The 57,671-nt window shown below is 48.2% G+C and carries 52 protein-coding genes and 1 rRNA gene (1 of these 53 running past the window's edge); 34 read left to right on the forward strand and 19 right to left on the reverse strand.

Annotation, left to right across the window (positions count from 1 at the left end):
* Nucleotides 1–17: 17 nt before the first annotated feature.
* The 3 genes from rrf to BLT32_RS10225 all read left to right on the forward strand — a co-directional run bounded on the left by rrf (nt 18) and on the right by BLT32_RS10225 (nt 1,633).
* Nucleotides 18–133: ribosomal RNA gene (rrf, locus tag BLT32_RS10215) — 5S ribosomal RNA — on the forward strand.
* Between the two features lie 367 nt (nt 134–500).
* The gene (locus tag BLT32_RS10220) at nt 501–1,049 is read left to right on the forward strand and encodes a cytochrome b (RefSeq protein ID WP_053953477.1); all 549 of its coding nucleotides are present in this window, start codon (nt 501–503) and stop codon (nt 1,047–1,049) included.
* Nucleotides 1,050–1,051: 2 nt separating this feature from the next.
* Nucleotides 1,052–1,633, forward strand: coding sequence for a YceI family protein (locus tag BLT32_RS10225; RefSeq protein ID WP_053953476.1), 582 nt, complete (start codon nt 1,052–1,054; stop codon nt 1,631–1,633).
* Between the two features lie 15 nt (nt 1,634–1,648).
* Here the strand turns inward: BLT32_RS10225 and BLT32_RS10230 are convergent, their stop codons facing one another.
* The 3 genes from BLT32_RS10230 to hemC are packed head-to-tail and all read right to left on the reverse strand — an operon-like array spanning nt 1,649 to nt 5,626.
* Nucleotides 1,649–2,812, reverse strand: a complete 1,164-nt coding sequence (locus BLT32_RS10230; RefSeq protein WP_053953475.1) for a heme biosynthesis HemY N-terminal domain-containing protein — start codon at nt 2,810–2,812, stop codon at nt 1,649–1,651.
* Nucleotides 2,809–4,701: a uroporphyrinogen-III C-methyltransferase gene (locus tag BLT32_RS12850; protein WP_143020959.1), complete on the reverse strand. Its 1,893-nt coding sequence runs from the start codon at nt 4,699–4,701 to the stop codon at nt 2,809–2,811. Before BLT32_RS12850 ends, BLT32_RS10230 begins: the two co-directional genes overlap by 4 nt.
* On the reverse strand, nt 4,688–5,626 hold the full coding sequence (gene hemC / locus BLT32_RS10245) for a hydroxymethylbilane synthase (protein WP_053953474.1): 939 nt from the start codon (nt 5,624–5,626) through the stop codon (nt 4,688–4,690). Before hemC ends, BLT32_RS12850 begins: the two co-directional genes overlap by 14 nt.
* Before the next feature lie 90 nt (nt 5,627–5,716).
* On the opposite strand from hemC, the gene lptM reads away from it, so the two are divergent.
* The 8 genes from lptM to BLT32_RS10280 all read left to right on the forward strand — a co-directional run bounded on the left by lptM (nt 5,717) and on the right by BLT32_RS10280 (nt 13,018).
* Entirely contained in the window at nt 5,717–5,863 is a 147-nt protein-coding gene (lptM, locus tag BLT32_RS13060; RefSeq protein WP_161802658.1) for an LPS translocon maturation chaperone LptM, read from the forward strand.
* Entirely contained in the window at nt 5,860–7,122 is a 1,263-nt protein-coding gene (gene lysA, locus BLT32_RS10250; protein WP_053953473.1) for a diaminopimelate decarboxylase, read from the forward strand. The genes lptM and lysA overlap by 4 nt, the downstream gene beginning before the upstream one ends.
* A gap of 2 nt (nt 7,123–7,124) precedes the next feature.
* The gene (dapF, locus tag BLT32_RS10255) at nt 7,125–7,952 is read left to right on the forward strand and encodes a diaminopimelate epimerase (protein ID WP_053953472.1); all 828 of its coding nucleotides are present in this window, start codon (nt 7,125–7,127) and stop codon (nt 7,950–7,952) included.
* Entirely contained in the window at nt 7,949–8,644 is a 696-nt protein-coding gene (locus BLT32_RS10260; RefSeq protein ID WP_053953471.1) for a DUF484 family protein, read from the forward strand. The genes dapF and BLT32_RS10260 overlap by 4 nt, the downstream gene beginning before the upstream one ends.
* Nucleotides 8,631–9,527, forward strand: coding sequence for a tyrosine recombinase XerC (xerC, locus tag BLT32_RS10265; RefSeq protein ID WP_053953470.1), 897 nt, complete (start codon nt 8,631–8,633; stop codon nt 9,525–9,527). The genes BLT32_RS10260 and xerC overlap by 14 nt, the downstream gene beginning before the upstream one ends.
* 18 nt (nt 9,528–9,545) lie before the next feature.
* The gene (locus BLT32_RS10270; RefSeq protein ID WP_053953469.1) at nt 9,546–10,256 is read left to right on the forward strand and encodes an HAD-IA family hydrolase; all 711 of its coding nucleotides are present in this window, start codon (nt 9,546–9,548) and stop codon (nt 10,254–10,256) included.
* 93 nt (nt 10,257–10,349) lie between these two features.
* The gene (gene uvrD, locus BLT32_RS10275) at nt 10,350–12,521 is read left to right on the forward strand and encodes a DNA helicase II (protein ID WP_053953468.1); all 2,172 of its coding nucleotides are present in this window, start codon (nt 10,350–10,352) and stop codon (nt 12,519–12,521) included.
* A 74-nt stretch (nt 12,522–12,595) separates the two neighbouring features.
* Nucleotides 12,596–13,018, forward strand: coding sequence for an OsmC family protein (locus tag BLT32_RS10280; protein WP_053953467.1), 423 nt, complete (start codon nt 12,596–12,598; stop codon nt 13,016–13,018).
* Here the strand turns inward: BLT32_RS10280 and rarD are convergent.
* Both rarD and BLT32_RS10290 read right to left on the reverse strand, forming a co-directional pair.
* Nucleotides 12,995–13,927: an EamA family transporter RarD gene (gene rarD / locus BLT32_RS10285; RefSeq protein ID WP_053953466.1), complete on the reverse strand. Its 933-nt coding sequence runs from the start codon at nt 13,925–13,927 to the stop codon at nt 12,995–12,997. The two genes, BLT32_RS10280 and rarD, sit on opposite strands and share 24 nt — an antisense overlap.
* 22 nt (nt 13,928–13,949) lie before the next feature.
* Complete coding sequence (locus tag BLT32_RS10290) at nt 13,950–14,414, reverse strand: thioesterase family protein (protein ID WP_053953465.1); 465 nt, start codon at nt 14,412–14,414, stop codon at nt 13,950–13,952.
* A gap of 68 nt (nt 14,415–14,482) precedes the next feature.
* Here BLT32_RS10290 and recQ point away from each other — a divergent pair, with 68 nt between their 5' ends.
* Genes recQ through BLT32_RS10305 form a run of 3 tightly spaced genes read left to right on the forward strand, consistent with a single transcriptional unit; the run spans nt 14,483 to nt 19,365 of the window.
* Nucleotides 14,483–16,336 (forward strand): DNA helicase RecQ, encoded by a 1,854-nt coding sequence (gene recQ, locus BLT32_RS10295; protein ID WP_053953490.1) that lies wholly within the window; start codon nt 14,483–14,485, stop codon nt 16,334–16,336.
* Nucleotides 16,329–16,601 (forward strand): DUF3630 family protein, encoded by a 273-nt coding sequence (locus BLT32_RS10300; protein ID WP_053953464.1) that lies wholly within the window; start codon nt 16,329–16,331, stop codon nt 16,599–16,601. Before recQ ends, BLT32_RS10300 begins: the two co-directional genes overlap by 8 nt.
* Nucleotides 16,585–19,365: an EAL domain-containing protein gene (locus BLT32_RS10305; RefSeq protein ID WP_053953463.1), complete on the forward strand. Its 2,781-nt coding sequence runs from the start codon at nt 16,585–16,587 to the stop codon at nt 19,363–19,365. The genes BLT32_RS10300 and BLT32_RS10305 overlap by 17 nt, the downstream gene beginning before the upstream one ends.
* Before the next feature lie 41 nt (nt 19,366–19,406).
* Here BLT32_RS10305 and BLT32_RS10310 read toward each other — a convergent pair whose 3' ends face one another.
* The gene (locus BLT32_RS10310; protein ID WP_053953462.1) at nt 19,407–19,883 is read right to left on the reverse strand and encodes an Hsp20 family protein; all 477 of its coding nucleotides are present in this window, start codon (nt 19,881–19,883) and stop codon (nt 19,407–19,409) included.
* A gap of 227 nt (nt 19,884–20,110) precedes the next feature.
* Here BLT32_RS10310 and BLT32_RS10315 point away from each other — a divergent pair, with 227 nt between their 5' ends.
* A complete protein-coding gene (locus BLT32_RS10315) occupies nt 20,111–21,118 on the forward strand; it encodes a hypothetical protein (RefSeq protein WP_053953461.1) in 1,008 nt (335 codons plus the stop codon).
* A gap of 11 nt (nt 21,119–21,129) precedes the next feature.
* Nucleotides 21,130–21,948, forward strand: coding sequence for a mechanosensitive ion channel family protein (locus BLT32_RS10320; RefSeq protein WP_053953460.1), 819 nt, complete (start codon nt 21,130–21,132; stop codon nt 21,946–21,948).
* Here BLT32_RS10320 and BLT32_RS10325 read toward each other — a convergent pair.
* The gene (locus tag BLT32_RS10325; protein ID WP_053953459.1) at nt 21,945–23,777 is read right to left on the reverse strand and encodes an ABC transporter ATP-binding protein; all 1,833 of its coding nucleotides are present in this window, start codon (nt 23,775–23,777) and stop codon (nt 21,945–21,947) included. The genes BLT32_RS10320 and BLT32_RS10325 overlap by 4 nt on opposite strands.
* 114 nt (nt 23,778–23,891) lie before the next feature.
* On the opposite strand from BLT32_RS10325, the gene BLT32_RS10330 reads away from it, so the two are divergent.
* Nucleotides 23,892–24,329: a DUF6746 family protein gene (locus BLT32_RS10330; protein ID WP_053953458.1), complete on the forward strand. Its 438-nt coding sequence runs from the start codon at nt 23,892–23,894 to the stop codon at nt 24,327–24,329.
* On the opposite strand, the gene BLT32_RS10335 is transcribed toward BLT32_RS10330, so the two are convergent.
* Both BLT32_RS10335 and BLT32_RS10340 read right to left on the reverse strand, forming a co-directional pair.
* The gene (locus BLT32_RS10335; RefSeq protein ID WP_053953457.1) at nt 24,326–25,432 is read right to left on the reverse strand and encodes a threonine aldolase family protein; all 1,107 of its coding nucleotides are present in this window, start codon (nt 25,430–25,432) and stop codon (nt 24,326–24,328) included. The two genes, BLT32_RS10330 and BLT32_RS10335, sit on opposite strands and share 4 nt — an antisense overlap.
* A 7-nt stretch (nt 25,433–25,439) precedes the next feature.
* Nucleotides 25,440–25,691: a hypothetical protein gene (locus tag BLT32_RS10340; protein ID WP_053953456.1), complete on the reverse strand. Its 252-nt coding sequence runs from the start codon at nt 25,689–25,691 to the stop codon at nt 25,440–25,442.
* A 94-nt stretch (nt 25,692–25,785) separates the two neighbouring features.
* On the opposite strand from BLT32_RS10340, the gene BLT32_RS10345 reads away from it, so the two are divergent.
* Complete coding sequence (locus BLT32_RS10345) at nt 25,786–27,639, forward strand: DUF885 domain-containing protein (protein WP_053953455.1); 1,854 nt, start codon at nt 25,786–25,788, stop codon at nt 27,637–27,639.
* A gap of 1 nt (nt 27,640) precedes the next feature.
* Here the strand turns inward: BLT32_RS10345 and BLT32_RS10350 are convergent, their stop codons facing one another.
* Together BLT32_RS10350 and BLT32_RS10355 are read right to left on the reverse strand one after the other, a co-directional pair.
* The gene (locus BLT32_RS10350) at nt 27,641–28,291 is read right to left on the reverse strand and encodes a response regulator (RefSeq protein WP_053953454.1); all 651 of its coding nucleotides are present in this window, start codon (nt 28,289–28,291) and stop codon (nt 27,641–27,643) included.
* Nucleotides 28,288–29,433 carry a sensor histidine kinase gene (locus tag BLT32_RS10355; protein ID WP_053953453.1) on the reverse strand — a complete coding sequence of 382 codons (1,146 nt, stop codon included), beginning with the start codon at nt 29,431–29,433 and terminating at the stop codon, nt 28,288–28,290. Before BLT32_RS10355 ends, BLT32_RS10350 begins: the two co-directional genes overlap by 4 nt.
* 125 nt (nt 29,434–29,558) lie before the next feature.
* On the opposite strand from BLT32_RS10355, the gene BLT32_RS10360 reads away from it, so the two are divergent.
* Nucleotides 29,559–30,305: a DUF2306 domain-containing protein gene (locus BLT32_RS10360; protein WP_053953452.1), complete on the forward strand. Its 747-nt coding sequence runs from the start codon at nt 29,559–29,561 to the stop codon at nt 30,303–30,305.
* The gene (locus tag BLT32_RS10365; protein ID WP_053953451.1) at nt 30,302–31,162 is read left to right on the forward strand and encodes a tetratricopeptide repeat protein; all 861 of its coding nucleotides are present in this window, start codon (nt 30,302–30,304) and stop codon (nt 31,160–31,162) included. The genes BLT32_RS10360 and BLT32_RS10365 overlap by 4 nt, the downstream gene beginning before the upstream one ends.
* A 2-nt stretch (nt 31,163–31,164) precedes the next feature.
* On the opposite strand, the gene BLT32_RS10370 is transcribed toward BLT32_RS10365, so the two are convergent.
* Both BLT32_RS10370 and BLT32_RS10375 read right to left on the reverse strand, forming a co-directional pair.
* Complete coding sequence (locus BLT32_RS10370; RefSeq protein ID WP_053953450.1) at nt 31,165–32,274, reverse strand: sensor domain-containing diguanylate cyclase; 1,110 nt, start codon at nt 32,272–32,274, stop codon at nt 31,165–31,167.
* Nucleotides 32,275–32,358: 84 nt separating this feature from the next.
* Nucleotides 32,359–32,973 carry a LysE family translocator gene (locus tag BLT32_RS10375; protein WP_053953449.1) on the reverse strand — a complete coding sequence of 205 codons (615 nt, stop codon included), beginning with the start codon at nt 32,971–32,973 and terminating at the stop codon, nt 32,359–32,361.
* A 107-nt stretch (nt 32,974–33,080) separates the two neighbouring features.
* Between BLT32_RS10375 and recC the strand changes: the two genes are divergently transcribed.
* Genes recC through BLT32_RS13120 form a run of 5 tightly spaced genes read left to right on the forward strand, consistent with a single transcriptional unit; the run spans nt 33,081 to nt 45,487 of the window.
* Nucleotides 33,081–36,536, forward strand: coding sequence for an exodeoxyribonuclease V subunit gamma (recC, locus tag BLT32_RS10380; RefSeq protein ID WP_053953448.1), 3,456 nt, complete (start codon nt 33,081–33,083; stop codon nt 36,534–36,536).
* Complete coding sequence (gene recB / locus BLT32_RS10385) at nt 36,533–40,222, forward strand: exodeoxyribonuclease V subunit beta (protein WP_053953447.1); 3,690 nt, start codon at nt 36,533–36,535, stop codon at nt 40,220–40,222. The genes recC and recB overlap by 4 nt, the downstream gene beginning before the upstream one ends.
* Complete coding sequence (recD, locus tag BLT32_RS10390) at nt 40,219–42,153, forward strand: exodeoxyribonuclease V subunit alpha (protein WP_053953446.1); 1,935 nt, start codon at nt 40,219–40,221, stop codon at nt 42,151–42,153. The genes recB and recD overlap by 4 nt, the downstream gene beginning before the upstream one ends.
* Nucleotides 42,146–45,304: a DUF3427 domain-containing protein gene (locus BLT32_RS10395; protein ID WP_053953445.1), complete on the forward strand. Its 3,159-nt coding sequence runs from the start codon at nt 42,146–42,148 to the stop codon at nt 45,302–45,304. Before recD ends, BLT32_RS10395 begins: the two co-directional genes overlap by 8 nt.
* 60 nt (nt 45,305–45,364) lie before the next feature.
* Entirely contained in the window at nt 45,365–45,487 is a 123-nt protein-coding gene (locus tag BLT32_RS13120) for a hypothetical protein (RefSeq protein ID WP_268762561.1), read from the forward strand.
* Nucleotides 45,488–45,503: 16 nt separating this feature from the next.
* Here BLT32_RS13120 and BLT32_RS10400 read toward each other — a convergent pair whose 3' ends face one another.
* The gene (locus BLT32_RS10400; RefSeq protein WP_053953444.1) at nt 45,504–45,824 is read right to left on the reverse strand and encodes a helix-turn-helix domain-containing protein; all 321 of its coding nucleotides are present in this window, start codon (nt 45,822–45,824) and stop codon (nt 45,504–45,506) included.
* Nucleotides 45,825–45,925: 101 nt separating this feature from the next.
* On the reverse strand, nt 45,926–46,591 hold the full coding sequence (locus BLT32_RS10405) for a hypothetical protein (protein ID WP_053953443.1): 666 nt from the start codon (nt 46,589–46,591) through the stop codon (nt 45,926–45,928).
* A gap of 507 nt (nt 46,592–47,098) precedes the next feature.
* Here BLT32_RS10405 and BLT32_RS10415 point away from each other — a divergent pair.
* On the forward strand, nt 47,099–47,587 hold the full coding sequence (locus tag BLT32_RS10415) for a hypothetical protein (RefSeq protein ID WP_053953442.1): 489 nt from the start codon (nt 47,099–47,101) through the stop codon (nt 47,585–47,587).
* A 68-nt stretch (nt 47,588–47,655) separates the two neighbouring features.
* The gene (locus BLT32_RS10420) at nt 47,656–48,930 is read left to right on the forward strand and encodes an anti-phage deoxyguanosine triphosphatase (RefSeq protein WP_200906805.1); all 1,275 of its coding nucleotides are present in this window, start codon (nt 47,656–47,658) and stop codon (nt 48,928–48,930) included.
* Between the two features lie 59 nt (nt 48,931–48,989).
* On the opposite strand, the gene BLT32_RS10425 is transcribed toward BLT32_RS10420, so the two are convergent.
* Complete coding sequence (locus BLT32_RS10425) at nt 48,990–50,942, reverse strand: S8 family serine peptidase (protein WP_053953488.1); 1,953 nt, start codon at nt 50,940–50,942, stop codon at nt 48,990–48,992.
* A gap of 227 nt (nt 50,943–51,169) precedes the next feature.
* Between BLT32_RS10425 and BLT32_RS10430 the strand changes: the two genes are divergently transcribed.
* Nucleotides 51,170–51,646: a nucleoside deaminase gene (locus BLT32_RS10430; protein WP_200906803.1), complete on the forward strand. Its 477-nt coding sequence runs from the start codon at nt 51,170–51,172 to the stop codon at nt 51,644–51,646.
* Here the strand turns inward: BLT32_RS10430 and BLT32_RS10435 are convergent, their stop codons facing one another.
* Together BLT32_RS10435 and vapB are read right to left on the reverse strand one after the other, a co-directional pair.
* Nucleotides 51,647–51,790 (reverse strand): PIN domain-containing protein, encoded by a 144-nt coding sequence (locus tag BLT32_RS10435; protein WP_235443972.1) that lies wholly within the window; start codon nt 51,788–51,790, stop codon nt 51,647–51,649.
* Nucleotides 51,787–52,017 (reverse strand): type II toxin-antitoxin system VapB family antitoxin, encoded by a 231-nt coding sequence (gene vapB / locus BLT32_RS10440; RefSeq protein WP_053953440.1) that lies wholly within the window; start codon nt 52,015–52,017, stop codon nt 51,787–51,789. Before vapB ends, BLT32_RS10435 begins: the two co-directional genes overlap by 4 nt.
* A 145-nt stretch (nt 52,018–52,162) precedes the next feature.
* On the opposite strand from vapB, the gene BLT32_RS10445 reads away from it, so the two are divergent.
* The 6 genes from BLT32_RS10445 (at nt 52,163) to BLT32_RS10475 (ending at nt 56,924) form a co-directional block, all read left to right on the forward strand.
* Complete coding sequence (locus BLT32_RS10445; RefSeq protein WP_053953439.1) at nt 52,163–52,819, forward strand: epoxyqueuosine reductase QueH; 657 nt, start codon at nt 52,163–52,165, stop codon at nt 52,817–52,819.
* Nucleotides 52,820–53,174: 355 nt separating this feature from the next.
* Nucleotides 53,175–54,071: a citrulline utilization hydrolase CtlX gene (gene ctlX, locus BLT32_RS10455; protein WP_053953438.1), complete on the forward strand. Its 897-nt coding sequence runs from the start codon at nt 53,175–53,177 to the stop codon at nt 54,069–54,071.
* 249 nt (nt 54,072–54,320) lie between these two features.
* Nucleotides 54,321–54,530 (forward strand): cold-shock protein, encoded by a 210-nt coding sequence (locus BLT32_RS10460; protein ID WP_053953437.1) that lies wholly within the window; start codon nt 54,321–54,323, stop codon nt 54,528–54,530.
* A gap of 138 nt (nt 54,531–54,668) precedes the next feature.
* Entirely contained in the window at nt 54,669–55,499 is an 831-nt protein-coding gene (locus tag BLT32_RS10465) for a putative RNA methyltransferase (RefSeq protein ID WP_053953436.1), read from the forward strand.
* 48 nt (nt 55,500–55,547) lie between these two features.
* Nucleotides 55,548–55,787, forward strand: coding sequence for a DUF2442 domain-containing protein (locus BLT32_RS10470; protein ID WP_053953435.1), 240 nt, complete (start codon nt 55,548–55,550; stop codon nt 55,785–55,787).
* A gap of 3 nt (nt 55,788–55,790) precedes the next feature.
* Nucleotides 55,791–56,924 carry a GNAT family N-acetyltransferase gene (locus tag BLT32_RS10475; RefSeq protein ID WP_053953434.1) on the forward strand — a complete coding sequence of 378 codons (1,134 nt, stop codon included), beginning with the start codon at nt 55,791–55,793 and terminating at the stop codon, nt 56,922–56,924.
* Here the strand turns inward: BLT32_RS10475 and BLT32_RS10480 are convergent.
* Nucleotides 56,921–57,671 carry the 3' portion of an SLC13 family permease gene (locus BLT32_RS10480; protein WP_053953433.1) on the reverse strand. Its footprint extends 1,025 nt past the window's final position, so 751 of the gene's 1,776 nt are visible here — the last part of the coding sequence; its start codon lies beyond the right edge, outside the window — the gene reads right to left on this strand; its stop codon occupies nt 56,921–56,923. The two genes, BLT32_RS10475 and BLT32_RS10480, sit on opposite strands and share 4 nt — an antisense overlap.

Here is a 57,671-nt window from a genome sequence, read left to right on the forward strand (position 1 = left end):
TGTTGTGACAGTTTATGTCTGGCGGCCATAGCGGTGTGGCACCACCTGAATCCATCCCGAACTCAGAAGTGAAACACACCAGCGCCGATGGTAGTGTGGGGTCTCCCCATGCGAGAGTAGGACACCGCCAGACTTCAAATAAAAGAGCCCCAGCCGATTTTGGCTGGGGCTTTTTATTTTGTGTGTTGTGCTACTCGAGCATGGGCATGTGACAAAATCGCCGGGAGCGATTTTGAACGCACGTTAGTGCGGCCCGAAGGGCGGAGGGCAGGAAGCCCGGAGTAAAGTAGGTCACCGCCAGACTTCAAATCTAAGAAGCCCTCAGCTGATGCTGGGGGCTTTTTTTATGCCCGTCTCCTGCGTGGGACTCCTATCACACCTGATACAATAGCATTAGGCTACTTCATTCTAATAAATCGAAGATCGCATCCCATTTATAATTAATTTCTAAAACGAAATATTGAACTAGACTATTTGTAAGTAAATAAGGAAAGGTCTCTATGTTTCGAAATACGTCAAAACGTTACGGACTAGTGTCTATTCTCATACACTGGCTATCTGCACTTATAGTTTTCGGGCTTTTTGCGCTTGGCTGGTGGATGTTGACGCTTACCTATTACGATCAGTGGTATCGTCTAGGGCCTTGGTGGCACAAGTCTTTTGGTATTTGCCTCCTTATTCTGACTGTTCTAAGGGTATTGTGGGTGATGGCAAATCCAAAACCAGCGGCTTTAGGTAATAAAATAGAAGTTATCGGCGCTAAATTGGGTCATGCCCTACTCTATCTACTGTTATTTACGGTCATGATAAGCGGCTATTTAATTTCGACGGCTGATGGAAGCTCTATATCTGTATTTGACGTATTTTCTGTTCCGGCGACGTTAACGGACTTGCCAAGCCAAGAGGATACTGCCGGAGAAGTTCATTGGTACTCGGCATTGGCGTTAGTCATTTTAGCCGGAGGACATGGACTAGCCGCATTAAAACACCACTTTATAAACCGAGACACGACTTTAGTTCGTATGTTTGGAAAAACAGAGAGGAAATAGACATGAAAAAGACATTATTAGCAGCTGCAATTGCAGGTACAGCGATGTTTAGTACGTCAGCTTTAGCTGCGGATTATAAAATTGATACTGAAGGGCAACACGCTTTTATCGAGTTTAAAATTAGTCACTTGGGTTATAGTTGGCTTTATGGTCGTTTTAACGACTTCGAAGGCTCCTTTAGCTACGACGAGGATGCGCCTGAAAATGCGTCAGTCAACGTAACCATCGACACAGCCAGCGTCGATACAAATCACGCTGAACGTGATAAACACTTACGCGGTGAAGACTTCCTAAATGTGTCTGAGTTTCCACAAGCGACTTTTAAAAGCACCAAGTACGTGCCGGATAGCGACGATGACGGTGAAGGCACGTTGTACGGTAACTTTACGTTAAACGGCGTGACTAAAGAAATTGCTATTGAGATTGAGCATGTGGGTGCTGGTGAAGATCCTTGGGGCGGCTTCCGTCGTGGCTTCTCTGGCGAAGTCGACTTAACCTTGGCTGACTACAATATCGACTACAACCTTGGTCCGGCAGCTAAAGAAGTCGAGCTGGAGCTCTCGATTGAAGGCGTTCGCCAATAAGGAACGCCCTTTCAGTCAGTCTGCTAACGCTTGTTTATAAGCGTTAGCAGCTAATTGGCTGTCGCCGAGTGCATAATAAGCATCGCCCAGTAGGCGGTATGCCTTATCGTTCGGTTGAATATCGACGAGCTTCTTAAGCGCTCGTTGAGCCAGAGAGTAGTCCTGATTATCTATTGCTATCAACGCAAAAGCGTATAAGTAGTCTTTGTCATCTGGGTTTTGCTTTAACTTCTCCTGAACGAATTCCACAAGCTTTCCGTGTTTACCGTTGAACAGCTTCAATGCGTTAACACCCGCCGGGTGTATATCTTCGCGCTTAAGCCCTTTTAATATTACTTTTGCCGACAGCTCTTGCTCACCTAAATGTCGCAAAGCACTCGCATACGCCAAACGAATGGTCGCATCGCTTCTCTGTTTACTGCTTAAACTTTGCCAAGCATCCTTTAGCGCGTCGTTGCCGTTACGACCAACAGATACAAAGTAATCAAAGTAAACATCGTATTCCAGTCGTTCAAAATCAGCCGGGCTTAACTCAGAGTGCTGCTTCAATTTAGGAAGCAGATCTTTTAGTGCATTATAGTTTCCAGAGGCTTTAAACGCTGTTTTCGCTAAAAATGCAACATGGGCGGAGTCAGGGTGTTTGTTTAACAGCTCCTGAACGGCTTTATCGGCATTATGCGGGTCGGCGCTGACTTGCTGAGACACCTTAAGAATATTCAGCAATGTGTCGGAGCCTTTAACAAAGCCTCCTGCTTCATCATGCCAGTACTGAGCTTTTCCTGTATCTTTGGCTAAACAGGCAGCTAAAGCGGCCATGGCTGCTGTTTCCTGAGCACCACGTTTTTTGTATGCAGCTGAAAACTTTAACGAGGCGTCTTCAGGGGAGTCATCCAGCAACAAACGAATACCTTCTTCGTAAAGCTGCTTGGCTTTTCTGTCTGAACGATTCGAGAACCAGGCTGCGCCTTTTTGCGTTTTGTTCAATAGACGACGCAGGATAGATACGATCACGGTAGTAATTAAAGCGATAGCGACAAGGACAACGATAAGCCCTACAACAGTGGCTTCTATTGACCAACCTGCAAACTGGATGAGTACGTAACCGGCGTTACCAGACGCCGTAGGACCCAAAATAGCGCCAACAATTAGTAAAACAACGAGAGCAATTAACCACTTCATAGTGCATCCCCTTGCTCAATTGCCCGGCTTATAAAGTCTAACGACTCAAGCGAATCGACTGTTGAGCGTGTTTTCGGAGTCTGTTCAAGGCTCTTAAGTCTCTCGACCACATCGGAGGTTGAGGCATTATCGCCTTTTACCAGCATAATTAACTGAGGCAACTGATTGACGTATCGTTTAAGCAGCTTATTATTTCCTTTAAGGGCAGCGTCTTGCGCTAACGTGAATGTCAGCGAGATACGTGCATTAATGGCCGCTCTGTGCGACTTGTTTAATAAGGGCTCTGGGTCTGCTTCGACAGGTTGAATGCGAATAAAGTTATCCAGAAAGTCATTCCAGTTCGACTTCAAATTGGCTTGCCAGTTGTCGCCAGTTGCCGAACTTTCGGAGTTTTCACCCTCAATACTGTATTCGTTGTTGATATTGTCCGGTAACTGACTAACACGATCCTGCAAGCCAATTAAGGTCATAACCGCATCGGTGTTATTAACAGAAGACAACGCACTGACTTTTTCGATATCTTTTGCAAGCAGTTCGCGGGTGCGCAAAGCCTCGCGGCTGTCCATACCTGAAAGCTGATTATCAGCTAAGCGAAGCAGTTTTCCGGCTAAATCGTAATCTTCCTGTACCCACAACATACGAGCTGCCGTCGCGAGCATTTGTTTTACTTCCAGCAGGCGCCAGTGGGCTGCGCGATCTGCTGGACTTTGGCGCACTTCATCGCGCAGACTTTCTAAGTCAGAACGAAGTGCGACATAATCCTGGCGCAATTGTTGAGCTGAGTTAGATAGTTTGTTTAAGTCTTGAGAATTAGGCGTTTCCTGCAGCTGTTGTTCAAAACTGGCAAGCGACTGCTCCAGCTGTTGAAGCCTCGTTTCAAGTGGATCTTGCTTTTCTTCCGGTTCTGTCTTTGCCGGTTGCTGTTCAGACGACGTTACTTGTTGGTCATTGTTAGCTGAGAACAGTCCGGGGAAACGCGTATAGCCATAATAGGCCGCGGCGACAATCGCAATTAGTATAACAAGCCATAGCAACCGCTTGAAAAAGCGTCTGCTGCTTTTGTTAGCCGTGACGACCTCGTCTTTTTCCTGCTCAGCCTGTGGCTCTACATTATTATCTTGTGTCGTTTCTTCGCTGTTCATGTGTGCGTTTCCGTTTGCTACAAGCGCATCTAGAATAATAGCATCTGATGCGCTTTCTGTGACTTCGATACTGTCTGATTGTTTAATAGGAATCAAACTTTTCAGGCGTTCGCTGGGTACTACCCACTGGCAGTTTTCCAGCCACGGGTTTGCGGACTCTGGTAATTCCGATAAAAAATGATTCAGCTGTTCAGCGCTGGTGACAACAATGGTATCGACAGAGGAAACCCAGTTATCCACAATGGAAGAGTCTGTCAGCGGAATAGGTTGCCGCTCATAAACTTCCCAGTAACTGACATCCGCGTTATTTTTTTTGAGGTGCTCAGCAAGTACTTCGCGGCCCCCAACGCCTCTTATTATTAACCACTTTTGTTCATGTACATTGCTGAATTCTTCCAGTGCCAGCAGCCCTTCTGAGCGGTGGGCAAAAGCCGGGCTGGTCACCGGCACTTTTAATGTATCGGCGGCGTATCTGGCCGTACCTGAACCAACGGCAAAAAAGCGACTCTTTTTCGGTTTAAAACCGTTATCCAATGCGTAATCAACAGCGGCCTTACTCACCAGGATAATACCGTCCCAGATGGCTTCATTAACTCGCTGTACCTCACTTTCATCCACTTGCTTGGGTCTTACCCGTACAAAACTGTGAATAAAGTGAGTTATTCCCGCTTTTGTTAGCCCCTCAGATATGTGTTGCGCACGCTCTTCGGGACGTAACAATAAAACGGTCTTATTATTTTTCCGCATTGCTGTCATATACCGCTGACAAAATGTCACCTGCGCCTTTCTTAAGCAAGCGCTCAGCTAACTCTGTACCAAGAGCCTCTGCATCATTCGCAGGGCCTTCTATTTCGTCACGCAGTACTTGCTGCCCGTCAGGGTCTCCAACTAAGCCTCGCAGATAAACACTGTCACCTTTAAGTTCCGCATAGGCACCAATAGGCACCTGGCAACCGCCTTCTAAACGACGGTTCATGGCTCGCTCAGCCAGCACGCGTATACGAGTTTCCTGACACTGCAGAGGCTGAAGCAGTTGTTTCATCGCATCATCATCACTGCGGCATTCAATACCTAAAGCGCCTTGTCCGTTTGCCGGTAATGACTGCTCCACCGGAATGAACGAAGTAATACGATCACCTAGTTCCAGACGAATAAGCCCAGATGCGGCTAAAATAATGGCATCAAACTCACCGTCGTCGAGTTTGCGTAACCGTGTTTGTACGTTACCGCGTAAGTCCTTAATTATCAGGTGCGGAAACTGCTCCATAACCTGACAACGGCGGCGCAAACTACAAGTACCGACAACTGCCCCTTCGGGCATTTCATCTAAGTTGTTGTACTTACCAGACACAAAGGCATCGCGAGGATCTTCGCGCTCGCAAATGGTGTGCAGCTCCAAGCCGTCAGGAAACTCAACAGGCAAGTCTTTCATGCTATGCACAGCGATGTCAGCCCGGCCTTCAAGCATCGCAACTTCCAGTTCTTTCACAAACAAGCCTTTACCACCAATTTTAGCCAGCGGTGTATCGAGAATAACGTCCCCTTTTGTGGACATAGGCACGAGCTCTACAGTGAGTCCCGGGTGTAGCTCTTCCAGCCGTTGCTGAATGTGCTCTGCCTGCCATAACGCCAGCTTACTTTTACGTGTTGCGATTCTTACAGTTTGAGTCATGGTTTTCCTTACAACGCTTAATGACTTTTTCGGGCTTGAGTGCGATGATAGACACTATAAAACCCTTAAGAGAATAGTCATAGTTTAGCGATGTTTAGTCGAATTGTAATCAAGACGCTGGTATTAACCGCGGTTTTTATGATTGTGGTCGGGTGTGGTCAAAAAGGACCGCTTGAACCTGCGCCAATGCCTGAAAAAAATGACGTGGAAACGATACCAACGGATAAAGACGAATGAGTGAGTCTATTTCTTACAAAAATAATCAGCTTCATGTTGAAGGTATCGGCTGCCAGAGCTTGGTAGAGCGCTTCGGGTCACCCTTGTATGTGTACTCGAAATCTCAGCTGGTGAATAACTGGCAGCAGTTTCAGCGGCATTGGCCGAGCCCTCATAAACTGTGTTACGCAGTTAAAGCTAATAGCAACCTTGCGGTGCTTCAAGTCTTGGCTCATCAGGGGGCAGGGTTTGATATTGTGTCGGGCGGCGAATTACAGCGTGTGCTGGCCGCCGGTGGTAAGCCGCAAAGCATTGTTTTCTCAGGTGTCGCTAAGTCAAAAGATGAAATTATATTGGCGTTGGAGACGGGCATTGGCTGCTTTAACGTAGAGTCTGAAGCTGAGCTGGAACGCATTCAGGATATTGCCGCCGCCATGAATAAGCAGGCGCCGGTGTCGCTGCGCGTTAACCCAGATGTCGATGCGAAAACGCACCCTTATATCGCGACAGGTATGAAAGCCAACAAATTCGGAATTGGCATGGCGCAGTCAAAGGCGGTTTTCAAAAAGGCGGCTCAGTTGACAAATATTCGCCTTATTGGTGCCGATTGCCACATTGGCTCACAAATTATGACGCCAGAGCCATTTTTAGACGCCGCCAAGCGCATGTTCGAGCTGCTCGTCGACCTTAAGAAAGACGGTATTGAACTGACACACTTAGATTTAGGCGGTGGTTTTGGTGTGTCTTATCAAAACGAGACACCATTGGACAAAGCGCAGTACCTGACCGAACTGGTCGAAATGGCCAAAGACTTTCCCAACGTTACTCTAATGTTAGAGCCGGGCAGAGCCATAGCTGCGAACGCAGGGGTTCTTTTAACCTCTGTCGAATATATTAAACCGTCGGAAGATAAGCGCTTTGTTCTTGTTGATGCAGGAATGAACGATATGTTGAGACCGTCGTTGTATCAAGCTTGGCATGACATTGTTCCGGTCAAAGAGAAAAGTGATGAGGCGCCGCAAATTAGCGATATTGTCGGGCCTGTTTGCGAAACCGGTGATTTTCTGGGGCATGCGCGACATTTGAATGTTGCCCAGGACGATATTCTTGCGGTAAAACACGCAGGCGCTTATGGTTTCACTATGGCGTCAAATTATAATTCGCGTGGACGTCCGGCTGAGGTTATGGTTTCCGGGAACGACGCACGCTTGGTCAGAGAGCGCGAAAACTTTGATGACCTCATTCGCGGCGAGCACTTGCTAGATAAGGATTACATCTAATTATGTTATTGCACTTTTCTAAAATGCACGGGCTCGGCAATGACTTCATGGTCGTCGATAATGTCACGCAGAACTTATACGTAAACCCTGATCAAATTCGCCAATGGGCAAGTCGCCATACCGGTGTGGGGTTTGATCAGTTGCTGCTGGTTGAGCCGCCCTACGACCCGGATTTAGACTTTCATTACCGCATATTTAATGCCGATGGTAGCGAGGTGTCACAGTGTGGCAATGGCGCCCGCTGTTTTGCGAAATTTGTGAAAGCCAAAGGCCTGAGTAACAAAAACCACCTTAAAGTTAGTACGAAAGCCGGGAAAATGGTTTTGCATTTGGAAAAAGACGGTCAGGTGACTGTCGATATGGGTGAGCCTTTATTTGAACCCGCCCAAGTGCCGTTTAAAGCGCAAAAAGCGGAACAGACCTATGTTCTTCGCGTGAATGATGAAACCGTAATGTGTGGTGTTGTTGGCTTGGGTAATCCACACTGTGTTATTGCTGTTGATAGCGTTGATACGGCGCCGGTGGATAGCTTGGGCGCTGCGGTTGCCGCGCATGAACGTTTCCCGGAGAGTGTGAATGTTGGCTTTATGCAGCAGCTGTCAGCCGATGAAATAAAGCTTCGGGTATTTGAACGTGGTGTTGGTGAAACCCAGGCCTGTGGTAGTGGTGCTTGTGCCGCAGCCGTTGCAGGCATACAGCAAGGCTTATTAAACGAACGGGTAAAAGTGTCGTTACCAGGCGGTGACTTACTGATTCGCTGGCAACAAGGGCAGCCTGTTAAAATGACGGGTCCGGCAGAGCTGATTTACGATGGACAAATGGTGTTATGAGTAACGAATTGAACTCGATGTTAAACGAAAAAATTGATGACAGTCTGATACGCGAGTATTTGCAGGAAAACCCTGACTTTTTCACGCGTAATGAGGACCTGTTAGCGCAGCTGCAATTTCGTCATAGCGAGAAAGGTGCCGTGTCGTTAATTGAAAGGCAGCAGCAAAAACTCAGACAGCGAGTGCAACAGCTGGAAGAAGAAATTACCGAGTTGATGATTAATGCTCGCCGTAACGAGGCTATTTTTAACGCCTATAGCAACCTCTATGTTCAGTTACTGCGCTGCGACAGCCTGAGCGACGTGCTCTCACAATTGAAAAACACCTTTGAAAATGAACTCGATATGCCGGTGTTAACGCTCAAGTTTTTTGAAAGCCCGGTAGAGCTCGATGAACAATACACGTTTGCGTCTGATACTCATAAACAACTACTGAGCAAGCGTTTTAGTGACGAGTCCATCTACTTAGGACGGTTAACCGAGCAAGAACATAAGCTGCTGTTTAACGACGAAAGTATTCAGTCAGTAGCCCTGCTGTTACTGGGTGAAAACGGTGAGCTTGGTATGTTAGCGGTAGGAAGTAGCAGCGCGGGCCACTTTGAGCCGGCAATGGATAAGCTGCTTATAAAACAGCTGCAAGCTCTGTTGGGTGCGGTTTTGCCGGAGCTTATTAAACGCCATGACGCTGCTTGAGTGGCAAGATAAGTGGCTACAGCAATTGCGCGGCGAGCGCGGTCTCGCCGAGTTAACTCTTAAAAACTATCAACGGCTTATAGCGGCCGATCTTCAAGAGCTCGAGCAGCAAAAAATAACTGATGCTAAGCAACTGAGAGTGCCTGTCATAGAACGGTTGCTCGTCGGTTGGCGGCGTTCTGGTCTGGGCGAGCGCAGTATTGCGCTAAAATTGTCGGCGTGGCGCACGTTCTGCCAGTTCCTTGTAGAGTCGGATGCTTTAGACGACAACCCAGCAAGTTCAGTTTCTGCACCGAAAGTGCCGAAAAGGCTACCTAAAAACCTTGATGTTGACAGTATCTCCCATTTACTGGATTTACCGGCTGACGACGAAATAGCCATTCGTGATGCGGCTATGATGGAGCTGTTATATGCCAGTGGTATTCGCTTGGCTGAGCTGGTGAGTCTGAACCGGGACGACATTGACCACCGTATGATGCAGTTAAGAGTGACTGGTAAAGGCAGTAAAACGCGTATAGTCCCTTTTGGTCGGTGTGCGGAGAAAGCACTGAAACAGTGGCTGAAAGTTCGCCAGGTGTGGCTCGCCGATAAACCCGAGTTGGCGCTATTTGTCAGTAAACGATTACAACGGATAAGCCCCAGAACGGTACAGCAACGGCTAAACTACTGGGGGAAGCAGCAGGGCATCGTCGGGGATTTACACCCTCATAAACTGCGTCACTCATTTGCATCGCACATGCTTGAAGCAAGCGGTGACTTACGTGCTGTGCAGGAAATGTTGGGCCATGCCAACTTATCCACAACTCAGGTGTATACGCACTTAGATTTTCAGCGGCTGGCCAGCGTTTATGACAGTGCTCACCCCAGAGCCAGAAAGAAATAGTATTGGGAGTTTAACTTTATGCAGTTTTTCCGCCGTTGGCAGCCGCCTAAAATCATCAGCTTCGACCTGGATGACACGCTTTATGACAATGTACCGGTGATGCAAACTGCAGAGCATTCGGTGCAACAGTACATTGTGGACAAGTTTCCGGAAACCGCCGAGTGGAATGTCAGCCATTGGCGCCAATTACGAGACAAAGTCAGTCAGAGTGATCCGGCGCTTGCCAGTGACATGACAGAGCTGCGCATTCGTACCTTACAGCATGGCTTAGAGCAGTTTGGTGTGGTGAATGCAGCGACCCATGCACACGACATTATGGAGCATTTTCTACTTCACAGAAGTAACTTCGAGCCGCCAAAAGAAAGCCTTGAGCTATTGCAGCAATTAGCTGAGAGATATGAACTTATTGCGTTGAGTAATGGCAATGTTGATACCGGTAAAATAGGTTTGTCGGATTACTTCAGCCTAATAGTTCAGCCGGGAAATGGCGTTCGAGGTAAGCCATTGCCAGACATGTTTTTAAAGGCACAGCAACACTTCTCGGCGGTTAAACCGGCGGAGTTTCTGCATGTCGGCGACCACCCCTATTCCGATGTACTTGGTGCGCAGCGGCATGGCTGGCAATCAGTATGGTTGACGTCTGGTTTAGGGCGAGCACAACATCTGTCGATATTACCGACCGTCAAAATTGATCACTTAGCCCAGCTTAAGTCGCTGTTACTTTCGTAAAAAGCCCTCACGCGACACTACTGGTTGCTTATACAGTGATTCATTATTACACTGGCGGCAGATCTTTGAATTGAATACATCAGGTGAACGTTAATGAGTACACACCCTCTTCTGGCAGAACTGAATGAAAGGCAGCAGCAAGCTGTATCGGCACCCGACGGACATATGTTGGTGTTGGCTGGCGCCGGGAGTGGTAAAACTCGGGTGCTGGTACACCGTATCGCCTGGCTCATCCAACAACAAAACTACTCTCCATTCAGTATCTTAGCGGTCACCTTTACCAACAAAGCGGCGGCGGAAATGCGTGGTCGGGTTGAGCAGCTAGTAGGCAGCTCCGTGCGAGGCATGTGGATTGGCACCTTCCATGGTTTAGCGCATAGGTTGTTAAGAGCGCATTATATGGATGTCGGGCTGCCACAGAATTTTCAAATACTCGACAGTGATGACCAGCAGCGACTGATTAAACGCCTGATAAAAAGCCTCAACTTAGACGACAAACGTTGGCCGGCAAAACAAGCGCAGTGGTACATCAACGGCAAGAAAGACGAAGGGTTACGAGCCGAGCATATCGAAACTTACGACCCAACCGAGCAGACACTGAAAGAAATTTACCAGCTGTACCAGGAAAGCTGTGACCGCGCTGGCTTGGTGGACTTTGCTGAGCTGCTGTTAAGGGCGCACGAGCTGCTTAGAAATAACCGTATTGTGCGAGAGCATTACCAGAACCGCTTTCGTCATATTTTGGTGGACGAATTTCAGGATACTAACTCCATTCAGTATGCCTGGGTGAGGCTGTTAGCAGGCGCGCAGAACAGCGTGACTATTGTTGGTGATGACGACCAGTCTATTTACGGCTGGCGCGGCGCCAAAGTCGAAAATATTCATCAGTTCTTAGAAGACTTTGCCGGCGCACAAACCATTCGTCTGGAGCAGAACTACCGCTCAACCAGCACTATTTTGAAAGCAGCAAACTCAGTCATTTCTAATAACTCTGGCCGCTTGGGCAAAGACTTATGGACTGAAGGGAACGAGGGTGAGCCCATTAGCCTTTATGCGGGCTTTAACGAAATGGATGAAGCTCGCTATATAGTATCGCAAATTGAAGATTGGCGAGATAATGGCAATTCACTGCAAGATGTCGCTATTTTGTATCGAAGTAACGCACAATCGCGTATTTTAGAAGAAGCTTTGCTGCATGCAAGGCTGCCGTATCGTATTTATGGTGGTTTGCGCTTCTTCGAGCGTCAGGAAATTAAGGACGCGCTGGCTTACTTGAGAATTTTAGGTAACCGGGACGATGATGCTGCGCTTGAACGTGTCATTAATACCCCTGCCCGCGGCATTGGCGGACGCACCATGGACATTATTCGTCAGGCGTCACGGGAGCGCGCTGAGTCATTGTGGAATGCGGCTAAGTACATGGTGAACGAAAAGCAGTTAGCCGGACGTGCACGAAACGCAGTAGGCAGCTTCCTCGACTTTATTGAAGAGCTTGATGATGAAACCGAAGAATTCAGCTTAGGCCGCTTAAGTGACGAAGTTATAAAGAAAAGCGGCTTAATGGCCATGTATGAAGCAGAAAAAGGCGAAAAAGCAGAAACGCGGGTAGAAAACTTGAAAGAGCTGGTTACTGCGTGTGAGAACTTCACGCTGGATGACGCTGAAGAGGAAATGACGCCACTTAATGCATTTCTGGCGCATGCAGCCTTAGAAGCGGGTGAAGAGCAAGCGGATGAGTATCAGGATGCGGTCCAGCTCATGACATTACACAGCGCAAAAGGTCTGGAATTTCCTTTGGTGTTCATGACGGGCGTTGAGGAAGGTATGTTTCCGTCGCAGCAGTCGATGGATGAGCCCGGAAGGCTCGAAGAAGAGCGCCGTCTTTGTTACGTCGGTATGACTCGAGCCATGCAAAAGTTAGTGCTTACTTACGCAGAGCAGCGTCGTATTTATGGTCAGGAGTTGTTTCACAGAATTAGCCGATTTATTGCGGAAATTCCACCCGATACGCTACACGAAGTTCGTGCGCAAACCAGTGTTGAGAAGCCCTCGAGCTACAGCCGTTTTAATAACGCGGCCAGCCATGAAGCTTTTGATCAGACCGGTTACACACTGGGTCAGCGCGTTCGCCACCCGAAATTTGGGGAAGGCACCGTGCTTAATTATGAAGGTACTGGCCCGCAGTCACGTGTTCAAATTAACTTCGACAATGTGGGCAGCAAGTGGTTAGTTGTTGCCTACGCCCGGTTGGATCCTGTGTTCTAAGTGTAAAGTAGTGATCAAAAAGTGCATTCTTCAACTATGTTTATAGTACATACATGAAAATTTGGAGGTGCTTTATGAAACGCACTGCAAATGCACAGTGGAAAGGCAGTATTAAAGGAGGCTCAGGTGTTGTATCAACACAAAGCGGCATATTGGACAAAACCCAGTACTCGTTTAAAAGTCGCTTTGAAGACGGCAAAGGCACCAACCCTGAAGAGCTTATAGGTGCCGCTCATGCGGGCTGTTACGCCATGGCGTTTTCCTTAATGCTGGGAGAAGCGGGTTATGAGCCGGACAATATCGATGCAAAAGCAGAGGTCTCTCTGGTAGAGCAAGACGGCGGCTTTGCGATTGATAAAATTCATCTGACGGTAAAAGCCAGTATTCCGGATATTAGCGAGGACAAGTTTCAGGAGTTGGCAAACAACGCGAAAGAAGGTTGTCCGGTCAGCAAGGTGCTAAACGCTGACATCTCAATGGATGCCAGCCTCAGCTGAAGCTAATTTCTTCGCTTTTCTATCTCGCTGGCGCTGTATAATAGAGTCAAAGCTATACAGTGCCAGTGCACTCCAGATAATAATAAATGTGACTAACTTACTCTCATCCAGAGGCTCACCGTAAATAGCGACCGCTAGTATAAACATAAGCGTTGGCGCAATGTACTGAAAAAAGCCTAAGGTCGCATAGCGGAGCCGTTGCGCGGCTGCGGTAAAGCACAGCAGCGGAATAGTCGTGACGAGTCCGGCTGCTACCAGCAATAAATTCAGTGTCCATGGGTTGGCCGTTAAGTCACTGGACGCCGAGCTGGCAAACCCGAACAAATAAATCAGCATAACCGGCAGTAATATGGCGGTTTCCAGCCACAATCCACTAATTGAGTCGACAGGCAAACGCTTACGAATAGCGCCGTAAGTGGCAAAGCTGGAAGCCAGCGCCAAAGCAACCCAAGGTACCGAACCGAAGGTAATAACCTGAATAGCCACACCAACCACGGCTAAACCAATAGCGACCAGTTGCAGGCGACGCATACGCTCTGAGAAGAAAATCATGCCTATGGCCACATTCAGCAATGGGTTGATGTAATAACCAAGGCTGGCGTCCAGCATGTGATCGCTGTTAACCGCCCAAATAAACAAGAACCAGTTACCACCAAGCAGACAAGTGGCCAGAGTGAGCCGAATGACGAGCTTGCGACTTTTCAAAATGGGGCGAATGCGGTCTAGTCGCTTCATAGCAACAATTAACACAAAGACCATCAAGAAAGCCCAAATAATACGATGAGCGAGTATCTCGAAAGCCGGAACTTGCTTTACGAGTTTGAAGTAAACAGGAGCAACGCCCCAGAATGTGTAGGCAGCAAGTGCGAAGAAAACGCCTTGCCGGGCCCGAACTGCGTCATCGGACATACTGGCTTTCCTTAATCAGAGCTTAACCGACCAGGTAGGTGCCGGTTCCAAAAGCGATGTGCGTGCCTTCTTCGTTATGCAGCTCCATACGAGCAACGGCCACTTTGTTTCCTGAACGAATAATAGTGGCACTGGCGATAAAGGTTTTACCCCGGCCTGGGCGAAGAAAATCAACACGCAAATCAATTGTACCACAACGGCTGAGACGCTCCATAAGGTAACTTTCACTGGGGTCTTCTAAACGGTCAACCATGCCCGCTATCGCAACCAGGCCACCAGCAGTATCTAACGCTGTTGCAGTGACACCACCGTGCAAAATACGTTGTGGAACATTACCTAATAACTCGTCTTTCCATTGGAACTTTAGTTCGCCCCGGGCCGGGTTAAACTCCGTAATTTCAAAGCCAAGTAACTGTTGAAACGGCACCCGCGTGTTCATAAAGTCGGAAACTTTTGTCAGTATTGTTTGTGTATCCATTTTGGGCATGGTTATTAATGAACAGGACGCTTACAATAAGAGGATGTTACTTAATAAGTCAATAAACGATGCCGACCATGAGTAGTAGCGCAGTCAGCACTGCAGAACAACTGGCGCCAAATCCGCTTCAGTCCAAGCTTGAATCTGTCTTTGGCTATCACGAATTTCGTGAAGGTCAGGAGGCGATTATGCAGGCGGCACTGGAAGGGCGAGACTCGCTGGTGCTCATGCCTACGGGCGGTGGTAAGTCATTATGCTACCAGTTGCCGGCTATTTGCAGCGATGGCGTGGCTGTGGTTATTTCTCCGCTATTGTCCCTGATGCAGGATCAGGTAGAAGCATTAAACGCGCTGGATATAAAAGCAGCGACTTTGCATTCAGGCGTGTCAGCAGAACAATCGATGAGTACATTGCAGGCGTTGCAACGAGGCGACATTAAGCTGCTTTACGTTAGCCCCGAACGCATATTACAGCCAAGCTTTATTGAGCGCTTACAAACGCTGAACCTGTCGTTTATTGCTGTTGACGAAGCGCATTGCATTAGCCAGTGGGGACATGATTTCAGACCTGAGTATGGACAGTTGGGTGTGTTACGCAGCTATTTGCCCAATACCCCTTTTATGGCGTTAACCGCCACAGCGGACTCAGCCACCCAGCACGACATTATTGAACGACTGCATTTGAATGCGCCATTGGTTCATCGCAGCTCGTTTGATCGCCCCAATATTCGCTATGTTGTTCAGGAAAAGTATAAGCCGCTAAAACAGGTTAAAGACTACGTCAAAAAGCAAAAAGGCGCGGCCGGTATTATTTATTGCGGTAGCCGAAAGAAGACAGAGGAATTGGCGGAAAGCTTGCAGCAGTCCGGTGTTCGGGCGGCGCCGTACCATGCGGGCTTAGAGCATAAGCTTAAAGAGACAACGCTACGGCAGTTCCTGCGTGACGATATCGATGTTGTTGTGGCGACGGTTGCGTTTGGCATGGGTATTAACAAGCCAAATATCCGTTTTGTCGTGCATTTCGACATTCCGCGCAGCGTCGAGTCTTACTATCAGGAAACCGGGCGTGCCGGGCGTGACGGCCTTCCTGCTGAAGCGATGATGCTTTACGATCCGCGAGATGCTCAGTGGATCCGGCGCATGATAGACGAGCACGATAATGAACAGCGTCGAGCGGTGGAAGCGCAGAAATTCTCAGCCATGCAGGCCATGGCGGAAGCTCAGACCTGCCGCCGCTTAGTAGTACTGAATTATTTTAATGAGTACTCCGACAAAGAATGCGGTAACTGCGACTTGTGTCTGGATCCGCCCACTCGATACGACGCATTGGAAGACGCTCAGAAAGCGCTAAGCTGTGTGTACCGGGTCGGACAACAGTTTGGTATTAATCATGTCGTTGAGGTACTGCGCGGCTCAAAGGCTCAACGGATTATCGAGTTAGGCCATGACCAATTAACAACCTACGGACTGGGGCGGTCAAAACCCCAAGAGCATTGGTTTTCGGTATTGCGGCAACTTATTCACCGCGGGCTTATTATTCAGGATATCCGCCGGTTTGCCGCTCTGCAGCTGACTGAGGCGGCACGACCTGTTTTAAAAGGTGAGGTGCCGTTAGAATTAGCCAAGCCAAGGCTAGAGCTGACCGCAACAAAAACCCGAATTACCGACCGTGGTGATTACAATAAAATACTGTTCAGGCGGTTGCGGAAACTGCGCAAAGACATTGCTGATAAAGAGCAAGTGGCGCCGTTTGTGGTATTCAGTGATGCCGCTTTGGTGGAAATGTGTGTACATTATCCGACCACGGCCGATGATATGCTCGATATAAACGGTGTTGGTGACGTGAAACTGGCTCGGTATGGTCAGGAATTTATGAGTGCAATTGAAGCGTTTTTGTCAGGAGCAAGTGAGCGGCAGCTATTTAATGGATGAAGCAAACGACCAGGCAGTCATTACTTTAAACGGTAAACCGGCAGAGCAAGAGCTCGATAGCTGGGTGGCTGCATTATGCGACACATTGGATGCTCGTATTCGCGAAAAAGAAATTGCGGCTGATCAGTTTTGTTGGCGCCTGACTATTAATAATCAGCACTGGCTATTATTCTATTCGGAAATCTGCGATGCGGTATGGCTGCAAGCGCTAGAAGAGAAGAGCGAAGAGGTTATAAAGAACTTACGACATGCAGACTATATTTAAACACGCACTATGGCTGTTACTGTTGCTTCCGCTGTTAGCTGGTGCAGAAGTTCGCACGCCCGTTTCCGTGTCCGCTCAAACCTCGAAAGTTACCCTTAATCAGCATTTTAAATACCGCGTCGTCGATGCGTCAGTGCCGGTAGACAGGCTTGCCGTTAATGAACCGTCGCGCTGGCTTAGCCCAGCCGAACTCAGTGAACATAACTACGCAGGTACCAAGCCCAATATCTGGAGCAGTGTCCCGCTTTATAACCGAAGTAACCGCTCACAAACCTTCTATGTCAAATTTAGCGACCCGTTTTTACAGTCGGTGAGAGTGTTTGTACTCGACTCCAGTGGCACTCCCTTGAGTCAGTTATCCAATAACTTTTCGACGCCATTGATGCAGCGTCCACACTTATCTCATGAGCACGTGTTGCCGGTTACCCTGCCTGCTAATCAAACCGTCTGGCTGGTGACTGCAGTGCAACAATGGCCGGAGCAAATGCCGACCATTAGCTTATGGCAGTCGACCGAACTCGAACTTCGCCAACAGCAGCAACAAACGGCACTGGGTGTAAACGCTGGTATCCTTATTCTGCTGGCTTTGGCTGCTTTTGTCTCAGCACAGCTATTTAAAAGTCGGTTATTACTGACTTTTGGGTGTGTGAGCGCTGCGTTTACTTTGTCTCTGTTGCTGCATAGCGGCGTTTGGATAACCTATTTCTCACCCTATACCCCCGATATCGCAGCGGCATTGAAAACTTACGTTAGTCAGCTGTTGGTGCTGACGCTTTGCTGGTTTATTTGGGAATGGGGGCGCTTTCGTTTCCGGTTGTCCCGTTTTAACCGTATTGGTTACGTGGTTTTGGCGGCTGCTCTGGGTTTCACTATTGGTTTGCCGTGGTTGGATGACCGTTGGCAGAGTGCGTTGATTATTGCCCAGGTTAACGGTTTGCTGATATGGGCGGCAGTTGTAGTGCTTAGAAGCATCCAGAAACAGCCAATTTCCGGCTTTCGCTGGCAAACATTCCTATTGGCTGTGACCGTCATTGTCGCTTGGCTTCTTATTTCGCCACGCTATAACCCTATATGGGAAGGGGTATCTGGCTTACTACTCTACAGTGCCATGACAATAACCACGATGATGTTTCTGCTGGCGCTGGAAAGACACCGACTGAACCGATTAATGCGCCGTATTGTCGGGCTTAAAAAGAATAGAAAGACGCTAAGAAGAAGGCTGTGGCAGTTGCTGCAACGCACTAGCGAGGGTTGGTTTAGGCTGAATGCCGATGGTTCTTTTAAGCAGGTTAACCAGCAAACCTTAACTATCCTGGCAGCTAACTCACTTGAGCAACTCAAAGCGCAGTGGCCAAATGGCTTCGTTATCGAAGGCAAAAGGCAGCTGACTTCTGTCGATAGACTTGATGGTCGGAAAATTTGGCTCGATGTCGAATATTTTGGTGATAACACCGGCCGTATTTCTGATGTTACCAAGCGCATGGAAGCTGAAATTCACCTCGATTTTCTGGCTCACCATGATGCAGTAACCGGCTTATTAAATGTACGTGAGCTTAGGCGTTTATTGCAGTCTCGGCTCGACGCCCAAAAGGCGGCCTGCGTAACTATTATTAAGCTATCTGGTTTGGAAGTTATTGCCGATCAGGCCGGTGTTGATGCCAAAGACCAAGCCATTTTGCAGCTTGCTATAAACCTGAAGAAAAAGGCGCCTAAGTACTCGCGCATTGCAAGGGTTAGTGAGCATGAAATTGCACTGTTGAATACCGAAGACGAACAGTCCGTCTTTGCGCAAGCGCATCGCTTAGTTCAGTACTGTAAAGAGTTTCGCTTCAACAGCGACAAACGAATTTACCAACTCACCGCTCATGCCGGCATCGCTTATTCGGACTCGTCTGAAGTGTCCGCCAGCACCTTACTAAGACAAGCACGAGAGGCGTTAAAGCTTGCCATGCAGCAAGGTGACTACCGGGTGCATTCATACAGTGAGGCTGACCAGAAACGCTTATTGGGCGAAGCCGAGTTAGAGTGGGAGCAGAAGCTTAAGCAAGCATTAAGAGAGGAAAACTGGACGCTCTATGCCCAGCCCATAGTCAGTGCGGCGCGTAACGCAGACAAACACTGTATCGAGTTACTGCTCCGCTTGCCCGACTCGAATACAGATGAGCCTATAGCACCCCAGCAATTTTTGCGTGCTGCGTTGCGGGCAGGCGTCATGGGCAAGGCTGATCGCTGGCTAGTGCGGGAGGCCGTCGAGCATTTCAATGAAAACCCATTTGAGGCAACCCGAACCTGGCGTTGTCACATTAATTTGTCGACTCAGAGTCTTGAAGATGACGGCTTTATTCAATTCATTGAAGCGGCGCTTAAGAACTCGGTTATCCAGCCTAATCAGTTGGTGTTTGAAGTATCTGAGCCCGATGCCTTCAAACATTTCGACCAAACGTATCAGTTGTTTAAAGGCTTAAAAGAACTGGGTATTGGTACGGCAATAGACCAGTTTGGAAGTAGTTATAACTCGTTCCAGTTATTAAGGCAGTTACCGCTAACACAAATAAAAGTGAATCGGTTCTGGGTTCAGAACATGCTTATCGACACTATAGATGCTGAGCTTGTCGCAAGTTGTGTTCGTTTAGCCAAAGCGGCCAACGTGGAGGTTTGTGCGGTTGGAGTGGAAAGTGACGAGATTCGAATTAAACTCACTCAGCTGGGCGTAGACTATATCCAGGGCTTTGTCTGTGGGCACCCAGTCGAGTGGCAACGTTAAAAAAGGGCGGTTATTCACCGCCCCTCATCCAGTGCATAAATTTACGCAGCACTTTCTTCTTTGCTTTTAGAACGATCTTCCAGCAGATCTTTGGTCGAGCTGCCGATGCTAATGCGTTTTGGCTTCATGGCTTCGGGAATGTTCTTCACTAAGCCAATAGTCAACAGACCGTTTTTCAAAGCAGCGCCAGTGACTTCAATGTGTTCAGCTAAGCTGAACTTACGTTCGAAGGCACGGTTTGCAATGCCGCGATGCAGAAATTCACGTTTTTCGTTTTCTTCGGCTTTTTTACCGGTCACACGAAGAACGCCGTTTTCTACTTCAATTTCTAAGTCACTATCCTCGAAACCAGCAACCGCCAAGGTAATGGCGTATTGGTTCTCTGCTACCAATTCAATGTTGTAGGGAGGATACCCAGTTGCACCAGTATCTGAGCGTAGTGCCGAATCCAGCAAAGATGCCATACGGTCGAAACCTACACTGCTACGATATAGAGGGCTTAAGTCGATAGTTGCCATAGTCATTCTCCTTAGAAGCAATAACTGTTAAATGGTTAATAAATTGACACAGCGTGTGTCGTTACAAGGCGGCTCTCTTTGAGACACCAGCCTTACCCTTTATATGTGTACTGGCAAAATTGCTTTCAAGAGGCTTTTTGATATTTTTTCATTGGACTCTGCGCAAAGGCACTCTATTATCGACTGATAGGAAGTTATTTTCTGGCGAACATAACAGGGAAACAACTATGGCTGAAGCGCCTAAAAAAGCCTGGCAATGGGTAACAGTTAACGAGTTTGAACGCCCTGCGGTTCCGACCGTTATTACTGTTAAAAAATGGTGGCAAAATTTTACCCATTGGTTATCTCCAGAATCAGAAAATGACGAACAAGACGAGCATGAAAACGCGTTCGAATTAAAGCTGGATGAGGCAATAAAGGAATTAGACAGCGTATTTTCAGACTGGCTGAATGACAAGGATGATAACAGTTTGCGCTGGGTTATTGCGCCGCCTCATTCCGGCGTTGCTGAAGCCATTCAGCACTGGGCGCAGCAGAACAATGTATCGACAATGAAGCTGCCCGACAGAGATACACTGTGCCAACCGAGTGACCCGCCCTCTCCTAAATTCACCAAAACCAAAGTGTGGCTAATGCCGCAATTGGCTCATACCTTTTTACGACAAACCAATGGGTTGCGCTGGACTCGTGAGTTTTTCGCAGAAGCTTTGTCGGGAGAAGCGGGCAAAGGACTCATTGTTTGTGACAGCTGGGCATGGGCATTTTTAGAAAAAGTTTGGCCAGTGCCGGTTTCTGAACTGTGGACTTTGCAAGGGCTCGACGACCAGGCGTTGGAAAAAATAGGGCTGGCACGCGGCGAGGGGCGTTTACGGGCATTGGCAGCGCTCAGCCGAGGTAATCCGGGTATCGCCGCCGCATACTCTGATCGCTACCACCGCAATAGCGATAAAGCTTTTGAGCTGCCGCAGTTGCCACAAGTGGTGGAAGATGCCACTGCGTTCGTATGCTACGCCTTATTGGTTCATTATGGCCTAACTAGCCGTCAGCTTGCTCAAGTATTGCCTATTGTTTCAGCGAGCCAACTGCAGATAGAGCTGCAAATTTTGCAACAGCAGTCACTTATCTCAAAGCAGGACACTGCCTCTAAGGACAGCCTTTGGTACATAACTGCGCGAGGGTATCCGGTTGTTAGAGACTTTTTGGCCTCTCGTGGCTTTTGGCTTGATAAATTCTAGGGTGCTTAAAAATGGAAACTGAATCAGTCAAAAATGTTGCTGGCATATTTAAGTCGCTAGACACATTTGCCATTTTAGAAATTGTCATCATTATCGCCGTAGCCGTGGGCTTAGTATGGCTAACTCAGAAGTTGATACCCTGGGTCGCATCGCACCTGCACGGCAAGCAAAGGCTTTACACACTGGCGCTGGTACCTATGTTACGAATTGTGATTCTGGTATTAGCCCTGGTCATGATAGTCCCTCTGGTTATAGAGCCCACATTACAAAACATGGTTGCGGTGTTAGGTGCCGCAGGCTTAGCCATTGGTTTTGCATTAAAGGATTACGTCAGTAGCCTCATTGCCGGAATCGTGGCTATTCACGAAATGCCCTACAGACCCGGAGACTGGATAGAAGTCGATGGCAGTTATGGCGAGGTTGTGCATATAGGCATGCGTACGGTTGAGCTGGTGACTAACGATGACACGGTTATTTGGGTGCCGCACCTGAAGTTGTGGGATAACCTAATACACAACGCCAATAACGGCGGTCCAAGTCTAATGTGCATTGCCGAGTTTTACACCCGGCCAGAGGCAGATGCTTATCAAATTCGCGACGCGCTGGAAGAAGTTGCGTTAACCAGCCCATACCTGCAGCTCGGGAAACCAATAGCCGTAACCGCCGCCGAGCAACCCTGGGGCACCAAGTACCGCTTAAAAGCCTACCCAATTGACCCTCGGCAGCAGTTTCAGTTTGTTACCGACATGACGGCGAGAGGTAAGCGACGATTACTTGAGCTAAACGTGAAGTTCGCAAAAGTGGAATCAGGTGAAGCGCTGGAAATCTAAGTCTCTTCTGCTAAAAAGCCGCCAGACTGGTGGCGCCACAACTTCGCGTATAAACCATCCTGGGCAAGCAGCTGTTCGTGGCTGCCTTGCTCAATAATTGCCCCCTGATCCATCACTACCAGCCTGTCCATTGCGGCAATGGTCGATAAGCGGTGAGCAATAGCTATAACGGTTTTGCCCTGCATTAGCTGATACAGGTTTTCCTGAATGGCGTTTTCTACCTCGGAGTCGAGCGCTGACGTGGCTTCATCTAAAATGAGAATGGGTGCGTCTTTAAGCATCACGCGAGCTATGGCAATGCGTTGGCGTTGACCGCCGGACAGTTTCACACCTCGCTCACCGACATGAGCATCCAGCCCTTTGCGTCCTTTACTGTCACTTAATTCTGCAATGAACTCTTCACAATGGGCGCGGCGCACTGCGTTCATTAAGTCTTCTTCGGTCGCATCCGGGCGACCGTATAAAATGTTGTCACGTACAGAGCGGTGCAACAGCGAGGTGTCCTGAGTGACCATTCCAATATTAGCGCGCAGACTGTCCTGCTGCACTTTATGAATGGCCTGATCATCAATACGAATTTCACCGCTTTCAACATCGTAAAAGCGCAACAATAGGTTCACCAGGGTCGATTTACCCGCACCAGAGCGTCCCACAATGCCGACCTTTTCGCCTGGTTTTATGTGTAAGTTGAAGTCGTCCATAACCCCATGGCCTTTGCCATAATGGAACTGTACGTGGTCGAAGTGAATATCTCCTAGTGTGACAGTAAGTGCTGGGGCGTTAGGTTCGTCAACAATACGCTGAGGAACCGCTATCGAGCCTATACCATCTTGCACAGTACCGATGCTTTCAAACAGCGTCGACATTTGCCACATAACCATTTGCGACATACCAAATAAGCGTAGAACCAGGCCAATGACCACGGCAACCGCCCCCAGGGTAACGGCATTATCCATCCACAATACAATAGCGGTAGCGGCTGAGCTGAACAGCAGAGCGCAGTTTATAAAATAAAGAAACCCATAAAGCTGAGTGACCAGCCTCATTTGCTTATGCACTGTACCCAAAAAGGTATCCATACCGTCGTGGGCGAACGCCGCTTCGCGCTGAGAATGCGAAAACAGCTTAACGGTCTGTATATTAGTGTAAGAGTCGACAATGCGACCGGTCATGATAGAGCGGGCGTCGGCCTGCTCTGCCGATACCTTGCCTAGCTTGGGTACAAAATAACGCAGCAGTAGCGCATAAAGTACGAGCCAGCAGGCAAGCGGCAGCATCATTCGCCAGTCGGCGCTGCCAATAATGACAAACATCCCCAGAAAATAAACGACGACGTAGTTCACTATTTCAATAAAGGTCATAATGCACTGGCGCAATGCCAGAGCTGTTTGCATGAGCTTGGTTGCAACTCGGCCGGCAAATTCGTCTTGATAATAGCTCATCGATTGCTTCATGAGGTAGCGGTGGCCCAGCCAGCGGATACGCATAGGGAAGTTGCCAAGCAGTGTCTGGTGGGTCAGTAAGGAGTGGAACCAGACCAACAGAGGCAAACCTAACAAAACCAGTGCGCTCATGCCTAACAGCGGCCAGAACTGGTCGCTTAACAAGGTTTCTTTGTCCTGAGCGGCAAGCCAGTCGACAATCTGCCCTAAAAAGCCGAATAGCCAGACTTCAGCTACGGCAATGGCAGCCATAAGTAGCGCCGTAACGGCAAGGAAGGGGGTTGCCCCTTTCGTATAATGCCAGCAGAAAGCAAAAAAGCCGGTAGGAGCCTGAGTGGGTTCCTCCGCAGGGAAAGGGTTTAATCGGCGCTCGAACCACGAAAACATTGCGTCACTCCTTGATATACATCAAGCTAAGAATATCAGGTTCGCATTCATTCAGCTTGTAAAAAATGGACATTTGAACAATAATGAGAACCATTAACAACTAATGAGGTTTTTATGAAAGCGTTAACAATGATACTAGCAGGCGCAGCACTGCTTTTTAATGTAACCGCAACGGCCAGTGACAACGATGACGAGCAGCGTTACCAGCATTTTAAGCCTGAGGCTTCTGAAAATTTAGAACAGGCAATTATGAACCTGACGAAGTACAATGCAGAGTTGCAGAAAATTATTGAAGGTGACATGCCGCCGGAAGATATGGCAAAAGTGCATGAACTGACATACACACTGGAAGTCGCTTTAGCACGTCTGAGTAAAGAGCTGGACGTTGCAGCAAACTCATTGGAAGAAGTGCATTTAGGCTCAGAGGCCATGAACAAACAACGTGTTGAAGGCTTTGGTAAAAGCTACCTTAAAACACTGAATCATGTGTTAGGTAAGCATGCTGAGCACCATGAAAACGGGCATGACGAAGAGCACGAGAATCACCATTAAAGTGTTTCTATAAACGCTTTAAAATGTCGTAGCCAGAAACTGTGGGGCTGCGACATTGCATTTCTCCCAATTGGTATTTCACAAATCGCTTCGCCGTTTATTTCGGCTCGTGGCAGCGGCAAAACAACTACACCGGTGTTGTTGACGTAATCAATGATTTTTTTACTCAAGTCTTCTGCGTTTATAGCGAAGTGTAGGTGAAACATGGCGGTTTGCGGTTTTTCGGGGTTGACCCGAATTCCATTCAGCTCATTGAGCGCATCACCTAACGCCCGAGAGTAACTCACAGCATCACCCATAAGCGGAAGGTTTTCTCGTAAGCCACGGCGTGCAGAGATTATCTGCGGATACTGAGTAATAACATTGCCGCCGGCTCGACGAGCCCAGACTTTAGCTTGTTCAATAAAAGCTTCAGAGCCCGCAAGTACAGCGCCAGAAATAGCACCTAAGTCTTTGTAAAAACTGACGTAAACGGAGTCAAACAGCTCACAGACTTCGGCTAGCGAACAGTCATAAGCTGCCGGCACTTGCCAAAGTCGGGCGCCGTCTAAATGCATGGCAATATCATTAGCTCTAGCCCACTCCGATTGCGAAACTAAGTCGTCCCAATTTGGCAGTTGACCGCCAATTTCGCGCATTGGCAGCTCTAACAGTACACTACCAAGGTCGGCAGTTTGAACGTTTTTCAAGTCTTCTGATGTGATTGTATTGCCTGCTTCACCTGTTGTTGTACCGTTAAGTCCCCACAGTGCTTCAAAGCCCATTTGCTCGTGTAGCATTAAATGCGAGGTCGGGTGTAAAGCAACGCCATTGCGTTGGCGTTGGTCAGCATGAATACGTAACGCCAGTGGCTGAGCTAAGGTCCCGGTTGGTAAGAACAAGGCGGCGGGCTTGCCCAGCAGTTTAGCCACCTCACCTTCAAAATCATTAATAAGCCCGCCACTACCGTAGACATCGCGTTTTTCGTTTTGCTTGATCTCATCGGCTAATAAGTGCAGCTCATCCGCCATACTCCGTTGTGGCTGACGCAGCAGAGACGAGCTTGCTTGCTCGGCCACTCGAGAATACGCGTGTTTAGTTTTTTCGGTAATAGAAGCTGTCATTATTCGCCTACTTTGAGTGAACTTTGCCGCCAATAATTTTGTAGGCAGGGGTACCGCGAATCATGGTCTCGCGTGCAAACTCCTGCCCACAACCAGGACAATGGCACGGTTTGGTGGTGTGATCTTCAACAATGCGCTCAATAAAGCATTTTACCAAAGCGCCTTTACCACCCTTTCTGTATTTAAATATGGGCGTTTTGCACTGCAGACAAGAAATCTGCACGGTGCGAACCGGCCCTTTCTTGTTGGGTTTCGCCATAAAACAGTCGGTTACAATTTAAGCATTTCCATTAGTGTAACAAGCACGCTATAGTTTTTCTTCCTGTATCAAAAGAAGAATAAAGGACACTGCTATGCGTTATTCCATTGTCGCCCTGGCTGTTTTGAGCTTATTAACGGCCTGCGGACAACCGCAGCAAAACAATTCTGAACAAAATTCACAAACGGCGGTTGAGCAAACGGCGCAGTCGGAAACTGAGCGCCTGAACCAGTGGTTTGAAGAAAAGTACGAAGAACAGCTTCAACAAAGCCCTATTCAAATGACCTTCCTGGGCCGTAAAGATCGCTACGGCGACATTGATGACATGACCGTCGCTGCTGAGAAAAAGCAGCTGCAGTGGCTGGAAAATAGCGTTGAAGAGCTAAAAGCGAACTTTGACTACGACAAGCTGAACCTCGAAGCTCAGACGTCTTACGACGTTTGGGTTTACCAATACGAACAAGCCAAGCGTAATGCGGAATTCCGTGGCATGGACTACGTGTTTGACCAAATGCGTGGCGCACACACCTTCTTGCCCCAGTTTTTAATTAACTTCCACCGGGTTGATGATGCGGAAGATATGGAAGCCTACATTTCTCGTATTAAGGGTGGCGCAACGGCTATTGAGCAATTATTGCAGCGCGCGAAGAAGCAGGTTGAGAACGGCGTTCGTGCTCCCCGATCTGCGTATGAGCAGGTTATTAAAGAGGCAAAAGGCCTGACTTCAGGTGCCCCTTTTGATGAAGAAGGTGACTCAAGCTTACTGGAAGATGCTAAAAACAAGCTCAGTGCGCTTCAGGAAAATGATGCGATCTCCGCTGAACAAGCCGACAAATACGAAAAAGAAGTGCGTAAAGCGCTATTGGAGCGTTTTCGCCCAAGTTACGAAGCCTTAATCAGCTTTTTGGAAAGTGACATTGAAAACACCGACGAAGTCGCCACCGGCGTGCATCGTCTGGAAAACGGCGAAGCTTACTATAACGCCCGTTTGGCCAACTACACGACGACTGACTTAACCGCTGATGAAATTCATGAGATAGGCCTGAGTGAAGTCGAGCGACTGACTAATGAGATGATCGCGATTAAAGAGAAAGTTGAATTTGATGGCGATTTGCAGGACTTCTTTGATTATATCCGCACCGACGAGCGCTTCTTCTATCCGAACAACGACGAAGGCGCTGAAATGTATCTGGAAGATTCGCGCGAATATCTGGCGTACATTAATGAAAAGCTGCCTGAATATTTTGGTATTTTGCCAAAAGCCGACTTGGTGGTGAAACGGGTTGAACCTTTCCGTGAACAAGACGGTGCGGCCCAGCATTATTACCCTGGTTCGCCTGACGGTGAGCGTCCGGGCATTTACTATGCGCATTTGTCGGACATGAGCTCCATGCCGAAAAATGAAATGGAAGCCATTGCCTATCATGAAGGTAACCCGGGTCACCATATGCAAATTTCTATTGCTCAGGAACTGGAGTCGGTACCAGAATTCCGTACTCAGGCTGGCTTTACGGTTTACAGTGAAGGCTGGGGCTTATATTCAGAGCAATTAGCCAAGGAAATGGGGGCCTATGAAGACCCTTACTCTGACTTTGGTCGCTTAACCACCGAAATTTGGCGTGCCGTGCGCTTGGTTGTGGATACCGGCATGCACGCTAAAGGCTGGACTGAAGAGGAAGCGGTTAAGTACTTCCAGCAGCACACGCCGATTGCTGAAGGCGCTGTGCGTTCAGAAGTTCGTCGCTACCTGGTCATGCCGGGTCAGGCAACGGCCTACAAAATTGGCATGATCCGCATTCTGGAACTGCGTGAAGAAGCCAAAGAGGCCTTGGGCGATAAGTTTGATATCCGTGGCTTCCACGACACCGTTTTGGGTGGTGGCGCATTGCCGCTGCATATTCTGGAGCGTCGTGTTGACCAATGGGTTGAAAAGCAGAAGAACGCCTAACTTACAATAAACCTAAATCAATGGCCTTTAACACAGCTCGGGTGCGGTCACGTACCCCGAGCTTGGCCATAAGTGACGACACTTGATTCTTAACGGTCCCGGTTGATTTAAACAAGCTTTCCGCTATTTCATTATTGCTGAGCCCCGCTGCTATTAACCGTAAAACGGCAATTTCTTTATCTGTCAGCGGCTCAACCAGAGTCTGTTTATTATCATTTTCAGGCGCTTTGCTTTCTTTTAAGCCTTGCACGATACGTTCAGTGATAGCGGGCTGAAGCCAGGTTTTACCATCGGCTAAAGCTTCAATAGCGCCAACCAACACCTCCAGCGACACATCTTTTAATAAGTAGCCTTCGGCGCCGGCTTGAATGGCTTTCATTATAGATTCGTGGTCATCAAAGGTTGTCAGCATTAAAACCGGTGTTTGGAAGCCTTTTGTTCGCAAAAGCTCGACGGCCTCAATACCACTCAAGTCAGGCATGCGAATATCCATGAGAATTACATCAGGTTCACTCTCTGTCGTTAGCCTAACCGCCTCTCTGCCAGAGCTAGCCTGCGCGACAACGGTAACATTGTCGGATAGTGACAAGAGCGAACTCAGACCTTCCCGAACTAATGTTTGGTCATCAACTAACAGAACGTTAATGTTCATACATCACCCTCAAGCGTTAGCTGAATGCTAAAGCCTCTGCCCTTTGTCTGCACGCTCAAATCAGCACCAATTTCATCGGCGCGCTCTTGCATACCGGTCAGTCCACTTCCGCCCTTAAAATGCTGAGTAGACCCATTATCTTCAATAAAAAGGCAGAGTTTATCTCCCTGCCGAGATAAAGAAATACTCTGACGATCACCATTGGAGTGCTTCAGGAAATTGGTCACTGCTTCTTGCGATATTCTCAGAACAGCGTCAGCAATATCGATGGATTGAATACCAAGGTTTTTCTGGCAAACCACCTCAACTCGCTTGTCCGCCGAGTGATAAGAAAGAGATTGTAATGCATTTTCAATGTCCAGCACGGCCGAATCACGTAAATCGGAAACCGCTTCACGAACATCGGAGAGCAATAACTTGGTAATACTCTGGCTCTTTTCTAACGTCGGCTTTAGGTCATCGTTGGCTTTTCGGGAAGCCACCTGCAAGTTAATAGAAAGAGCCGTTAAGTGATGGCCTATTAAATCATGGATATTACGAGCAATTCTCGTACGTTCGTTTTGTTTACTGGCTTCTTCCAGCAACATTTGTGTTGCGCGAAGTTCTCGGTTTATTGCCTGCTCTCGTTCAAGTGCCTCTGTTTCTCTCAGCCGGGTGCCCATGGTTACAATGGAAAACAAATTAAATGCCCAAAACAGAATGGCGGATATCCAAGCATAACTGTCGCCCCAGCCAAACTGGTAAATCAACCATAATGGAACCGATAGCGGAATAGAGAGAAGAACGGAGTTCTGGATACTGGTGTAATAGGGCAGCTGAGCAACATAAATGGTCATCAATATGGCGACAAAGCTATAAGGTACTACATAGTAAAGACTATAAATTGCCACCAGCTGAACAACCATAAGACTTACCCTTAGCCAAGGCTCGTTTTTGTAAGGCTGCTCCCGTGTGGCTTTTGTAAAGCACACAATGAAGACCAAAAAAAGTACCGCGGAAATAATCCAGTGCGAACTGAAGAAAGGTGTTTGCTCTCTTTGGCCCAGTAAATAGAGACAAAACGAGGACAGCACAACCCAGGACAGCACTGCAACCCACTGCTCATGATCTAAGTATTTGGAAGTAACAGATTTTATATTCATGCGTTAAGTATGCCCGCAGCTCGGTATTTCGCAATAGGCCAAAAGTCACGTTTCATAAAGTGACTTCTTGCACTAACTGACACCGTTGAACCGCTCTAACCTGTATAAAAACAGGAGGGCTTTTTATGTTGACGCTACACAGCTTTTTACTCTATTTACACATCGTGTTTGGGGCCATCGCTATGGCGCTATTTTGGATCCCGGTGATAACCAAAAAAGGTGCCTTGAATCATCGCCGATTTGGTAAGGCGTATGTCTGGACCATGAACACCGTTGCTATTTCGGCCATAGTTATGTCCGTTATGGTGTTAGTTGCTCCCGAATACTTCAAAGCGAATATCATTCAAAACAGCCAGCGTCCCGAGGCGGTTACCGAAGGTATTCGATTCTTTTGGACTCTACTGTTGTTCCTGTCTGTATTTACCTTTGCCTCGGTTTGGAACGCAATGGTGGTTTTGCGGTCGAAACGAAGTCGCGATAATTTGCGTACACTCAGTTACTTATCGATGATTGCCTGTTTAGCGGTGATGTCTCTGGTGTTGCTATGGCAGAGCATGAATACGCCTGCTATTCAGTTTGTCAGCTCTTGGTTACACATTATTTTTGGCATTTTAGGGTTAGTAAACGTGTATCAAATGTTGCGTTTTGCATTTTCGCCCTCAGTTAAGAAGAATGCTTGGTTGATAGAGCACTTAAGTTCCATGTGTGGTTCAGGTATAGCGGTTTATACGGCGTTTTTTGCCTTTGGCGCGCGTCATGTGCTGGCTCACTTGGGGCAGTGGCAATTGTTATTCTGGGTAGTGCCGGGTGTTGTAGGTACGGTGCTTATATTTTTATGGTCACAAAAATACGAACAAGGAGAGCTCTCGTGAGGTGGCTTTTATTCTTACTTACAACATTAATTTTTGCGCCCGGCGTTTATGCCGAGGTGGAAACGAAGCAGGTTATTCAGCAGCAGTTGGCTGATGGCTCACTCGATAGTGCTGAAGACAGCGTTGAAGAATGGGTAAAAAAAGAACCGAAAAACGCTGAAGCTTGGCACACGCGCGGCGTGGTTATGGCGCAACAGGCGCAAAATGCCTTTTTCAGTGCGATGAGCTATGCCGGCAAATCGGTAGAGTCCTTTGAGAAAGCGGTTGAGCTGGCGCCTGACAGTATTAAATATCGCAGAGCCTTAATGCAGTTTTATTTAATGGCGCCCTCTATTGCCGGCGGTGATGACGAGAAAGCATTGGCTCAAATTGAGAAAATGATGGCGTTAGACCCGGCACAAGGCGCGCTCGCTAAAGTTGGTTATTTTCGTAAGCATGAAAAGATGACAGAAGCAGAATCGCTGCTGGAAGAAACCATAGCAGCACACCCTGATAATGCGGATGTTTTGCTTTATGCCGGTCTACAGAAACAGCGCGCAGAAGAATTTGATACGGCTCTCAAGCTGTTTGGCAGAGCGGTAAATGGCATCTCAGATGACGGTTCTGCAGTCAGTATGGCGTTGTATCAGATAGGAAAGACCGCCGTTTTAGCCGAGAGTCATATTGATGCAGGCATTGCTGCTCTCAATAATTATTTGGAGAAAGCGTCGTTAGAGAACTTGCCTGAGCCCCACTGGGCACAGTTCAGAAAAGCACAGTTATTAGCGTTAAAGGGCGATACAGAAACGTCAGAACAACTGCTGGCAGAACTTAAAAACGTTAACGACGAAGAGCTTCAGGAGCAGTTAGCACAATAACGCTAGTCGTCTAAATACCCTCTGTTACGACCATCGGACTTGGCGCGATAAAGCGCTGAGTCTGCTTTGGCTATCATCGTATCTATTAGTGATCCGATGCTTTCATCGGTTTTTGGTGTATGAAGGTAGCCGCCAATGCTCACTGTTAAATAGGGGGCTATTTCTGAGTTCTCATGGGGAATTTGTAGTGCTCGAATTGATTCAAGCAGATGATGGATACTGGCTTCCGTTTTTTCTTTATTTGTTGCTGAAATAACAGCGACAAACTCTTCTCCACCATAACGAGCAACAAAGTCGGTGTTGCGCTGGAATAAATCGAACATCGCATTAGCAACAGACTTTAGTGCTTGATCACCTTGCAGGTGACCGTAACTGTCATTAAATGACTTAAAATGATCGATATCGATAATCAGCAAACTTAATGGCGACTGTTCACGCATCGAGCGCTGAATTTCGTTGTGAATGCGCTCGTCAAAGGCGCGGCGGTTAGCAATGCCGGTTAAACCATCCTGGGACACTTGAGCTTGCAGTAAACGGTTCGCTTTTTCGAGTTCTCTTTGTGTGTGAATAAGCTCAGAGTATGTTCGTTGTCGCTCCATAGTGTTCGCAATGATATTGGCGACTAACTTGAGACAACGCACTTCTTCCGGTGTCCAGCGATGTTGCTCCTGAACCTTGTCACAACCAACAAAGCCCAACAGTTGATGTTTGGCGACAATACCGACACATATTACCGATTTGATGTGCTCACGCTTAAACTCTTGCTTTTCAGCACTTGCTTCGGGAGGTAGTAACTCTATGTCGTTTACAATGAATATTTGATGAGTTTTTATTTCATCAAAAAACCAAGGAAGGTCGTTAATGCCAACAGACTGAAGGTCTTCAATATGTGCTTCAAAGCCATCGCGAACCCACTCATGAGTGTTTGTCATGTTGATTACGGCGTCGTCAAACTCAAACACATAGCATCGATCGGCTCCGGCATAGCTGCCAAATGCCTCTATAACTTCCTCAATGCACTCGTAGGTTTCTGCAGGCTCGCTGTTAATCAAACGAGACGAAAGCTCAGATATTAATTGGTTAAAAGTAACTTGAGTATTTATGGCGTCCATGAATCCTTCCGACCGTTTACTCTGTCAGTTAAGCATAGACACAACACAAGGTAAATGTTATTTTTGTGTTATTTGAAGAGTTGTTCAGTCTGTGTAAAACGTCCAAATATCAAATACGACCGGTAATACAGAAAAGACCAATAAAAGCGCCATTGAAACATTAAAGATGCGCTGTGCTGTGTGGTTGGTCAGTAGTTGACGCAAGCCAGCACCGGCAACAAGCCATACGCCAACACAGGGAAAAGCAACTGCTAAAAACGCCGCCGTAATTTCAATAACTTCTAGCCAAAGAGAACCTGCGACTGTAGTAAAAGCGGCCACGGCACCCGTTGCCATCACCCAAGCTTTGCCGTTTACCCACTGAAAAAGCACCGCCTGCCAAAACGTCAGTGGTTTACGGTCGCCCTTTTCTATTGCTTTGGGCGTTTGCGAACCAATAACCCAGGCGAGCCAAAGCAAATAGAGAGTACCGGCAATTTTTATCATTTGGTGCAGCAACGGGAATTGCTCAAGCACCGAGCCAAAGCCCATACCGACCACCAGCACCATAGCCGGGAAGCCAAAGCAAATGCCTAGGAAGTGCGGCAAACTCGACTTTACGCCGTAATTAACACCAGAAGACATGATCATTATATTGTTTGGGCCTGGCGTAATCGTGGTTGAAAACGCAAAGAAAAATACCGCGATAAAAATTTCCATAGCATTCCTTGTGCGACATAAATTGACGCATAACGTCTTATACTGGTGTCTTTAAAAATATACGATACCATGGCATTTCATGGAACCGGTTTTAAGGAGAGCAGCGAGTGAGTGAATTAACCCCCGGCTTTATTGTCGCGCACGGACACCGTTTGGAAGACTTAACGGATGTGGCCGTCAAATTCACTCAAAATTATCCGCTGGCGCCGCTGGAGCAGGAAACGGTGCTGGTGCAGAGCAATGGTATTGCGCAGTGGCTTAAAATTAACTTAGCACAAGCCAGCGGCATTGCTGCCATGGTTGATGTGACCCTGCCTGCGCGCTTTCAGTGGCAGGCCTATCGTGCCGTACTGGGTGATGACATTCCCAAAACCTCTCCGTTTGATAAAGACCGGCTGACCTGGCGTTTAATGCGCTTATTACCCGATCTTATTGCCGAAAACCCACACTTTGCGCCGCTGAAGCACTACACTTCGGACGATAATGACGGGCGCAAGCTCTATCAGCTCAGTGGACGTTTAGCCGATTTGTTTGATCAATACGCGGTGTATCGCGCTGACTGGCTCGATAGCTGGGTTAAAGGCCATGACGTTTTGGAAAGCAATGAGCCGCTTGAAGCGGAGCAATTGTGGCAGCCGGAACTTTGGCGCGCTGTTAGTAACGACATTGGCATTGACGACTACTGGAACAACCGTGCTGAGCTGCACCAGCGTTTTATTGATACTGCGAAAAGCTTGTCGCAACGTCCTTCCGGAATACCTCCTCGCGTGGTTGTTTTTGGTATCTCGTCACTGCCGCAACAAATGTTGCAAGTGCTGGATGCCATAAAAGGCTACACGCAGATTTTGTTATGTGTGCACAATCCATCGCAATTTCACTGGGCCGACATTGTCGATGGTAAAGAGGCGCTGCGCGAGGCAGTAAAAGCCTCTTCTCGACTCAAACATAAGCCTGATCTACCTGAGCAGCCAGACGATGATGAACTGCATCAGTTGGCGCACCCGCTGCTGGCGTCCTGGGGCAAGCAGGGACGAGACTATATTCGCTTGCTGGACTTATACGACGAAACGCTCGCCAAGCAGGAAGCTTTTAATACAGTAAAACTTGAGCTGTTTGAGCCTCACGACACCGATCACTTACTGGCTCAGCTACAGGATGATATTTTAAACTTGCGGCCGGTTCAGGAAACGCGAGAGCACTGGTCGACACCGGCCAAAACGGAAAAGTCGTTGCAGTTTCATGTCTGCCATAGTCCTCAGCGAGAGCTCGAAGTACTGCATGACCAGCTATTGAACGCGTTCGCTCGCGATCCGGATTTAAAGCCCCGGGACGTTATGGTCATGCTGCCCGATGTGAACACCTACGCGCCCTATATCGACGCCGTCTTTGGGCGTTATCATCATCGCGACGGCGAGCGTGATCCGCGTGCCATTCCTTATACCATTGCAGATCAGGGGGAGCGTCATCAGCGACCGTTAATGATAGCGCTGGAATTGTTGTTGCAGGCGGATCAGCTGCGCTTTACCCAAACCGATTTGTTCAATTTATTGTCGGTGCCGGCAGTTCAGCAGCGCTTCGATATTCATGACGACGATTTGCCGCAGTTGAAACGCTGGGTCAGAGAGGCTGGTGCACGTTGGGGTCTGAACAGTCAGCAGCGTGAACAGTTTTATATGCCGCCGGCGGAGGAAAGGAACAGCTGGTGGTTTGCGCTTAAACGGATGGTGGCAGGCTATGCCATTGGCGAGCTTGAAGCAGACCATTCGTCCCCCTGGGCTGACGTTGAGCCTTATGCCGAAGTATCGGGCCTGAGCGCTGCTCTCGTCGGTTGTCTGGCGGATGTAGTACGCGCGCTCGAGTCATGGTGGCAGCGTACCCAAACTGCGCAGCCATTGACGGACTGGGTGTTGCATGGCGAGTGGCTGTTACAGCAATTCTTCGATACCGACGACGATAGTGATCACTTACTGTTAGCCAAGCTTAGTGATGAGCTGTATCAGTTACGGGATATTGGTGTTGAAGCCGACAACGAATCGCTGTTGCGGTTGCCGATATTTAAAGACGCGTGGCTGGAGCGTGTTGACCAGCAAAACCTTAACCAACGGTTTTTAGCCGGCGCAGTGAATTTCGCCACGCTTATGCCTATGCGTGCCATTCCTTTTAAATACGTTTGTGTTTTGGGAATGAACGAAAGTGACTACCCGCGCTCGGTACCTCGGGTGGACTTTGACTTAATGACAGACCGTTACCGTCCGGGCGATCGCTCCCGCCGCGACGATGACCGTTATCTGTTTTTGGAAGCGATGCTGTCGGCGCGGGACTGTTTTTATCTGAGCTGGGTGGGTTACAGTTCCAAAGATAACAGTGAACGCACTCCCTCGGTATTAGTCGCACAGTTGCGCGACCATCTTCAGCAAGGCTGGGGTGTTGACGTTAAAAACCTGACCGTAGAACATAAGCTGCAACCCTTTAACACGTCTTACTTTAGCCAAGAGCAGCCGGGGTATTTCACTTACGCCAGTGAGTGGGCGCTGGCGCATGGCGGTGCACAAAAGAATCATCGGGCGGTACAGCAAGAGAAGTCGCAAAACGCTGAACGCACCCTCAGCATTAACGACATAAAACGTTTTATCGAAGAGCCCGCACGGCTTTATTTTAACTGGCATCTCGATACTTATTTTGGCAGCGACAGCGAAGATCTGGACGACAGCGAAGCCTTCGTGATGGATAACCTGCAAAGCTGGACGCTCATTACGCGTTTGGTGGACTGTGGTAAGCGTGCCTTGTTGCAAGGCGGGGGCACGGAAGCGGCTTTGTTAAAAGAGCTGAACCGAATCAACCGCGAGGGCGCGCTAGGTATAGGCGCTATTGCCGAGCAAAATGGGCTGGAGTTGCTTGAACAAGCCGACAAAATACTGGGCTCTTATCAGCAGGGTATTACCGGTTACAGCCAGTTTAACGAGTTCCCCATTGAAGTGGGCTTCGAGTATAACGGCCTGATTATCGACGACACCATTACCGGCTTACACACCAATGAACAGGGCGAGCGGCTGTGGGTGGTAACTTCAGCGAGTAAAATCGCAAAAAATACTAAAAAGGGCGGTGTTGAAGACGGTGGCTGGAAACATATCAGTGCGTATTACATCGGCTTAATGCTGCTGAATTTGCAGCAACCCACCCGTTTACTCATAGTTTCCAAAGGGGGTTGTCAGTTGCCGGTAGCCGCTATACCGGCAGAGTTGGCGCTGCAACAACTCGAGCAACTGCTTGAACTGGTGACATTGTCGGTGCAGCAACCACAACCCATGCATTTGGATATTGCCTTAACCTGGCTGAACGCCCTGGATAAAAGAGACAGCGACGAAGCGCTGGCGCATGAGGCAGCTCAGCAGAAATACGAAGAAGGCGGCTTTAATGCACCGGCGATAGTGACAAAAAGTGATTACTGCGGCCGGGTTGCCGACACTTACGAGGCCATTATGACGTCGCCTCATTTCCGCCGATTTCTGAATGAACTCTACGATCCGCTGCGTTTAACCATGGTGCCGGAGGAGAAGTTATGAGCCAATCGACGACGCATATTCTGGAGAACCCGCTCGACTTTCCACTGAACGGCAGCCGCTTGATTGAAGCGAGCGCCGGTACCGGTAAAACTTACACTATTGCAGCGCTGTATGTTCGTTTGGTCATTGGTCACGGCACGCAGGACACCGCCTTCGAGCGCGAGCTTGTACCCAAGAATATTCTGGTCATGACCTTTACCAAAGCCGCGACAGAAGAGCTGAGCGACCGTATTCGCGAACGCTTAGCCGAAGCCGCGGCTTATTTTCGTGATCCGGACTCGGTCGACAGTGACCCGTTCTTAGCCAGTTTGCGCGAAGACTGCGTAGCGAAAGAACAGAACTTAAAACACTTAGCGCGATTACTGGATTTAGCGTCCCAGTCGATGGACGAAGCGGCTGTTAAGACCATCCATGGTTGGTGTCAGTCGATGCTAAAAGAGCACGCTTTCGCCAGCGGCAGCTTATTCAGTCAGGACGTCGAGACCGACAATGAGGAATTGCGTTTACAAGCCGCCGAGGATTATTTTCGCCGCTTTATCTACCCGGCCGATGCCGAGTTGAGTGAAAAATTGCTAGAAGACTTTACCTCGCCTGAAGCCTTGTTAGGCTTGACCTACAGCTTAAGCAAAAGCGGACAGGCACCGGTTGAGGGTGACTTGCAAAGCTTATTAAGCGGTGCAGAAAGCGGACATAAGCAACGAATAGCCGTGATAAAGCAAGAAGTTGCGCCTATTTTCGGCGAATTGATTGATAAAACATCGCAAGCCAAAGGCACTGCCACCAAACTTAAGCAATTTCAGAAATTTGCCGACTGGTGCGCGGATGCTGAGTTGGTTGAGCCGCACGCCACGGCAGCAAACTGGAAAAATATCAGCGCAGATGAGTTACAAAAGTTTGCTGAGGCCAAACTGGGCGGCATGCCGGACAGTTGGAGCGTCTTAGGGCAGCTGCAAGAGCGCATTAAGCGAAGCAAAGTCCAGCAAACGCAAGAACTGGCTAAAGTAAAACAACACGCTGCATTTTGGGTGAATAAACGCTTTGCCGAGCTGCAAAATCAGCGTGCAGAAATGGGGCATGACGACATGCTCACGCGCTTACGCGATGCGTTAAAAGGTCCTGGCGGCGAAGCGTTAGCGGTGGCTATTCGCAAGCAATATCCTATAGCCATGGTGGACGAGTTTCAGGACACCGACCCTGTGCAGTATGAGATATTCAACCGCATTTATAATCTGGCAGAGCCGCACACCGGCACCGGTATTTTTCTGATTGGCGACCCGAAGCAGGCCATATACAGCTTCCGAAATGCCGACATTTATACCTATTTAAAAGCTCGGCGAGACACCGAAGGTCGGCACTATAACCTGGCGAAAAACTTCCGCTCGTCGCAGGCAATGGTTGATAGCGTAAATGCGCTGTTTGAACGTGCGGAGCAGCTACCGCGCGGCGCTTTTTTGTTTAAAACCGAAGATGACAACCAACTACCTTTTAACCGTGTAGCTGCTAACGGGCTAAAACGAACCTTTAAACACTGCTTGTTATCAAGTCACTTAAAAACCGCACCGGCGCTTTTGTGGTCCGTATCGAGTGAAGAGAAGCGCAATAAAGATACCGTATTCAGGGCAGCAGCGAACCATCATGCCAACCTAATAGCGTCGCTGCTGAATGACCCGCAAGCCGGTTATTACAACGTAGACGATGTGCTGGAGCAGCGCGTGAAAACCAGCGACATTGCCGTGCTAGTGAACAACTTCAGCGAAGCCAATGCCATTAAAAAAGCACTGAGTGATCGTGGTCTCAAAAGTGTTTATTTGTCAGACCGGGAGTCGGTATTTGCGCAGCGTGTCGCTAAAGACTTGCTGGCACTGGTTAGCGCCTGTGCCGAGCCGCGTGACCCGTCACTTATTCGCAGTGCCCTTGCAACGAGGCTGTTAGGACTACCGTTTGCTGAACTGGAGCATATTCACAGTAACGAACAAGCCTGGGAAGCGCGTGTAGAGCAGTTTTTAAGTTATCACGACCAATGGTTGCGCCTGGGCGTATTGGCTATGCTGCACAATGTGTTGCACGACCATCAGGTACCAGCGACGTTGCTGGAAGATCGCATTCATGGCGAACGACAGCTGTCAGACGTGCTTCATATTGCCGAATTACTGCAACAGCAAAGCTTGGTTTTAGATGGTATTCCGGCGTTAGTGAACCATTTTGCCGAGCAAGTGAATGAACGCCACGGTTTTGGTAGCAACAGCCGCACACAAAGTGACGAGCAGCAGCTACGCCTGGAAAGTGACGATGAACTGATAAAAATTATCACCATTCATAAGTCTAAAGGTTTGCAGTACCCGCTGGTGTTCATGCCCTTTGTGGCTTATACCCAGTCGGAGACTTACCGCATAAAGCCACCAGCGGTTTATCACGATGAAAAGGGCGAGCTGCAAGTGCTCTGGTCCAAAGACGACGACAATAAACAGCGTTTAAGCGACGAAATTCTCGCAGAAGATTTACGCAAAATGTACGTCGCAGTGACCCGTGCACAGTACGCCACCTTCATTGCGCTGGAGGCCATGAGCGAGCATCGTAATAATCCGCTGTTTTACTTGTTGAACGGCGGTGAGGCGTTGTCTGACGAGCTTTACAATGTCGTTAATGAGCGCTGGCAGCAGAGCGCGCATACGCAGGTGACACGACTGGAAGAGGATGAACCTTTAGTCCGTGCGCTTGAGCAGGAGCAAAAAACACCTAAGTTGACACCTAAAACGATGCCGGCTGGCCGAAAACTTGAACGTTGGTGGGTGGCCAGCTACAGCGCGCTTAAGTATGAGGGCGCGGTCACGAAAAGTGCACAGGCACCGCAGTCGCCCGACGAAATGAACCTGCTGGATGAGCGAGAAGACGAGGACGAGCAAGTCGCCAGCGTCGCAGAGCCGAGTGCGGACAGCATTCACCACTTACCTAAAGGCGCCGGACCGGGCACCTTTTTGCATAACTTACTGGAAGAGTCGGCGAATCGGGGCTTTGAGGTAATCGCTCAAAATGCCGGCGAGCGCACTGAGCTGGTACAGCGTTTTTGTGTCAGCCCTTTGTGGCAGGAGCATGATCAGAGCATCGCACAATGGCTGAATGCGTACCTACAAACCGAATTTACGCTGAACGCTAACGGCGACAAAATTAGCCTGAGCCAGTTGCAGCAGTACAAAGCCGAACCTGAGTTTTGGTTTGGTGCCAGTGGCGTTAACGCACAAAGACTGGATAGCCTGGTACAACAACACACATTACCCGGTTACGAGCGCCCTGCACTAGAGCCTAACATGCTGAATGGCATGTTAAAGGGCTTTATCGACTTGGTCTTTGAGCATAACGGAAAATATTATGTGGCCGACTACAAGTCGAACTGGCTGGGTGAGGACGACCACGCCTACAGCGAGGATGCCATGCGCGAAAAAATACTGCACAGCCGTTATGACCTGCAATACGTGATTTATACGCTGGCATTGCACCGTCTGCTAAAAGTTCGGCTGGGCGATGAATACGATTACGACACCCACGTTGGCGGCGCAGTTTATCTCTTTTTACGCGGGCACAGAGCCGAAACTGGCGGCGCATTTTGTGACAGGCCACCGAAAGAGCTGATAGAGCAGCTGGACAGCCTGTTTGCCGGAGAAAGCGTCAAAGACAAGGAGTCAGTATGAGCAATGTAACTACCCACACCCTGTTCGAAGCTCTGAGTCAGTGGCGGGATGCCGGCTGGATACGCTCTATTGATTTGGCGTTTGTCGAGTTTTTACAGCAAGCGGGCGAGCGCAGCGATGCGGTGTTACTCGCCGCCTGCTGCGTGTCGCATCAAGCCGGGCGTGGGCATACGCAAGTTGATTTGAAGGCTTTGATGGATGCCCCGGAAACGCTGCTGAACCTGCCACCGGAGAACCGTCATGCCGCGGACTGCGCCTTACCAAGTGAGCTTTTTAAGCAATACGGATTAGACCTGACCGACGCACTGGCAGCCAGTCAATGCGTCGATGTGAATGGCCACGGAACCGAGCCGTTGGTGCTCAGCGAACATACCTTGTATTTACGCCGCTATTGGCAGTACGAAACCTTTATTGAGCAAAGTGTTCAGGCGCGCATGCAAGACCGGCCGGTTATTAACGATGAGCTACTAAAGAGTACCCTGGCTAAGCTGTTTGCGCCGACCGAAAACGGCGATATTAACTGGCAGCGTGTCGCTTGTGCCAATACCGTGCGTAATCGGTTTAGTGTCATTACGGGTGGACCGGGTACCGGCAAAACCTATACCGTGGTGCGCTTGTTGACGGCATTGCAGCATCAGGCGTTGACGCTTGGTTTGCCACCGTTGCGGGTGTCACTGGCGGCGCCGACCGGCAAAGCTGCGGCGCGCCTGACTGAGTCCATTGAAAATGAGCTCGAGCAATTGGTTCAAAATGACAAACTCTCTAGTCTGAAAGACGCACTACTTTCGATTCAGCCCGAAGGGAAAACTCTGCACCGATTATTGGGCGTGAAACCCAATTCCCGCGCCTTTAAACACAATGCAGAAAACCCGCTGCGAACGGATGTAGTGATTGTCGATGAAGCCTCGATGATAGACATTGAAATGATGACCGCATTGCTAAAAGCAACACCGAAACACGCGCGGCTGGTACTCATTGGAGACAAAGACCAGCTAGCATCGGTCGAAGCTGGCGCCGTGCTTGGTAACTTATGCGCCGGTGCCGACGAGGGGCATTACCATAGCGATACCGCTAAGTGGCTGCAAGACATTGCTGACACTCCAACATTTCCGTCAGAGCTTATTGACGACAAGGGTGAGCAACGCCTGCAACACGTAGTCAAATTCCGCAAAAGCTATCGCTTTAAAGGCCCTATTGCCGACCTGGCAAACGCTATTAACCGTCAGGATGATGCCGCCACACAACAGGAAATTGAAAAGGCCAAAGCCGCCGAAGGTGAGCACCCAGTCAGTGTTTACGAAGTCGACAGTTTAGACGACTCAAGCTTTGAAGCCTTAATTCGCCGTAACCTGACAACATCGGGTAGCCTGACGTTACACGTCAGGAGCAATGCAGCCGTCAACGACAATGCTACTACAAACATTGACGCTGGCTCCGCTGACGAAACCGCCCTCGAAGCCCTGCAAAACCTGAGCAATTTCCAAATCCTAACCGCCCTGCGCGAAGGCCCCTGGGGCATGAAAGCCGTAAACCAAAAAGTCGGTGACATACTCGGCGTAAACGCCAACAGCTGGTACGAAGGCCGCCCCGTTATGGTCACCAAAAACGACTACGGATTAAAGCTCAACAACGGCGATATTGGCATCGCCCTAAAAGACCCTGAACACGGACACCTGCGCGTCGCCTTTCCCGATCAAGAGCACGGCGTTCGCTGGATACTTCCCAGCCGCTTGACCCACATAGAAACCGTGTACGCCATGACCGTGCACAAATCCCAAGGCTCCGAGTTCAAACACACCGTCATGGTATTACCCGACCACGACAGCCCGGTAATGAGCAAAGAGTTGCTGTATACCGGTATTACGCGGGCTAAAGAGCGGTTGAGTTTGGTGGGGAATAAACTGTTCAGTCAGGGAGGCAAGCGTGTCTAACCTGCACCGAGGCCTCTATGATTTGCTGCAAACCTCAGCAGTTCAACAAGAGCTTTCAACGCAGGATGAAAGTCTCGTTGCTGATCTAGAAAACCTAAGTGTTGAAAGTAGTCATGAACGACTAGTGGACGCGTTAACCGAGCAGTTATCTCAGTTACTAGCAGCCGTTGGTGAGGGTGAAAAGCTTTCAGATAACGATAAGCTTTTGGCTCAAGTCGACTTATTGAATAATCTACTCAAGCACGCGCGGCAGCAGCTAAAAGAGAACACAGCAGAAGCACTTATCGACGAAATCGCTGCACCACCAAAGGTTTTACGCTCCATTTATCGCCAAGGCGAGCAGCCAGAGTTGCCTCAAATTGGCTTATCTCAGCCGTGGCTCTTTACTGCGGGTAAAGACTCGCCTGCGTTACTCAACGAATTAATTTCGGAGCTCTCTAGCTGTGATCACGTCGATATTTTAGTGAGTTTTATCACGGTTTCTGGTGTTCGGAAAATTTACGACGTGCTTAAGCAAATTACCGCAGCCGATGCTGAAGGCCATAGTAAAACATCCATTCGAGTGCTGACGACAACCTACATTGGCGCAACAGAGAAAAATGCGTTGGATATGCTAGCTCGACTCCCGAATTGTGAGGTGCGCATATCGTTAGATGGGCGTCGAACGAGACTGCACGCAAAGGCTTGGATGTTTGAGCGAAAAACCGGATTCGGCAGTGCTTATGTTGGTAGTGCGAATTTATCGGGCGCCGCTTTAATGGGAGGCTTAGAGTGGACGGTTAAGTTTACCGAACACGGGCAACAAAACTTGTATGCACGTGCTAAAGCACATTTTGAAACGTTGTGGGAAGACGGTGAATTCCAACCGTATGATCCGAACGACAGTCAACATGTTGCAGCATTGAGAGATGCGTTAAGCCGGGAGTCTGGCGGAAGAGTTTTACCTGAGCATGTCACTACAACTTTCTTCGATATTACACCCAAACCGTTTCAGGCGGACATTCTTGAACAGCTAGATAATGAGCGAGCCCACGGACGCTTTAAAAATCTACTGGTAGCGGCAACGGGCACCGGGAAAACCGTTATGGCAGCCTTTGACTACCGACGTATTTGTGAGCGGGAAAAAGGACGGCCGCGAGTACTTTTTATCGCACACCGCGAGGAAATTTTAAGTCAGTCACTGACTACATATCGACAGATTCTAAAAGACGCAAACTTTGGCGACTTACTGACAGGACGTCACGAACCTAAGCAATATGATCATGTGTTTGCGACGGTGCAAAGTGTTCGCTCACAAAGGCTGCTTGAGCGTTATCCGGAAAATCACTGGCAAGTTATGGTTGTTGATGAGTGTCATCACATAGCGGCGCAAAGTTTTGATGAGGTTGTTTCAAGCGCAGAGCCCAAATATTTGTTGGGTCTGACAGCCACACCTGAGCGAGCAGATAATAAAAACGTTCTAGCCTATTTTGATGCTCGTCCCGATGGTTCGCCATCGGTACAAATGCGTTTATGGAATGCGCTTGATCAGCAGCTACTTGCACCATTTGAATACTATGCGTGTGACGACGGCCAGGATTACCGGCAAGTTAACTGGAAAAACGGCGATGGCCGGAGCGACCTTCACGACATTCTCTCTGCGAATGATGCTCGTGCACGTAATGTGGTGAGGGCTTGGGATGAAGTCGTTAACAACATAAAAGAATCTCGCGCATTGGCTTTCTGTGTCGACGTTGATCACGCACGCTTTATGACCCAAAAGTTTAACGAAGCGAATATTCCAGCGGCATTGATTTATGGAGAAAGCTCACGTGAGGAACGGATGTCTCTGCCTAGAAAATTAGCGAATAAAGAAATTAATGTGCTAGTTACGGTCGACCTATATAACGAAGGTGTTGATTTGCCTTTTGTCGACACACTGCTGCTATTAAGACCAACGCAAAGCGTTACGCTGTTTCAGCAACAAATTGGTCGAGGTCTGCGCCTACACCCAGAAAAGGAAAGTTGTTTAGTACTCGATTTTATCGGCCAACATCGAGCGGGCTTTCGTTTTGATGTGCTGTACAGTGCAATAACAGGATTAACCCGTAAAGAAGTTTACGACGGTGTGAATAATGGTTTTGGTAAGTTACCGAGTGGTTGCTACTTGCAGCTTCAAAAGGAAGCGCGTGAATCGATATTGGGAAGCCTGCGTCAAGCGATCAATCAGCGTTGGGATCAACTGCGCAATGAGTTGAATCACTTCGCTCGAATAAAAGGTAACAATAACGTCTCGTTGTCAGAGTTTATTAGTGAACAGCAGCTGGAACTGACGGATGTTTACCGTGGAAATGGTAATAACACCGGCTGGACCAATTTAAAGCGTGCAGCTCAGTTGATTGCTGGTGATGCGACGGAACAGGAAACCTACCTAAGCAAGCGCTTTATGAGCCTACTGCATATTGATGATTCTGATTACCTGCAACTCATTCAAAAAGCGACAAGTGGCGATTTAAGTGACGCTTGGACGATTAGTGATAAGCAATATGCGCAAATGTTGGCTTATCAAATTGATCACCAGAACGAGCGCGTGGGTAGCGGTGTTGAGTTTATTGAAGCTTTGAAGCAGGAACCTGAAGCACTCACTGAGCTCAATGAACTTGCGCGTTTATTAGATGCTAAAACAAACTATGTTTTTGAGCCTTTGCCTGGGCTCGAAGATACACCTTTGAAACTTCACGCGTCTTATCAAATACGTGAAATTTTGACTGCAGTTGGCTTTTTGAATGAGCAGGAACGTCGAGTATTTCGAGAGGGCGTACTCCGCTTTCAAGATAGGAAGCTTGAGTTATTGTTCGTGACATTGGATAAAGCTGACGCAGTGCACGAAGGTGTTGCCTACAATGACTACGCGATCAGTCGAGAGAAGTTCCATTGGCAATCACAGAATACGGCTTCTCCAAATACGCCTACCGGACGTCGCTATATCGAGAGCAACACCAACGGTTGGCAGTTCCAGCTTTTTGTTAGAGAAAACAAGCAATCAGCCTATAAAGCCTGCGGGCCAGTGACTTTTATTAGCAGCCATGGGGAGCGCCCTATGAATGTGACTTGGAAGCTCAAGAACAAATTGCCAACTAGGCTTTATCAGTCATTTAATATTTTGCGATAAGGTTTAGTTAAAGAAGACCAGAGGGTTAGCTTTTGGAACAGCCTGGCTACCGTGTATTCCATGAATGATGACACGGAAAGTGCGCTTCAGGCATCGAATAAAGCGTTAAAGCTGGCTCGCCAGCATCAGTCCAAATACCTTAGTGAAATAGAAGCGCAGAATGGTGAGCTGACCGTCGACTAAATCGAAAGCTATGGCTTTAACAAGGCATCTTAGTTTGCTGCACTACGTCGACTCGGAGTGTTTGTTTCTCGTATTTTGGCCTTAATACAAATCCAAGCTGCCCAAGACATTTTAGTAAGCGATCCGACCGAAACTTTTCTATACGACCATTAACTAAATCGCTGACTTGTGGTTGGGTTAGTCCAAGCTTTTCTCCAGCTGTTTTCTGAGGCCAGCGCTTCTCTGCGATAATGTTTTTTAATACAAGCATAAGATCAGACCGAGTTTGCAACTCTAAAGCCTCCTCCGGCTTGTCCTCTAAACCAACCGAAAATATGTTGTTATATTTTAATGTCATCGCTTGAAACCTTTCTTAATTAACTATCGGTTATTTTATATCGATACTGATATATTTGCGAGTTTTAGATTTTTTAAGACCAACTTGCAGGTTAAAGATTACTAAACCCGCCGCAGCACATCCAGTATCCCCTGGTCTCGGGCTTTTTGATCGGCGGGCACGTTAAAGTATTCGTTAGCCTTTACTCGTTCTTCCCAAACTTTTACAAAGTCCATGGGCTCGCTGGGGTCGACTTGTTGTGACTCGGGGGTATAGGTTTTGTAGAAGTGTGTTTTCACGAACTGAAAGCTCATGCGGCTGCGTTGTTCCCATGATATTACGCCTGCTTCGTGGAGGTCTTTTGCCAACAAACTCATGTCATCGGGGGAGATAGCCCGAGGGTCATATTTATTGGCGATTTCCGTGGGAATGCCATTGCTGGTAACGGATGGCTGACTCGAATTACCTTCCTCAGCCTGACGGCGCATGGCTTCCTCAAACAATTGATCACGGGCTTTAATCAGGCTTTCAAGCTTATCTTTTTCGTCTTTTGTCAGGTTAGACTTACTCTCAAGTTCTTCAACTTTCTGCTCTATTTCTTCAAGTTGTTCGGTGTCCACACCCATGCGGTTAAGCACTAAGCTGCGGTAGGCTTTATCGATAAAGGTTTCATCATTGCCTGGTGTGGCTTGTTTCGACTCCGCTGCTGGCGGCGGCTCGGCCTGACGGTTCTGTTGTGAGGAGCTTGCCTGATTAGCTGCTGTGTTTAGTAATGTACTGACGTTCATATCATTTCCTAGTCCTTTAGCGGCAAAAAACGGCAATGACTTGCCGAAATTCTCGGGCATTGGGTAAATATGTGTTAACTCAGCAAGAGGTGTGCCAGTTGGTAGTGCAATAGGCGCGTATATCTATGTAAGCCAATTACCGCCCTGAATCTGATACTTTCTTTTATCCCTCATAATAATGCTTAAACATGATTTTAGTTGTCATTTGACAACTTTGTTGTGTTGGTTTATTTTTTATCCGTGTTGGGGGAGCAATGAGTAGGCCGAAACACCCTAAAAAGGAAATTGAAATAGCGCTACGTTATGCAGAGAAGAACGGGTGGCGAGTTGAGCACAGAGGAAAAGGGCACTGTTGGGGCCAAATGATGTGTAAACAAAATAGCTCAATGTGTCGGTGTGGTGAGTTCTGTATTACATCTATCAACAGCACACCGAGAAATGAAAAGACTCATGCTAAACAGCTGAAACGAGTCGTGAATAACTGCATTTATTCAGGAGGTAACGACAATGAATGATTATGACTTCACCTTAAAATTTGTCGTGCCTGTTACTATCTCTTCTGACGAAATTGCCGATAGTTTATATGGTGGCGATTGCGACGATGCGATTATAGGAGTGGGTGTACCAGGACGACTGGCGCTCAACTTCATGCGAGAAGCGGCTTCTGCTAAAGATGCTATAAAAAGTGCAATTTCCGATGTGCAAAAGTCACTTCCCCAAGCGGTTTTGGTTGAGATAGGGCCGGATTTAGTTGGACTGTCTGATGCCGGCGAGCAACTTAAGATGAGTCGCCAGTATCTGCGCAAAGTTCGCGACAAAGAATTAGCCAAATTTCCCCTGCCAATGCATGAGGGTAACCCGTCTTTGTGGCATTTGTATCATTTGTTGGAGTATTTTAAGCAGGAAAAACGCAAGGCTATTTCGGAAAACGACATGGAAGTGGCAAAAGCGGCTATGTTATTAAACTACGAGCACCAAAAGCAGCGGGTTTACTAATCTTTCACTGGGCAAACGGCTGAAAATTTGTTTTGCTGTGGGGTAGTTATTAGCAACTGACTGCCAACATGAATAAAACCATGCTTCAACGACGCTCAGGTGAAAGTAAACCGTTTAATGCCGCGACGCCAGACAGTGATGCGCAGCGCGACCGCGCGCGAATCATCCACTCTTCGGCGTTTCGCAGGCTGCAGTCGAAAACCCAGGTGCTGGGTGTGGGCGACAATGACTTTTATCGTACGCGGCTGACCCACTCGATGGAGGTTGCTCAGATTGGCTCAGGTATTTGTGAGCATTTAAAGCGAACTTATGATGATAATGACGATATTTCACAGCAGATACCGTCGTTTTTTCAAATTGAAGCTACTTGTTTGGCGCATGATTTGGGACATCCGCCGTTCGGTCATGGCGGCGAGGTTGCGCTTAACTATCACATGCTAGGTCACGGCGGTTTTGAGGGAAACGGGCAAACGCTACGTATTTTAAGCAAACTGGGCGAATACTCTGAAAAGCACGGCCTGGATTTGACACGGCGCACTCTGTTGGGTGTGTTAAAGTATCCGGTGCTGCACAGCGAGGTACAACAAGCGGGTTTAACTACCGACACTCCGTTGAATGCCTTTAAACCACCTAAATCGATTCATGACGATGAAAAAGACGTCCTGGAATGGGTTTTAAAAGAATTTTCGCTGCAGGATCGCAACAAGTTCCGCACAAAAATGGAAAGAGATGGCAAGCGCCGCTCGCAATTCAAAGCCTTTGATACCTCGATAATGGAGTTGGCAGACGACATTTCTTACGGCGTGCACGATTTAGAGGATGCGCTGGCGCTCGGCTTGGTGACAGAAAGGCAATGGCGCGAAGATGTGTTGCAACTGGCGCAGGAAGACAGCCCTTTCATAAAGGAAGCGTCGTTTTATAACGACAAGCTATTCTCGCCGGACAGCCGCGACCGTAAACACGCTATTAGCAAGCTCATTGGTTATTTAGTGCCGCAAATTTCCGTTCAACGGCAGCAACAATTCGAGCACCTACAACTGGATTTACAGGCAACACTACCTGCAGAAGCGGAGCATACGCTGGAATTACTCAAGCGTTTCGTTTTCAAGCACGTCATTCGGAGTGCAGAGGTAAAAGCCATGGAGTTTAAAGGTCAGCGCATCATTATGGCGCTGTTTGAAGCGTTAAGCGATACGCCTGAGCAGCTCCTGCAGCCTTCCACATTGCAAAAATATCAGCAGGCCAGTAATCCACGACGAGTTATTTGTGATTATATATCCGGAATGACCGACCATTTTGCTCGAAGGCAATACAGTCAGCTGTTTGGTACGAGTAGCTTATAAAAAAGGCGCCAAATTGGCGCCTTTTGAGTTCAAGGAGTTGTTTTAGCTCGCGAAGAAACTTATTCCCACTCGACAAATAAGTCGACGCCAGAATAGGTTCTGTACCCTTTTAAGCTGATGTACCAGCGATCTTCAGCTGGGTTATCAATGCTACAAGACTCGTCATTACCTGAGCGGTATGGACGGCACTCGTAGTTTGACTCAGTTGGCTGAGAGCCTTGGCGAACGTATAGATCAGCGTCGCCTGAACCGCCGGACATGGTTACATTAAGCGCTGACATGCCCGCAGGAATATCGACGTAGTAGTGTGACCACTCACCGCTGGCACCTGATAAGTCAGTTGCTGAAGCTGAGCCGCCATCACCTCCACCAGTGCTTGGTTCAGTGAATGAACCGGTTAAATTCACACCAGAGAAGCTTGAGTATGCGTTCAGCATAACGTGGTAAGTACCGGCTTGTACGTTCGAAATAGTACAAGTTTCAGTGTTACCGCTTTGATACGGACGACAGTCATAGCTTGACTGAGTTGGCTGAGAGCCAAAGCGCACGTATAAATCAGCGTCGCCTGAGCCACCATTAATATTGAAGCTTAGGTCTGTCGCGCCTGCCGGAACATTCAATGTGTAGTACAAAGAATCGCCGGTAGTTGCAGACAAGTTGCTGACCGTTTGACCATTGCTCAGTTCGTTGTCTGTTGGTGGCTCTGGATCTCCACCGCCACCGCCTGAGCCGTCACAGCCGTTTGCATCAATGTAGTCAATAGCGTCTTTAGATTGCGCTAAACCGTAACCAAACTTAACGTCGCGACCATAGTCGCCTAAGTCTTGAGCTGTTGTATTTAGCACGTTACGAATTTCTTGAGCGCTACAGGTTGGGTGGTGTGACCAAACCAAAGCCGCAACACCCGCAACGTGAGGTGATGCCATAGAGGTACCGCTCATGGTGCCGTAGTTGCCTTGCTGACCAGTGCCTTCAGGGTAGGTTGAAAGAACGTCAACACCCGGGCCGGCAATTTCAACTTGGCTGTTCTTCTGAGAGAAAGACGCCAGGTTTTTGCTGCTATCAACAGCGGCAACCGACATCACTGCGTTGTAAGACGCTGGGTAAGACATTGGGTCAGTTGAGCTGTATGCAGAACCGTCGTTACCTGCTGCCGCAACCAGTAAAACGCCTTGGTTATACAGGTTTTGCATGGCATTGGCTTCGGTTTGGCTTGAACCGCCACCGCCAAGACTCATGTTAACAACGTCAGCGCCGTTGTCGGCACAAGTTTCAATAGCAGAAACCAGTGAAGACGAGTAGCCCCAACCGCTTTCATTGAATACTTTGACGATATGCAGGTTCGGATCGCTACCAATAACCCCACGAACACCAAAACTGTTATCGAGTGCAGCAATAGTACCCGCAACGTGAGTCCCGTGTGGACCGCCAGCGTCATACCAGTTGCCAGTGCCGCTATCATTGGTGCCGTTAATAGTACCGCCTAAGGTCCCCATGTCTTCGTGTGGTAAGTCTAAGCCTGAATCGATAACACAGACTTTCTTACCGCCAGCAGATGCAGACGCAACGCTGTCGTCGACCAAGTCAGCCTGTACCTGGCTAATGCCGTAAGGCACGTCTTGCGCCATAAAACGACGAATACGGTCAACTTCGACGTATTCGATGTTCGGGTTTTTCTCAAGGCGTTTCTTTTGTTTTTCAGTTAGCTCGGCGGCAACAGCCAAGTTATGGCGCATGCTGAGTTTTACCTTACCGCCAGCTTTTTTGACTACGTTGTTCGCACGAGAAATGGCCAGCTCAGAACGTCCTCTGTTGCCCATTTTACTGACAGCGTTACCATTGTTTTTAAATTTAATGATGTAACGCTGAGGTGCTGAGCTGTCCACTTGTGCTTGAATTTGAGCCTGCTCTTTTACCAGCGGCTGCGCTTGTGAATGGTCAGGAGGTTTAGCAAAAGCCGATGAAACTGATACTGCTAAAGCAGTCAGTGTAAGATATTGAATTTTTCTCATACCAGATTTGTCTCTTTTTGTTTTTATGAGTGGCTGTAAGAAGCCATGAATGAAAGCAGCAGGGGATACGACGTTTGGCTGCCTGAAAATGACGTCGTTTGACATCATTTGCAACATTTAATAACAAAATTTGAACAATTCAAAGCCTTTGAACGTAAAGATTGTTTAAAGGTTAAACATTATTTATACACCTGATATTTTATTATTCGTATCGATAGGAGGGTAGTTTGTCTGAAATAAACCAATACTTAATGCGCTGTATTGAGCTAGCAGAAGAGGCTCTGGCAGCAGGAGATGCTCCTTTCGGCTCGGTTTTAGTAGACTCTTCCGGAGAGGTTCTAAAAGAAGATCGCAACAGGGTGAATACGGTTGATAAAACCTACCACCCTGAAATTGAGCTAGCGCGCTGGGCAGCGAAAAACCTCACTTTAGAGCAGCGCCAAAACACGACCATGTATACATCGGGAGAGCATTGCCCGATGTGTTCTGCTGCACATGGCTGGGCGGAACTGGGAAAAGTCGTTTACATTCACTCTACTGAACAACTGACAAAATGGCATAACGAGTTTGGTATTAATGGCTCCCGTGTCAGTCAGCTACCTATTCAGAAAATTGCTCCTGACGTAGCGGTTGAAGGGCCCGTCGATAACCTAGTGCCTATTATGTACGAACTACATAAGGCATATGTGGAAAAGAGTGCCTAACTAGCGGTAGGCGGGGCTCGGTTCGTTCACTGAGCTTACAGAGAGTTCGCGAGAGTGCTCATCAAAAATAGGTGCTAAATAAGCTGGTCGGTTCTTCATAATGTAAATACAGATATTGGTATCCAGCATATATCGTAAATTCATAGTTGCTCGCGCTCCTGCTCTTGAGGCTGTTCACGCTCAACCATAAAGTCGTCACTGGCAGGCTCACCACTAAACCAAGAAGCCCAACTGGTTCTCGCCGGAGTAATAATTCGGCTTTCACCAACGACTAACACTTCAACTTCTTTTACATCTTCAGAAAAAGCGACGTCTTTTGGCAACCGAACCGCTTGCGTTTTATTGCTTTTGAAAAGTGTTGTTTTGGTCATAACTTACTTTGTATATCCAATTTGAATATACATATTTTAGTTGAGCTATATGATATGAGCTGTCAAATGTGTTACTTACGTTTGTGGTTTTTGCGCTTACTCATTTCCGCTATACTCTGCTTAAATTCCGTAGTGCAGAAAAGTTATGTCCAAGAAAAAACAAGAGTCGATTGTACTCGAAACCCCAACAGGCTCCGACCACGTTTTATTACACTCCTGCTGTGCGCCGTGCTCTGGGGAAGTTATGGAACGTATGGCAGAAGCGGGCATCAAGTTTACGATTTTCTTCTATAACCCGAATATTCATCCGGAAAAAGAGTACTTGCTGCGTAAAGAAGAGAATATCCGCTTCGCTGAGAAGCTTGGCGTGGACTTTATTGACTGTGACTATGACACGAAGAACTGGTTCGAAAGAGTGAAAGGTCTCGAGTGGGAACCGGAACGAGGTGAGCGCTGCACGGTTTGTTTTGATATGCGCTTTGAGCGCACAGCGTTATATGCGTATGAAAACGGCTTTGACACCATTACCAGTTGCTTGGGTATTTCACGCTGGAAAAATATGCAGCAAATAAATGACTGTGGTCAGCGTGCGGTTGCACGTTATCCCGGATTGCATTACTGGACGTTTAACTGGCGTAAAAAAGGCGGCTCTGCCCGTATGGTGGAAATTGCCAAGCGAGAACGTTTTTATCAGCAGGAGTATTGTGGTTGTGTTTATTCGCTTCGCGATACCAACCGCTGGCGCCTGCAAAATGGACGAGATCGAATTAAAATTGGTGTGGAATATTATTCCGCCGATTAAAAAAGCCCCAGACGCTGGGAAGAAAGACGTCCGGGGCCACACGTGAAAGCGTTTAACCTATTAGAACTGGTAACTTACTGTTGCTGAATATTGAACACTCTCAGGTAAGAACTTAGATCTAAGCCTGAACGTCAATAACCTGTTCGATGAGAAGTATTACTCAAGTATCGACTTCTATAATCAAGGCTTCTTCGGCGCAGAGCGCAATTTTGAGCTGAGCCTTAAATACGCGTGGTAAGTTAACTGCGTAATCACAGAAAGGGCAGTGCAACAACACTGCCCTTTTCTTTTGTCCGTTGCTAAGCCCTCTGCAACTTGCTATAAATGCGCGCAAATTTTTTATGAACCAAGCTATATGAATCAGTCTTCGAATATCGTTGTTATGGTGCGCCCGCATCACTTTGCATCGAACCCGGAAACTATGGGCGATAATGCTTTTCAGTCACTGGCGAAAGACGGCGTTAACGTTGCTGAAGCGGCATACAACGAAGTGACCGAAGCGGTCAACAAGCTGCGTGAGCACGGTGTTCAGGTGCACTTATTCGAGGATGAAACCACAGAAACACCTGACTCGGTATTTCCCAACAACTGGTTCAGCACTCATGCCTCTGGCGAGCTGGTTCTATACCCTATGTATTGTGAAAACCGCCGCAAAGAGCGTCGTCCGGACATTATTGAATTTCTTCGTAATGAATATGGCTATCAACAGCTTATTGATTTAAGCGCGCAGGAAAACGATGGCGTATTCCTTGAAGGCACGGGATCTATTGTGTTCGACCATGAACATAAGCTTGCTTATGCCGCCCGATCTAAGCGCATGCACGAAAGTGTGCTGAAAGAGCTTTGCCTAAAACTGAATTACAAACCCGTGGCGTTCAATGCAACCAGCCGAGACGGCAAGCCGGTGTATCACACCAATGTGCTTATGGCTGTTGGCAGTGAGTTTGTCATGGCGTCCGCTGAGATGATTCGTGATGACAAAGAACGGCGCCGGTTTATGGATACGGTTGCAGCAAGTGGTAAAGAGCTGGTGCAGTTGACTGAAGCTCAAATAGAGCACTTTGCCGGTAATACTCTGGAGTTAGAGGCAGATGGGCGCAAATTATTGGCTATTTCTGCAACCGCTTATAACGCTTTAAGTGCTGAACAGATCCAAAAACTGGAGCAATGGGTGACACTCGTACCCATTAACGTGCCTACCGTTGAACTGGGCGGCGGTTCTATTCGATGCATGCTGGCGCAGATTTTCTAAGCCGACTTTACTATAAATCAGCTTTATAAAATAAATTGAAAATATTCTTTGACATTATAATAAATGAGCGTACAGTGGGCGGCGTTGGATAAGAAACAGATAGTTAAACACTCCTCTACGTCACATTATTAGAAGTAATCGTCTCGTCCTGTAGTTTTAAGTTTCACATTTTTTACCCCGCACGATCATCGGCATCGAGATTGTCTCGGTCCGGTACTTTTATAGTTTTAAAAATTTCAGGATATTATTATGTCTAATACAGTAAACGGTGTTGTTAAGTGGTTTAACGAAGCAAAAGGTTTTGGTTTTATCGAGCAGCAAGGTGGTGCAGACGTATTTGCTCACTTTAGCGCGATTGTAAGCGACGGTTTCAAAACCTTAGCTGAAGGCCAACGCGTTTCTTTCTCAGTGACCCAAGGCCCGAAAGGCCCTCAAGCTGAGAACATTCAAGCGCTATAATCCCTTGCGGATAGAGCCCTTGAAGTCGCTTTAAGCGAACCAAATTTAAGAAGCAGCCTACGGGCTGCTTTTTTTGTGCCTGAATTTTGTCGCGAAACCCCGTAAACTTAAGCTTTAAAATTAATAAGAGCTTCCGCCGTGATACAACCGTTTGACCAACTCATTTGTCCATTAGATAAACAGCCTTTGCAGCTGAATGAGCGTACGTGGTGCTGCGACAATGGTCATAGCTTTGATATTGCGAAGCAAGGTTACGTCAACTTGTTGCCGGTACAGAATAAACGCTCGAAAGACCCCGGTGACAGCAAAGCGATGGTGCAGGCAAGGCGTCATTTTTTGAGTCAGGGCTTTTATCAGCCATTGGCTGACGCGCTGTCAGATAGTGTGTTATCGGTTGGCGATCAGTCAATTTTAGACGCGGGCTGTGGTGAGGGATATTACCTTCAAAGCATTGTGTGTAAAGCTGAGCAGCGTGACGTATCGTTAGAGGTTGCAGCGCTGGATATCTCAAAATGGGCGGTACAGGCAGCCGCAAAGCAAGATAAGCGCTTGAGCTGGATGGTGGCATCTAATAACGCGATTCCATTGGCAGACAATAGTGTCGATACCATTTTATGTGTATTTGGTTTTCCGGTGGAAGCTGAGTTTAAGCGGGTTTTAAAACCGGGTGGTCGATTGATTATGGTTGATCCGGCTTCTGAGCACTTAATCGAACTCAAACGAATAATTTACCCAGAAATAAAAGCAAAATCCGAACACTTACCAGTCTCCGAAAAAGGTTGGGTTTTGTCATCAGAAGAGAGAATCAGTTTTAAAGTTGAGTTGCCTGATACTGAAGCCGTACATGACCTACTCACCATGACACCACACCTCTACCGTGCTAGTAAAGAAGGCATAGAAAAGGCAGAAAAGCTACAAAGCTTGGCCATAACGGCTGATGTATGGGTACGTGTTTTTAGCCTTAAATAGTTTGCTAAGATAAACCTCAACATAAAGAAGAGCTTCTGGAGGCTTGGGATGAATACTTTAGAAATTGATCGCCACCCTGTTGCAGTGAATGTATCTGTTACCGAAGCTGCGCTCGAAGTTGAACTGGCTGACGGACGTAAAATTTCGGCTCCCATTGTTTGGTTTCCTCGCTTGGAAGCTGCCACGGAAGAAGAACGTAATGATTGGCAATTATTAGGCAACGGCCAGGGCATCCATTGGCCACGTTTGGACGAAGATATCAGTGTGCTTGGGCTTTTAAGCACCTAACCCATGCGCGCTGTTGTTCATTCAACAATAACGTCAATATCCAAGGCGGACTGGAACCGGTTGTTCAGCGGTGACTATCCGTTTACGCAATATGATTTCCTGTTGGCGCTTGAGCAGGGGGGTAGTCTTGGGCCTCAACGTGGCTGGTTGCCCCAGTATGTTGCGGTACATGATAACAGCGACAAACTGATTGCCATTATGCCGTGGTTTAAAAAGACCCATTCCTATGGCGAGTATTTGTTCGACTGGGCGTTTGCTGAAGCCTACGAGCGTTATGGTTTTCAGTATTACCCAAAACTTATCAACGCCATACCTTTTACCCCGTGTCAGGGGCCTCGCCTGGCTACTGCCGAGAGCGTTAACGCTGCTGATGTTCTGCCGGTTATTGAATCGACGTTGGTGCAGGAGCACGATGTCAGCAACTTGCAATGTCTGTACGTTGAGCCGAATGTAAGCGAGGTTCTGGCAGAAGAGGGTTGGTGGCAACGCTTTGATATCCAATTTCTCTGGCAGAACCGGGGTTATAGTTCCTTTGACGATTTTCTCGGGGCTTTAGTGTCACGCAAGCGCAAGTCCATTCGCAAAGAGCGGCAAAAGGTGTCCGAGCAAAATGTCGAAATGCGAACTTTGCATGGCAACGAATTAACTGCAGATTTCTGGCACCAATTCATTGTCTTTTACCAGCGAACTTACTTAAAACGCTCAGGCCATGGCGGCTATTTAACACCGGCGACATTTGAGCTTTGGGGTAAGTTATTGGCGGAACATATTGTCGTGTTTGCGGCTTACCGAAATGACGAAATGGTGGCGGCGTCCTTGTGTTTTAAAAGTGAAAACACGCTTTATGGGCGCTACTGGGGCTGTCAGGAAGAGCTGGAGTTCCTGCATTTTGAGGCTTGTTATTATCAGGGCATTGGCTACTGCATTAACCATAACCTTAGCTACTTTGACGCTGGCGCACAGGGCGAACATAAGCTGCATCGAGGCTTTGAGCCGGTGCTTCGTGAAGGGTTTTATCGGTTTACGCCGTCTCCTCTTAACGACGCCATTGAACAGTATTGTCGGGATGAAAGCACAGCGTTACACGAACATCTAAAAACATTGCGAACTTACCTGCCTTATAAAAACCGCGGTTAATACAGCGGCCACACCAGCAATATCATCACCAGAGCCACGGAGGCGACAACCAGCGACAACGGCAAGCCCAATCGCCAATAATCGCTGAAGTTATAGCCGCCCGGTCCCATTACTAAAATGTTCGACTGGTGGCCTATGGGCGTTAAGAATGGCACCGCAGCACCTATAGCGACGGCCATTAAAAAGGGATCCATACTGGCGGCGAAGCTGTTCGCCATACTGATGCCAATAGGTGCCATAAGTACGGCGGCAGCAGCGTTATTAACGATATTCGACAGCAACATGGTAACAACCAGCAGCAGGCCAACGGCAACAAATTCAGGCGCACCAGAGCTGATATAAAGCACGCCGTTGGCAATGGTATCGGCGGCACCACTGCGCTCTAACGCTGAACCCAGCGGTATGGTTGCGCCCAGCAGCACAATAATAGGCCAGTCGATAGCGTCATATAGCTCTCGCAGGGGTAGAATATTAGTCACTACCATAAGTCCGGCAGCCAATGAGAAGGCGACGGGCACCGAGAGTAATCCAAAGGCGGCTGATAAAATCGTTGCAGCAAAAATCCCCAGTGGTAAAGCCAGCTTTTTGGACGATCCGATACGCAAGCTGCGTTGCGCGAGCGGAAAACACCCAAAGCGCTGAAATACATCGGTCAGAGTCTCAGCATCGCCCTGCAATAACAGAACGTCGCCTGGCTTGAAGCGAATATTACCTAAAGCCGTACCGAGTTTTTGGCCTTCCCGCGCG

It is taken from the genome of Idiomarina zobellii (assembly GCF_900100855.1).
In the GTDB taxonomy this organism is placed as follows: domain Bacteria; phylum Pseudomonadota; class Gammaproteobacteria; order Enterobacterales; family Alteromonadaceae; genus Idiomarina; species Idiomarina zobellii.

Excerpts from the sequence above, each read along its gene's own strand:
- ctlX (WP_053953438.1), top strand. The coding sequence starts at position 53,175 with ATGAATCAGTCTTCGAATATCGTTGTTATGGTGCGCCCGCATCACTTT.
- BLT32_RS10330 (WP_053953458.1), top strand. The coding sequence starts at position 23,892 with ATGAAAGCGTTAACAATGATACTAGCAGGCGCAGCACTGCTTTTTAAT.
- dapF (WP_053953472.1), top strand. The coding sequence starts at position 7,125 with ATGTTATTGCACTTTTCTAAAATGCACGGGCTCGGCAATGACTTCATG.
- BLT32_RS10415 (WP_053953442.1), top strand. The coding sequence starts at position 47,099 with ATGAATGATTATGACTTCACCTTAAAATTTGTCGTGCCTGTTACTATC.
- BLT32_RS10300 (WP_053953464.1), top strand. The coding sequence starts at position 16,329 with ATGGATGAAGCAAACGACCAGGCAGTCATTACTTTAAACGGTAAACCG.
- BLT32_RS10340 (WP_053953456.1), bottom strand. The coding sequence starts at position 25,691 with ATGGCGAAACCCAACAAGAAAGGGCCGGTTCGCACCGTGCAGATTTCT.
- rarD (WP_053953466.1), bottom strand. The coding sequence starts at position 13,927 with ATGTCCGATGACGCAGTTCGGGCCCGGCAAGGCGTTTTCTTCGCACTT.
- BLT32_RS10335 (WP_053953457.1), bottom strand. The coding sequence starts at position 25,432 with ATGACAGCTTCTATTACCGAAAAAACTAAACACGCGTATTCTCGAGTG.
- lptM (WP_161802658.1), top strand. The coding sequence starts at position 5,717 with ATGTTTAGTCGAATTGTAATCAAGACGCTGGTATTAACCGCGGTTTTT.
- BLT32_RS10315 (WP_053953461.1), top strand. The coding sequence starts at position 20,111 with ATGGCTGAAGCGCCTAAAAAAGCCTGGCAATGGGTAACAGTTAACGAG.
- recB (WP_053953447.1), top strand. The coding sequence starts at position 36,533 with ATGAGCCAATCGACGACGCATATTCTGGAGAACCCGCTCGACTTTCCA.
- BLT32_RS10460 (WP_053953437.1), top strand. The coding sequence starts at position 54,321 with ATGTCTAATACAGTAAACGGTGTTGTTAAGTGGTTTAACGAAGCAAAA.
- BLT32_RS10280 (WP_053953467.1), top strand. The coding sequence starts at position 12,596 with ATGAAACGCACTGCAAATGCACAGTGGAAAGGCAGTATTAAAGGAGGC.
- BLT32_RS10325 (WP_053953459.1), bottom strand. The coding sequence starts at position 23,777 with ATGTTTTCGTGGTTCGAGCGCCGATTAAACCCTTTCCCTGCGGAGGAA.
- BLT32_RS10445 (WP_053953439.1), top strand. The coding sequence starts at position 52,163 with ATGTCCAAGAAAAAACAAGAGTCGATTGTACTCGAAACCCCAACAGGC.
- BLT32_RS10470 (WP_053953435.1), top strand. The coding sequence starts at position 55,548 with ATGAATACTTTAGAAATTGATCGCCACCCTGTTGCAGTGAATGTATCT.
- lysA (WP_053953473.1), top strand. The coding sequence starts at position 5,860 with ATGAGTGAGTCTATTTCTTACAAAAATAATCAGCTTCATGTTGAAGGT.
- vapB (WP_053953440.1), bottom strand. The coding sequence starts at position 52,017 with ATGACCAAAACAACACTTTTCAAAAGCAATAAAACGCAAGCGGTTCGG.
- BLT32_RS10475 (WP_053953434.1), top strand. The coding sequence starts at position 55,791 with ATGCGCGCTGTTGTTCATTCAACAATAACGTCAATATCCAAGGCGGAC.
- BLT32_RS12850 (WP_143020959.1), bottom strand. The coding sequence starts at position 4,701 with ATGCGGAAAAATAATAAGACCGTTTTATTGTTACGTCCCGAAGAGCGT.
- BLT32_RS10260 (WP_053953471.1), top strand. The coding sequence starts at position 7,949 with ATGAGTAACGAATTGAACTCGATGTTAAACGAAAAAATTGATGACAGT.
- BLT32_RS10290 (WP_053953465.1), bottom strand. The coding sequence starts at position 14,414 with ATGCCCAAAATGGATACACAAACAATACTGACAAAAGTTTCCGACTTT.
- BLT32_RS10435 (WP_235443972.1), bottom strand. The coding sequence starts at position 51,790 with ATGAATTTACGATATATGCTGGATACCAATATCTGTATTTACATTATG.
- BLT32_RS10400 (WP_053953444.1), bottom strand. The coding sequence starts at position 45,824 with ATGACATTAAAATATAACAACATATTTTCGGTTGGTTTAGAGGACAAG.
- BLT32_RS10230 (WP_053953475.1), bottom strand. The coding sequence starts at position 2,812 with ATGAAGTGGTTAATTGCTCTCGTTGTTTTACTAATTGTTGGCGCTATT.
- BLT32_RS10305 (WP_053953463.1), top strand. The coding sequence starts at position 16,585 with ATGCAGACTATATTTAAACACGCACTATGGCTGTTACTGTTGCTTCCG.
- xerC (WP_053953470.1), top strand. The coding sequence starts at position 8,631 with ATGACGCTGCTTGAGTGGCAAGATAAGTGGCTACAGCAATTGCGCGGC.
- BLT32_RS10310 (WP_053953462.1), bottom strand. The coding sequence starts at position 19,883 with ATGGCAACTATCGACTTAAGCCCTCTATATCGTAGCAGTGTAGGTTTC.
- hemC (WP_053953474.1), bottom strand. The coding sequence starts at position 5,626 with ATGACTCAAACTGTAAGAATCGCAACACGTAAAAGTAAGCTGGCGTTA.
- BLT32_RS10355 (WP_053953453.1), bottom strand. The coding sequence starts at position 29,433 with ATGAATATAAAATCTGTTACTTCCAAATACTTAGATCATGAGCAGTGG.
- BLT32_RS10370 (WP_053953450.1), bottom strand. The coding sequence starts at position 32,274 with ATGGACGCCATAAATACTCAAGTTACTTTTAACCAATTAATATCTGAG.
- recD (WP_053953446.1), top strand. The coding sequence starts at position 40,219 with ATGAGCAATGTAACTACCCACACCCTGTTCGAAGCTCTGAGTCAGTGG.
- BLT32_RS10220 (WP_053953477.1), top strand. The coding sequence starts at position 501 with ATGTTTCGAAATACGTCAAAACGTTACGGACTAGTGTCTATTCTCATA.
- uvrD (WP_053953468.1), top strand. The coding sequence starts at position 10,350 with ATGAGTACACACCCTCTTCTGGCAGAACTGAATGAAAGGCAGCAGCAA.
- BLT32_RS10360 (WP_053953452.1), top strand. The coding sequence starts at position 29,559 with ATGTTGACGCTACACAGCTTTTTACTCTATTTACACATCGTGTTTGGG.
- BLT32_RS13120 (WP_268762561.1), top strand. The coding sequence starts at position 45,365 with ATGAATGATGACACGGAAAGTGCGCTTCAGGCATCGAATAAAGCGTTA.
- recQ (WP_053953490.1), top strand. The coding sequence starts at position 14,483 with ATGAGTAGTAGCGCAGTCAGCACTGCAGAACAACTGGCGCCAAATCCG.
- BLT32_RS10425 (WP_053953488.1), bottom strand. The coding sequence starts at position 50,942 with ATGAGAAAAATTCAATATCTTACACTGACTGCTTTAGCAGTATCAGTT.
- BLT32_RS10375 (WP_053953449.1), bottom strand. The coding sequence starts at position 32,973 with ATGGAAATTTTTATCGCGGTATTTTTCTTTGCGTTTTCAACCACGATT.
- BLT32_RS10420 (WP_200906805.1), top strand. The coding sequence starts at position 47,656 with ATGAATAAAACCATGCTTCAACGACGCTCAGGTGAAAGTAAACCGTTT.
- BLT32_RS10225 (WP_053953476.1), top strand. The coding sequence starts at position 1,052 with ATGAAAAAGACATTATTAGCAGCTGCAATTGCAGGTACAGCGATGTTT.
- BLT32_RS10345 (WP_053953455.1), top strand. The coding sequence starts at position 25,786 with ATGCGTTATTCCATTGTCGCCCTGGCTGTTTTGAGCTTATTAACGGCC.
- BLT32_RS10270 (WP_053953469.1), top strand. The coding sequence starts at position 9,546 with ATGCAGTTTTTCCGCCGTTGGCAGCCGCCTAAAATCATCAGCTTCGAC.
- BLT32_RS10350 (WP_053953454.1), bottom strand. The coding sequence starts at position 28,291 with ATGAACATTAACGTTCTGTTAGTTGATGACCAAACATTAGTTCGGGAA.
- BLT32_RS10405 (WP_053953443.1), bottom strand. The coding sequence starts at position 46,591 with ATGAACGTCAGTACATTACTAAACACAGCAGCTAATCAGGCAAGCTCC.
- BLT32_RS10320 (WP_053953460.1), top strand. The coding sequence starts at position 21,130 with ATGGAAACTGAATCAGTCAAAAATGTTGCTGGCATATTTAAGTCGCTA.